Annotated in this window: 46 protein-coding genes and 1 pseudogene (2 of these 47 cut by a window edge); 13 read left to right on the forward strand and 34 right to left on the reverse strand. The window is 70.7% G+C overall.

Annotated features, from left to right (window positions below):
• The 3 genes in view from A3G1_RS0117855 to A3G1_RS0117865 are tightly spaced (at most 38 nt apart) and all read left to right on the forward strand, a layout consistent with a single transcriptional unit that may run on beyond the window.
• Positions 1–3,005, forward strand: partial view of a non-ribosomal peptide synthetase gene (locus A3G1_RS0117855; protein ID WP_018350842.1) — the final stretch only. The gene continues 13,642 nt to the left of window position 1, outside the view; the window shows 3,005 of its 16,647 coding nt (coding positions 13,643–16,647); the start codon falls outside the window, past its left edge; it ends in the stop codon at positions 3,003–3,005.
• Between the two features lie 38 nt (positions 3,006–3,043).
• Positions 3,044–3,982 carry an ornithine carbamoyltransferase gene (locus A3G1_RS0117860; RefSeq protein ID WP_018350843.1) on the forward strand — a complete coding sequence of 313 codons (939 nt, stop codon included), beginning with the start codon at positions 3,044–3,046 and terminating at the stop codon, positions 3,980–3,982.
• Positions 3,979–5,238 carry an MFS transporter gene (locus A3G1_RS0117865; RefSeq protein WP_018350844.1) on the forward strand — a complete coding sequence of 420 codons (1,260 nt, stop codon included), beginning with the start codon at positions 3,979–3,981 and terminating at the stop codon, positions 5,236–5,238. The genes A3G1_RS0117860 and A3G1_RS0117865 overlap by 4 nt, the downstream gene beginning before the upstream one ends.
• A 323-nt stretch (positions 5,239–5,561) precedes the next feature.
• On the opposite strand, the gene A3G1_RS0117870 is transcribed toward A3G1_RS0117865, so the two are convergent.
• Both A3G1_RS0117870 and A3G1_RS35395 read right to left on the reverse strand, forming a co-directional pair.
• Positions 5,562–7,340, reverse strand: a complete 1,779-nt coding sequence (locus A3G1_RS0117870; RefSeq protein WP_018350845.1) for an ABC transporter ATP-binding protein — start codon at positions 7,338–7,340, stop codon at positions 5,562–5,564.
• 43 nt (positions 7,341–7,383) lie between these two features.
• Complete coding sequence (locus tag A3G1_RS35395) at positions 7,384–9,153, reverse strand: ABC transporter transmembrane domain-containing protein (protein ID WP_083936981.1); 1,770 nt, start codon at positions 9,151–9,153, stop codon at positions 7,384–7,386.
• Positions 9,154–9,445: 292 nt separating this feature from the next.
• Here A3G1_RS35395 and A3G1_RS0117880 point away from each other — a divergent pair, with 292 nt between their 5' ends.
• Positions 9,446–10,822 (forward strand): beta-N-acetylhexosaminidase, encoded by a 1,377-nt coding sequence (locus A3G1_RS0117880; RefSeq protein ID WP_018350847.1) that lies wholly within the window; start codon positions 9,446–9,448, stop codon positions 10,820–10,822.
• Here A3G1_RS0117880 and A3G1_RS0117885 read toward each other — a convergent pair.
• Positions 10,752–11,684 (reverse strand): EamA family transporter, encoded by a 933-nt coding sequence (locus A3G1_RS0117885; protein ID WP_051110579.1) that lies wholly within the window; start codon positions 11,682–11,684, stop codon positions 10,752–10,754. The genes A3G1_RS0117880 and A3G1_RS0117885 overlap by 71 nt on opposite strands.
• A gap of 71 nt (positions 11,685–11,755) precedes the next feature.
• On the opposite strand from A3G1_RS0117885, the gene A3G1_RS0117890 reads away from it, so the two are divergent.
• Positions 11,756–12,640, forward strand: coding sequence for a LysR family transcriptional regulator (locus A3G1_RS0117890; protein ID WP_018350849.1), 885 nt, complete (start codon positions 11,756–11,758; stop codon positions 12,638–12,640).
• Positions 12,641–12,709: 69 nt separating this feature from the next.
• On the opposite strand, the gene A3G1_RS0117895 is transcribed toward A3G1_RS0117890, so the two are convergent.
• From A3G1_RS0117895 to A3G1_RS0117915, 5 genes are all read right to left on the reverse strand, one after another.
• Complete coding sequence (locus tag A3G1_RS0117895; RefSeq protein ID WP_157641212.1) at positions 12,710–13,144, reverse strand: hypothetical protein; 435 nt, start codon at positions 13,142–13,144, stop codon at positions 12,710–12,712.
• Positions 13,145–13,307: 163 nt separating this feature from the next.
• Positions 13,308–19,685, reverse strand: coding sequence for an RHS repeat-associated core domain-containing protein (locus A3G1_RS35400; RefSeq protein WP_157641213.1), 6,378 nt, complete (start codon positions 19,683–19,685; stop codon positions 13,308–13,310).
• A gap of 243 nt (positions 19,686–19,928) precedes the next feature.
• On the reverse strand, positions 19,929–20,690 hold the full coding sequence (gene hisF / locus A3G1_RS0117905) for an imidazole glycerol phosphate synthase subunit HisF (RefSeq protein ID WP_026212250.1): 762 nt from the start codon (positions 20,688–20,690) through the stop codon (positions 19,929–19,931).
• Between the two features lie 285 nt (positions 20,691–20,975).
• Positions 20,976–21,359, reverse strand: coding sequence for a RidA family protein (locus A3G1_RS0117910; RefSeq protein WP_026212251.1), 384 nt, complete (start codon positions 21,357–21,359; stop codon positions 20,976–20,978).
• A gap of 58 nt (positions 21,360–21,417) precedes the next feature.
• Positions 21,418–23,043, reverse strand: coding sequence for a proprotein convertase P-domain-containing protein (locus tag A3G1_RS0117915; RefSeq protein WP_018350854.1), 1,626 nt, complete (start codon positions 23,041–23,043; stop codon positions 21,418–21,420).
• Positions 23,044–23,144: 101 nt separating this feature from the next.
• Between A3G1_RS0117915 and A3G1_RS0117920 the strand changes: the two genes are divergently transcribed.
• The 3 genes from A3G1_RS0117920 to A3G1_RS0117930 all read left to right on the forward strand — a co-directional run bounded on the left by A3G1_RS0117920 (position 23,145) and on the right by A3G1_RS0117930 (position 31,231).
• Positions 23,145–25,787: a helix-turn-helix transcriptional regulator gene (locus A3G1_RS0117920; protein ID WP_018350855.1), complete on the forward strand. Its 2,643-nt coding sequence runs from the start codon at positions 23,145–23,147 to the stop codon at positions 25,785–25,787.
• Positions 25,788–25,927: 140 nt separating this feature from the next.
• A complete protein-coding gene (locus A3G1_RS0117925; protein ID WP_018350856.1) occupies positions 25,928–29,722 on the forward strand; it encodes a LamG-like jellyroll fold domain-containing protein in 3,795 nt (1,264 codons plus the stop codon).
• Between the two features lie 114 nt (positions 29,723–29,836).
• Positions 29,837–31,231 carry a S28 family serine protease gene (locus tag A3G1_RS0117930; RefSeq protein WP_018350857.1) on the forward strand — a complete coding sequence of 465 codons (1,395 nt, stop codon included), beginning with the start codon at positions 29,837–29,839 and terminating at the stop codon, positions 31,229–31,231.
• A 40-nt stretch (positions 31,232–31,271) separates the two neighbouring features.
• Here A3G1_RS0117930 and A3G1_RS0117935 read toward each other — a convergent pair whose 3' ends face one another.
• Positions 31,272–32,219, reverse strand: coding sequence for a helix-turn-helix domain-containing protein (locus A3G1_RS0117935; protein WP_018350858.1), 948 nt, complete (start codon positions 32,217–32,219; stop codon positions 31,272–31,274).
• Between the two features lie 106 nt (positions 32,220–32,325).
• Here A3G1_RS0117935 and A3G1_RS0117940 point away from each other — a divergent pair, with 106 nt between their 5' ends.
• Positions 32,326–33,345, forward strand: coding sequence for a saccharopine dehydrogenase NADP-binding domain-containing protein (locus A3G1_RS0117940; protein WP_026212252.1), 1,020 nt, complete (start codon positions 32,326–32,328; stop codon positions 33,343–33,345).
• Between the two features lie 313 nt (positions 33,346–33,658).
• Here the strand turns inward: A3G1_RS0117940 and priA are convergent, their stop codons facing one another.
• The 7 genes from priA to hisD are packed head-to-tail and all read right to left on the reverse strand — an operon-like array spanning position 33,659 to position 38,399.
• Positions 33,659–34,375, reverse strand: a complete 717-nt coding sequence (gene priA / locus A3G1_RS0117945; RefSeq protein WP_018350860.1) for a bifunctional 1-(5-phosphoribosyl)-5-((5-phosphoribosylamino)methylideneamino)imidazole-4-carboxamide isomerase/phosphoribosylanthranilate isomerase PriA — start codon at positions 34,373–34,375, stop codon at positions 33,659–33,661.
• Complete coding sequence (locus A3G1_RS0117950) at positions 34,372–34,695, reverse strand: hypothetical protein (RefSeq protein WP_018350861.1); 324 nt, start codon at positions 34,693–34,695, stop codon at positions 34,372–34,374. The genes priA and A3G1_RS0117950 overlap by 4 nt, the downstream gene beginning before the upstream one ends.
• On the reverse strand, positions 34,688–35,305 hold the full coding sequence (gene hisH, locus A3G1_RS0117955) for an imidazole glycerol phosphate synthase subunit HisH (RefSeq protein ID WP_018350862.1): 618 nt from the start codon (positions 35,303–35,305) through the stop codon (positions 34,688–34,690). Before hisH ends, A3G1_RS0117950 begins: the two co-directional genes overlap by 8 nt.
• The gene (locus tag A3G1_RS41160) at positions 35,302–35,454 is read right to left on the reverse strand and encodes a hypothetical protein (protein ID WP_169437587.1); all 153 of its coding nucleotides are present in this window, start codon (positions 35,452–35,454) and stop codon (positions 35,302–35,304) included. The genes hisH and A3G1_RS41160 overlap by 4 nt, the downstream gene beginning before the upstream one ends.
• Before the next feature lie 4 nt (positions 35,455–35,458).
• A complete protein-coding gene (gene hisB / locus A3G1_RS0117965; protein ID WP_018350864.1) occupies positions 35,459–36,067 on the reverse strand; it encodes an imidazoleglycerol-phosphate dehydratase HisB in 609 nt (202 codons plus the stop codon).
• Complete coding sequence (locus A3G1_RS0117970) at positions 36,064–37,113, reverse strand: histidinol-phosphate transaminase (RefSeq protein ID WP_018350865.1); 1,050 nt, start codon at positions 37,111–37,113, stop codon at positions 36,064–36,066. The genes hisB and A3G1_RS0117970 overlap by 4 nt, the downstream gene beginning before the upstream one ends.
• The gene (gene hisD / locus A3G1_RS0117975; protein WP_026212253.1) at positions 37,110–38,399 is read right to left on the reverse strand and encodes a histidinol dehydrogenase; all 1,290 of its coding nucleotides are present in this window, start codon (positions 38,397–38,399) and stop codon (positions 37,110–37,112) included. Before hisD ends, A3G1_RS0117970 begins: the two co-directional genes overlap by 4 nt.
• Positions 38,400–38,526: 127 nt before the next feature.
• On the opposite strand from hisD, the gene A3G1_RS0117980 reads away from it, so the two are divergent.
• Entirely contained in the window at positions 38,527–38,856 is a 330-nt protein-coding gene (locus A3G1_RS0117980) for a YrdB family protein (protein WP_018350867.1), read from the forward strand.
• Between the two features lie 7 nt (positions 38,857–38,863).
• On the opposite strand, the gene A3G1_RS40640 is transcribed toward A3G1_RS0117980, so the two are convergent.
• Together A3G1_RS40640 and A3G1_RS0117990 are read right to left on the reverse strand one after the other, a co-directional pair.
• Positions 38,864–39,835: a DUF2567 domain-containing protein gene (locus tag A3G1_RS40640; RefSeq protein ID WP_157641214.1), complete on the reverse strand. Its 972-nt coding sequence runs from the start codon at positions 39,833–39,835 to the stop codon at positions 38,864–38,866.
• 68 nt (positions 39,836–39,903) lie between these two features.
• Positions 39,904–40,308, reverse strand: coding sequence for a hypothetical protein (locus A3G1_RS0117990; RefSeq protein ID WP_157641215.1), 405 nt, complete (start codon positions 40,306–40,308; stop codon positions 39,904–39,906).
• Positions 40,309–40,502: 194 nt separating this feature from the next.
• On the opposite strand from A3G1_RS0117990, the gene A3G1_RS0117995 reads away from it, so the two are divergent.
• Entirely contained in the window at positions 40,503–41,006 is a 504-nt protein-coding gene (locus A3G1_RS0117995) for a hypothetical protein (protein ID WP_018350870.1), read from the forward strand.
• Positions 41,003–41,431 carry a hypothetical protein gene (locus tag A3G1_RS0118000; RefSeq protein ID WP_018350871.1) on the forward strand — a complete coding sequence of 143 codons (429 nt, stop codon included), beginning with the start codon at positions 41,003–41,005 and terminating at the stop codon, positions 41,429–41,431. Before A3G1_RS0117995 ends, A3G1_RS0118000 begins: the two co-directional genes overlap by 4 nt.
• A 173-nt stretch (positions 41,432–41,604) precedes the next feature.
• On the opposite strand, the gene dnaE is transcribed toward A3G1_RS0118000, so the two are convergent.
• The 6 genes and pseudogenes from dnaE to A3G1_RS0118030 all read right to left on the reverse strand — a co-directional run bounded on the left by dnaE (position 41,605) and on the right by A3G1_RS0118030 (position 49,307).
• A complete protein-coding gene (gene dnaE, locus A3G1_RS0118005; protein WP_018350872.1) occupies positions 41,605–45,138 on the reverse strand; it encodes a DNA polymerase III subunit alpha in 3,534 nt (1,177 codons plus the stop codon).
• Between the two features lie 82 nt (positions 45,139–45,220).
• Positions 45,221–46,111 (reverse strand): annotated as a pseudogene (locus A3G1_RS35410) (MinD/ParA family ATP-binding protein); the annotation flags it as partial.
• Positions 46,112–46,307: 196 nt separating this feature from the next.
• Positions 46,308–47,300 carry a hypothetical protein gene (locus tag A3G1_RS35415; RefSeq protein ID WP_018350874.1) on the reverse strand — a complete coding sequence of 331 codons (993 nt, stop codon included), beginning with the start codon at positions 47,298–47,300 and terminating at the stop codon, positions 46,308–46,310.
• Between the two features lie 47 nt (positions 47,301–47,347).
• Positions 47,348–48,277 (reverse strand): RluA family pseudouridine synthase, encoded by a 930-nt coding sequence (locus A3G1_RS0118020; RefSeq protein WP_018350875.1) that lies wholly within the window; start codon positions 48,275–48,277, stop codon positions 47,348–47,350.
• Entirely contained in the window at positions 48,274–48,867 is a 594-nt protein-coding gene (gene lspA / locus A3G1_RS35420) for a signal peptidase II (protein WP_051110580.1), read from the reverse strand. Before lspA ends, A3G1_RS0118020 begins: the two co-directional genes overlap by 4 nt.
• Positions 48,864–49,307, reverse strand: coding sequence for a TraR/DksA family transcriptional regulator (locus A3G1_RS0118030; RefSeq protein WP_026212255.1), 444 nt, complete (start codon positions 49,305–49,307; stop codon positions 48,864–48,866). Before A3G1_RS0118030 ends, lspA begins: the two co-directional genes overlap by 4 nt.
• Positions 49,308–49,497: 190 nt before the next feature.
• Between A3G1_RS0118030 and A3G1_RS0118035 the strand changes: the two genes are divergently transcribed.
• Positions 49,498–49,809, forward strand: coding sequence for a hypothetical protein (locus A3G1_RS0118035; protein ID WP_157641216.1), 312 nt, complete (start codon positions 49,498–49,500; stop codon positions 49,807–49,809).
• A 222-nt stretch (positions 49,810–50,031) separates the two neighbouring features.
• Here the strand turns inward: A3G1_RS0118035 and A3G1_RS0118040 are convergent, their stop codons facing one another.
• The 10 genes from A3G1_RS0118040 to murG all read right to left on the reverse strand — a co-directional run.
• Positions 50,032–50,313, reverse strand: a complete 282-nt coding sequence (locus A3G1_RS0118040; RefSeq protein WP_018350879.1) for a DUF167 domain-containing protein — start codon at positions 50,311–50,313, stop codon at positions 50,032–50,034.
• Entirely contained in the window at positions 50,313–51,032 is a 720-nt protein-coding gene (locus A3G1_RS38685; protein ID WP_018350880.1) for a hypothetical protein, read from the reverse strand. The genes A3G1_RS0118040 and A3G1_RS38685 overlap by 1 nt, the downstream gene beginning before the upstream one ends.
• Before the next feature lie 33 nt (positions 51,033–51,065).
• Complete coding sequence (locus A3G1_RS0118050; RefSeq protein ID WP_018350881.1) at positions 51,066–51,866, reverse strand: DivIVA domain-containing protein; 801 nt, start codon at positions 51,864–51,866, stop codon at positions 51,066–51,068.
• 49 nt (positions 51,867–51,915) lie between these two features.
• The gene (locus A3G1_RS0118055; RefSeq protein ID WP_018350882.1) at positions 51,916–52,218 is read right to left on the reverse strand and encodes a YggT family protein; all 303 of its coding nucleotides are present in this window, start codon (positions 52,216–52,218) and stop codon (positions 51,916–51,918) included.
• Between the two features lie 17 nt (positions 52,219–52,235).
• Entirely contained in the window at positions 52,236–52,874 is a 639-nt protein-coding gene (locus A3G1_RS0118060) for a cell division protein SepF (RefSeq protein WP_018350883.1), read from the reverse strand.
• Between the two features lie 75 nt (positions 52,875–52,949).
• Positions 52,950–53,714 (reverse strand): YggS family pyridoxal phosphate-dependent enzyme, encoded by a 765-nt coding sequence (locus tag A3G1_RS0118065; RefSeq protein WP_018350884.1) that lies wholly within the window; start codon positions 53,712–53,714, stop codon positions 52,950–52,952.
• Positions 53,715–53,722: 8 nt separating this feature from the next.
• Positions 53,723–54,838: a cell division protein FtsZ gene (gene ftsZ / locus A3G1_RS0118070; protein ID WP_018350885.1), complete on the reverse strand. Its 1,116-nt coding sequence runs from the start codon at positions 54,836–54,838 to the stop codon at positions 53,723–53,725.
• Between the two features lie 187 nt (positions 54,839–55,025).
• Entirely contained in the window at positions 55,026–55,781 is a 756-nt protein-coding gene (locus A3G1_RS0118075) for a cell division protein FtsQ/DivIB (RefSeq protein ID WP_018350886.1), read from the reverse strand.
• Positions 55,782–55,784: 3 nt separating this feature from the next.
• Positions 55,785–57,227 (reverse strand): UDP-N-acetylmuramate--L-alanine ligase, encoded by a 1,443-nt coding sequence (gene murC, locus A3G1_RS0118080; protein ID WP_018350887.1) that lies wholly within the window; start codon positions 57,225–57,227, stop codon positions 55,785–55,787.
• Positions 57,224–57,671, reverse strand: partial view of an undecaprenyldiphospho-muramoylpentapeptide beta-N-acetylglucosaminyltransferase gene (gene murG / locus A3G1_RS0118085; RefSeq protein WP_040478796.1) — the 3' end only. 650 nt of this gene lie beyond the right edge of the window; the window shows 448 of its 1,098 coding nt (coding positions 651–1,098); its start codon lies off the right edge, out of view; the stop codon is at positions 57,224–57,226. Before murG ends, murC begins: the two co-directional genes overlap by 4 nt.

Consider the following 57,671-nt stretch of genomic DNA (forward strand, 5'->3'; position numbering starts at 1 on the left):
CGTTCGGTGAGGGCACCAACGAGTTCGCCCTCGCCGTCATCGCGATCGGCCCCGTGTTCGAGCTGGCCAGCAACAGCCACGCGATCAGCCAGGCCAACCTCGACCGGCTGGCCGGCATGTACCGCGCGGTCCTCGAAGCGATGGCCACCGGCCCGGACGGCAACGCACAGAGCGTGTGCCTGCCGCCCGGCGAGCGCGACCGGCTGCTCGACTCCACACCGGAGGCGAGCGCCGAGCCGGTGACCCGGCGCGTGCACGAGGCCTTCGAGGAGCAGGCGCAGCGCACGCCCGACGCGACGGCGCTCGTGTTCGAGGGCCGTTCCCTCACGTACGCGGAGCTGAACGCGCGGGCCAACCAGCTCGCCCACAGGCTCCGTGAGCTGGGGGCCGGACCGGAGACCGTGGTCGGCGTACACCTCGAAAGGGGTCTGGATCTTGTTCCTGCCCTGCTCGGTGTGCTCAAGTCCGGAGCGGCGTATCTCCCGCTGGACCCGGCGCAGCCCGCCGACCGGCTGGAGTTCATGCTGGCCGACGCCGGAGCGCCGATCCTCGTCACAGACCTCGGCACGCTGTCCTTCGCCGGAGTCACCGTTCCGCCCACTGTGGACGGCCCGGTGCACAACCCGGCGATCGCCGGCTCGCCGGACAACCTGATCTACGTCATCTACACGTCCGGCTCGACCGGCAAGCCCAAGGGCGTCTGCCTGTCCCACGCGAACGTGCTCCGCCTGCTCACCACGGCACACGAGCACTACGCCTTCGACGAGACCGACGTGTGGCCGCTGTTCCACTCCTACGCGTTCGACGTGTCGGTGTGGGAGCTGTGGGGCGCGCTGCTCTACGGCGGCAAGCTCATCGTGCCGGCCCGCGAGACCGTCCGGTCCCCGGAGGACATGCTCGACCTGCTCGTCGACGAGGAGGTCACGGTGCTCAACCAGACGCCGTCGGCCTTCCGTGGCCTGGTCGCGCTCGCCGGGGCCGGTGACAAGCGGGTCAGGAAGCTCAGCCTGCGGGCTGTCGTCTTCGCCGGCGAGAAGCTGGAGATGCCGGAACTGCGGCCGTGGGTGGAGCGCCTGGGCCTCGGCCGGGTCGCCCTGATCAACATGTACGGCATCACCGAGACCACAGTGCACAGCACCTACCACCGCGTCACCCGCGCCGACCTCGAACCGGGTGCCGGCAACCGGATCGGCCGCCCGCTCGCCGACCTGCGGATCTACCTGCTCGACGCCTACGGCCAGCCGGTACCCCTCGGCGTCCCCGGCGAGATCTACGTCGCCGGCGCAGGCGTGGCCCGTGGCTACCTCAACCGGCCAGAGCTGACAGCCGAGCGCTTCGTACCCGACCCGTTCGGCCCGGCCGGTGGCCGCCTCTACAAGAGCGGTGACCTGGCCCGGCGGCTCCCGGACGGCAGCCTGGAGTTCTGCGGCCGGATCGACCACCAGGTGAAGATCCGCGGGTACCGGATCGAGCTGGGTGAGATCGAGGCGGCCCTCGCCGAGCTGGCCGCCGTCACCGAGGTCCGCGTGATCGTCCGCGAGGACATCCCGGGCGACAAGCGCCTCGTCGCGTACCTGGTCGGCACGCCGGGCACCCCGGCGCAGCTGCGGTCGATGCTGGCCAGGAGCCTGCCGGAGTACATGGTGCCGAGTGCCTTCGTCACGCTCGACCGGCTGCCGCTCACCCCGAACGGCAAGCTCGACCGGGCGGCACTGCCCAAGCCGGGCGACACGGCCGTCGCGGACCGCCGGCCGTACGCCGCCCCGCGCACCCCGGCCGAGGAACTGGTCGCGGGCGTCTGGCAGGAAGTACTCGGCGCGGAGCAGGTCGGCCGCGACGACCGGTTCTTCGAGCTCGGCGGCCACTCGGTCCTCGTGGTGCAGGTCGTCACGCGGCTCCGCCAGGTCGGCCTGCCCATCGCCCTCCGCAGCCTGTACCAGGACCCGACCGTCGCTGACCTCGCCGCCGAGCTGACCGGCACCCCGGCGCACCGGCCCAAGAGCGACAGGATCCCGTCGCCGGAAGCGGTGATGGCCGCCCACGACGTGCCGGGCGTGGCCGTGGCGCTGCTCAAGGGCGGGGAGGTCGTGGCGATGGAAGGCTACGGCGTGCTCACCCCCGGCGGGGCCGAGGTGACACCGGAAACCGTCTTCCAGGCCGGCTCGATCAGCAAGCACGTGACGGCGCTCGCCGTACTGCGGCTCTGCCAGGACGGCGTGCTGTCCCTGGACCGCGATGCCAACGATTACCTGCGGTCGTGGCAGGTACCGGGGGAGGGCGTGCTGATCCGGCACCTGCTCGGCAACATCTCCGGGCTGACCGCGATCCCCAACGCCGACTTCGGCCCGGAGGACCAGGTACCAACGATCGAGGACGTGTTCTTCGGCCGTCACCCGGCCACCAACAAGCCGATCCAGCTCGAACACGCACCCGGCACGTTCTTCCAGCCGTCGAACATCAACTACCTGGTACTCCAGCAGCTCATGGAGGACACGACCGGGCTGCCGTTCGGGCACCTCACGCAGCAGGCAGTCTTCGAACCGCTGGGCATGACAGCCAGCAGCTTCGACCCGTTCTACCCGCGCACCGCCACGAACCCGGTCGCCTCCGGCCACGACAAGGACGGGACGCCGGTACCGGACGGCTGGCGGATCAGGCCAGACACCGGCTCGGCCGGCCTGTGGAGCACGGTGTCCGACCTCGTCCGGATCGCGGTGGACGTGCGTAGCGCGTACCACGGCGGCCCGTCGAAGCTCCTCACGCAGGAACTCGCCCGGCAGATGCTCACGATGGGCCTGCCCGGCAGCTTCTACGGCTTCGGCACCGTGCTCGACGACGGCCCCGGCGACCTGGAGTTCGGCCACGCCGGTGAACGCCCCGGCTACCGGGCGATGACCTTCACCTGGCTGCGGGGCGGCGACGGCCTGGTCGCGCTGACCAACGGCGAGAACGGCAAGGAGGTCGTCCAGTTCCTCGCGGCCGCCCTGGGCCGGACAGCCCGATGAGCCCGATGACCCGCACGACGCTCCCAAGGATGGCACCGATGGCACGGCACCTCGTCTCCGTCACCGACCTCACCGACGACGACCTGCGCGCCCTGACGGTCCGGGGCGCCGAGTTCGCCGCGGGCGCCCGCTCGGCGGCCCTCGCCGGGCGGGTCGCGGGGATCTACTTCTCCAAGACCTCGACCCGGACCCGGACGGCCTTCTCGGCCGGCGCGCTCCGGCTGGGCGCGAGCATCGTGTCCTACGGCCCCGGCGACCTCCAGACCAACACCGGAGAGACCACAGAGGACACTGGCCGGGTACTCTCCGGCATGCTCGACATCCTCGTCGCCCGCACGGCGGGGGACCAGGCCGAGATGCGCGGCTGGGCCGGGCAGGACCGGATGGCGGTCATCAACGCGATGAGCGCCATCGAGCACCCCACCCAGGCGCTCACCGACCTCACCACGCTCTGGCAGCAGTTCGGCCGGATCGATGACCTGTCCATCCTGTACGTCGGCGAGGGCAACAACACGGCAACGGCCCTCGCTCTCGCGCTGGCCCGCTTCCCCGGGGTGCGCCTCGAACTGCGGACCCCGCCCGGGTACGGCCTGCCATCGGACATCCTGGCCACCGCGCTGGCCAGCGCGGCACGGACCGGGGCCCAGGTCACCGAACGGCACGACATGGACGAGCTGCCGGGCGACCTCGACGTCGTCTACACCACCCGCTGGCAGACCACCGGGGCGGCGCACAGCGGGAACGGCTGGCGGGAGGTGTTCGCGCCCTTCCAGGTACGCGAGGAGCTGTGGCAGCGCAGTCCCAAGGCCGTCTTCATGCACGACCTCCCGGCCCACCGGGGCGAGGAGGTCACCGCGGAGGTGCTGGACGGACCAGCCAGCATCGCCTTCCGCCAGGCCGAGAACAAGATGCACAGCGCGATGGCCGTGCTCGAGTGGAGCCGCGCCGATTCCGATGGAGAGGAAAGGCAGTCATGAGCATTATCGAGGAATCGGCAGAGGCGGTCGCCCCGAAGAAGCCGGTACCACTCGGGCGGAACCGCGACTTCATGCTCCTGTGGACCGGGGCGGGGGTGTCGCACTTCGGTTCCCGGATGAGCGCGATCGCCTACACCCTCGTCGTGTACTGGAGCACCGGCTCCAAGACCCTCACCGGCCTGGTCACCTTCGCGGCCCTGCTGCCGTACCTGGTCACCCAGCTCCCGGCCGGCGCCTTCGTGGACCGCTGGGACCGCCGCAAGGTCATGATCTTCTGTGACCTCGGGCGGATCGCCGCGATCGGCGTCGCCGCCGTCACGGTCTTCCTCGGCCACGTCTGGGTACCGCTGCTCATGGTGGTGGCCTTCCTTGAGGCCAGCATGACCGTGTTCTACATGCTCGCCGAGCGGGCCGCCGTGTTCACTGTCGTGGACGGCAGCCAGATCGGCGGCGCGATGGCCCGCAACGAGGCCCGTGGCCAGGCAGCCGGCCTCCTGGGCCAGCCCGCAGGCACCCTGCTGTACTCCGTGACCAAGTGGCTGCCCTTCGGCACCACGGCCATCGCCCACCTGATCTCGCTGGTGACGCTGCTGTTCGTCCGGGCAGACCTCAAGGTCCAGCGGCGCAACGTGAAGCCGGACATCGTCGGCGAGGTCAGGGACGGCTTCAAGTTCGTCTGGAGCAAGCTCTACCTGCGCCGGGCCCTGCTGCTGATCTCGCTGAGCAACATCCTCTTCCAGGTGCTCAGCCTCGGCCTGATCGTGATCGTCAAGGACAACGGCGGCTCGCCGTCCACGATCGGCTTCATCCTGATCATCAACGGCCTCGGTGGCATGGTCGGCGCGCTGACCAGCAACTTCTTCATGAGCCGGTTCAGCATCCGGTACATCTTCATCGGCGTGAACATCCTGTGGGCCGTCCTGATGCCCGCGATCGCCTTCGCCACCCACCCGATCGCGCTGGCCGCCATCTACTCCGTGATCATCTACGGCGCCGGAGTGTCCAACGTGGCCGGCATCGTCTACACCATGAAGATCACGCCGGGTGAGATGCAGGGCCGCGTCGGCTCGATCGCCACCCTGCTCGCCTCCGGCGCCAACTCCCTCGGCGCCCTCGCGGCAGGCCTGATCCTCGCGGCCTTCGTCACCAAGACCGCGATCCTGCTGGTGGGTGCGGCGATGACGTGCATCGCGATCCTCGCCATCCTCGGCTTCTCCGGAAAGAAGGCCAAAGAAGCCGACATCCCCCTCACGTAGTGCCGGCCCGCTGAGCGAAAATCTGAGCTGCGCAACGCAAAAGCCCGTGTACAACCAGTACACGGGCTTCCGCGTTGCTTGTCAGATTTCCGCTCAGCGGGCCACCGCGCCNCGGCAGGCGGCCCGCAGGGCACCAGCCGCCGGCAGGCGGCCGGACCCCGCTCTCACAGAACCATCAACCCCGCAGCCACAGCGCCGCGTTCTGACACCGGACTCGGTCCACACCGGACGACAGCACCCGGCCAGTCCGGCCACGACTCCAGTACACCCAAAGCTCTTGATCTTCACCAAGCCCAGCCCGCTGCCGCTCTCGCCCCGCCTGCCTACCTCGTCTGCTCCAGCCAGGAAGCGAAGAGCTTCGCGTACACGCTGCCCTCTTCCGCGACGAGTGCGCTGTGCGGGCCGCGCTGGACGATCCGCCCCGCGTCGAACACGATCACCTCGTCGGCGGCCTGGGCCGTCGACAGCCGGTGCGCGATCGCGATGGTCGTCCGGCCACGGGTCACGGCGTCGAGTGTCCTCGCGAGCCGGACCTCGGTCGCCGGGTCGACGGCCGAGGTGGCCTCGTCGAGGACCAGCAGGTCGGGGTCGGCCACGTACGCCCGGGCCAGCGCGACGAGCTGCCGCTCGCCGACGCTCAGCGCCTCGCCCCGCTCCCCGACCGGCGTGCTGAGCCCTTCCGGCAGGCCGGCGACCCAGTCACCGAGCCCCAGCTCCTCGAAGGCGGTGAGCAGCTCGGCGTCGGTCAGCTCCGGGCGGGCGAACCGCACGTTCCCCGCCACGGTCGTGTCGAACAGGAACCCGTCCTGCGGCACCATGACCACCCGGCTGCGCAGCGAGGCGAAGCTGATCCCGGTGAGCGGCTCACCGCCCAGCTCGACGGTGCCCTCCGCCGGGTCCATGAGCCTGGTCAGCAGCTTGGCGAAGGTCGTCTTGCCGGACCCCGTCTCGCCAACGACCGCCACCTTCCGCTCCGCGCGGATCTCGACGTCCACATCAGACAGAACCTTCGCGCCGCCCGGGTACGCGAACTGCACGCCCTTGAACGACACGCCCAGCGGCCCGGCAGGCAGCGCCTTGCCGTCGACCGGGTCGGCGACATCCGGCTGGACGTCGAGAACATCCAGCACCCGGCGCCAGCCGGCGATCGCGTTCTGGGCGTCGTTCAGGATCTCGGTGGCCATCTGCACCGGCTGGACGAACAGCGCGACCAGGAACAGGAACGCGGTCAGCTCGCCGACGCTCAGGTCGCCGCCCAGCCCGAGCGCGACGCCGAGCAGCACGACGCCGGCGTTGACCAGCCCGGCGGCGAGCTCGCCCAGCGAGAAGATGCCGACCGAGGTCCGCAGGCCCTGGTACTGGGCCTCCCGGTACTCCTCGACAGCCGTGTCGAGCCGGTCGGCCGTCCGGTCGTGGACGCCGTAGGCGCGGATGACGCTCGCGCCGACCACGCTCTCGGCCACGACGCCGAGCATGATGCCGACCTTGCTGCGGGCGATGCTGTACGCGCCGGCCAGCCGCTTCTGGAAGTGCCGGATCACGAAGGCCAGCGGGCCGAACGCCGCCCAGACCACGAGCGTCAGCTGCCAGGAGTACGCGAACATGATGATCGTCGCGACCAGGAGCTGGCCGAAGCTGATGATCAGGAGCAGCCCGCCGAACTGGAGGAACTGGCTGATCGTGTCGATGTCCCCGGTGACCCGGGAGACGAGCGAGCCGCGCCGCTCCGTCTGCTGGTGCAGGGTGGACAGGTTGTGGATGTGGCGGAACGTCTTGATCCGCAGCCCGGACAGCGCGCGCTCGCTCACGGTGAACAGCCGGCGGTTCATGAAGTAACCGCAGGTGACCGTGACGACCAGCATCGCGGCCGTCAGCGAGACGATCGTGCCGATCGCGCCCATGTCCGGCCCGCCGGCCGTGCGCAGGCCCTTGTCGATGCCCTGCTGGATCGCGACCGGTACGACGATCTTGCCGGCCGTGGCGACGACGGCCAAAGCCAGCGTGCCGGCGATGCCGGTCCTGAGCTCCGGCGACAGGGCCAGGCCCCGCCGCATCGTCGTGTACGTGGACTCTTCCGGCTCCAGTGCGACTGCCGCCGTCATGCTGCTGCCACCGCCGTCACCCTTCCACCCGTCCAGCTGTTCATCACGCGTCTTCCAGTTCCCGGTCGGCGTCGGACTCCTCGTACGCCGTGACCAGCTCGATGTATCCGGGCACGCTCGCCAGCAGTTCCTCGTGGGTGCCGGTGGCCACCACCCGGCCCTGCTCGATGTACACGACCTCGTCGGCGAGCGCGATCGTCGCCCTGCGGTACGCGACGACGAGCACCGAGGCGTCCGCCGCCCGGACGGCGGCGAGGATCTCCGCCTCCACCCGGGGGTCGACCGCGCTGGTCGCGTCGTCGAGGATCAGCAGCCGTGGCCCGCCAGCCAGTGCCCTGGCCAGGGTGAGCCGCTGCCGCTGCCCGCCGGACAGGCTGGTACCCCGCTCGCCGACCCGGGTGTCGAGCCCCTCCGGCAGCTTGGCGACGAACCCGGAGGCCTGTGCCAGCCCCAGCGCCCCGTCCACATCGGAGTCGCCAAGCCCGTCACGGCCGAGGGTGATGTTGCCTCTGATGGTGTCGTCGAAGACGAACGGCAGCTGCGGCACGAGCCCGACCGTCCCGGCGAGCGAGGCGCCGCTCAGCTCCCTGGCGTCGACGCCGTCGATCGTCACGAGCCCGGACGAGGGGTCGACGAGCCGGGCGGCCAGCGAGGCGATCGTGGACTTGCCCGCGCCGGTCGGCCCGACGAGCGCCACGGTCTTGCCCGGCGGGACGGTGAAGCTCACGTCCTCGATGGCCGGCACGCCGTCGTACTCGAAGGTCACGTTCTTGAACCTGACCACCGCCGGCCCGGAGCCCGGCAGCCCGGCCGAGCCGTAGGTCATGTCGCCGCGTGCGGTGATCACGTTCTGGAGCCGGTCCCAGCCGGCCACGCTGCGCGGCAGCTCGCCGAGCACCCAGCCGATCGCCCGGACGGGGAAGGCCAGCACCGTGAAGAGGAAGGCCACGCTGACCACGTCGGACACGGTCACCGCTCCGGCCCCGAGCCGCAGCCCGCCGACCACCAGGATCGCGAGCGTGCCGAGCTGGGGCAGCGCGTCCATCAGCGGGTCGAAGGCGCCCCGGATCCGGCCGACCTGGATCAGCGCGTCGCGCAGCTCCGTCGTCTTCGCCGCGAACCGCTCGGTCTCCGCCGCCTCCCGGCCCATCGTCTTGACGACCAGCGCTCCGTCGAAGCTCTCGTGCGCGATCTCGCTGACCTCGCCGCGCAGGGCCTGGGCCCGCGTGATCTTCGGGGACATCTTCCGCGAGTACACGACGTTGAGCGTGAACACCGCGGGGAAGACCACGAGGCTGACCAGCGCGAGCACCCAGTCGACGGCGAAGAGCGAGACGACGGCGCCGATCAGCATGACCAGGGTGCCGACGGCGAACGGGAAGGGCGCGATGGGCGACCAGGCCGCCTCGACGTCGGAGTTCGCGTTGGACAGCAGGTTGCCGGTGGGGTGCTTGGCGTGCCAGGACAGCGGGAGCTGCAGGTAGCGCCGGGTGACCTTGCGCCGGTAACTCGCCTGGAGGCGGAACTGCATCGAGCCTGCCCCCAGCCGCCGGCCGAAGATGCCGAGCACCTTCAGCATCGAGACGGCGAAGATCGCGGAGGCTCCGGCGGCGAGCGCGCCGTTCGTGGTGTGGCCGGAGTCGAAGGCCGGGATGATCACCCGGTCGATCACCTGGCCGACCACGTACGCACTGCCGATGGTCATCAGGCCGAAGAGACAGCTGCCGAGCACGGCCACCGTGAACCGGCGCGGCTCGTCGCGGATGGCCTGGCCCAGCACGCGCAGGCCCCGGCCGAGCACCCGATCGCTCATGTCAGCATCACATCCGTTTCTGGTCCTTACAATTTCTAGCCCCTGCCCGCCGGTGACGCATGTGGAGTGCGATCCAGATCACTCTCATTACGAAGCGTGCGCGCACTCCTACAGATCGACCGGAATCGCCGCCGGACCTGCGCATGCCCTCGTGTTCAGCAGGCTAGGCCACGGGTCTGACTTTTTGATACAGGTCGATGCATTCAGTCATCCCGCATTATTGTCAGGACCTTACGTAAAGAATCTTCATAGAGTACCGAGACCCGCGCCCACCAGCCCACCGGGAGTCCCCGTGTTGATTCCGCAGCCGGTCAGCCACCAGCCAGCGCCCGGCCACTTCGCCCTCTCGGCCGCGACCAGGGTCTCGGGCCCGCCCGAGATCACCACGCTGCTGCGCGAGCTGCTCGGCCTGCCGCTCCCCCCGGGCGGGGACATCACCTTCACGCTCACCGAGGGTCACGGGCCGGAGGGGTACGAACTCGACGTCACCACGGATGGCGTCGCCGCCACGGCCAGCACCGTGCAGGGCCTGCGCTGGGCCGTGCAGTCGATCGCCCAGCTCGCCCCGCAGGTACCGTGCGGGCGGATCGTGGACGCGCCGAAGCACGCCTGGCGCGGGGCACTGCTCGACGTGGGCCGGTGGCACCACCCGATCGGGTTCCTGCACACGTTCGCAGACATCCTGGCCGCCCACAAGCTGAACGTTTTCCACCTGCACCTCACCGAGGACCAGGGCTGGCGGTTCGAGGTCAAGCGGTACCCGAGGCTGACTTCCGTCGGCGCTCACCGCCGGTCTTCCCCGCTCGGCCACACGAACGACGGGCTGGACGACGGCCGGCCGCACGGCGGGTTCTACACGCAGGAGGAGCTGCGCGGGCTCGTCGCGTACGCGGCCAGCCGTGGCGTGCTCGTCGTGCCAGAGATCGACCTGCCCGGCCACACCCAGGCAGCCATCGCCGCGTACCCGGAGCTGGGCAACCGCCCCGAGGTCCAGCACGAGGTGATGACCAGGTTCGGCGTCAGCGAGCACGTCCTCAACGCCGAGGAGTCCACTGTGGAGTTCATGTGCCACGTGCTGGACGAGCTGGTGGACGTCTTCGGCGGCCCCTACGTGCATCTGGGCGGCGACGAGGTGCCACTGGCCGAGTGGTCCGCGCGCTACGAGAACCCGGAACGGCTGCTCGGCTGGTGGATCAGCCGCCTCGCCGCCCACCTCCGTACCCACGGCCGGCGCCCGATCGTGTGGGACGAACTGGTCGGCGCGGGAGTACCCGAGGACGCGATCATCATGGCCTGGCGCGGCCCCGAGCGGGTCGGCGAGGCCCTCGCGGCCGGCCACGAGGTGATCGCCGTCCCGCAGAGCCACATGTACCTCGACCACGGCGAGTCCACCGCACCCGGCGAGCCGCTGTCGATCACCGGCCCGCTCCCCCTGGACAGGGTCTACTCCTACGATCCCGGCCCCGGCGTGCTCGGCGTGCAGGGCAACCTGTGGTCGGAGTACCTGCCGACGCCGGAGCGGGCGCAGTACAACCTGCTGCCACGGCTCGCCGCCGTCGCCGAGGTCGCGTGGGGGACGGCTGGCGACGCCGGGGAGTTCAGGGCGCGGCTGGCTGGGCTGCTGCCCCGGTACGAGGCTGCTGGCTGGAACTACCGCCCGCTGGACTGACGGCCAGGCCGGGGCTGCTCGCCGCTTTCCTGGCACCCCACAGGACTCCGGCCACGACCAGCGCCCCGCCCAGCAGGTCCGTCGGGTACGGGCGCTCGCCGAGGAACAGCGCCGTCGAGGCGAGCCCGAAGAACGGGACCAGCATCGAGAACGGCGCGACCGTCCCGGCCGTGTACTTCCTGATCAGCGTGCCCCAGATCGCGAACCCGACCACCATCGACAGCCCCGAGGTGTACACGAGCGCCCCGGCGTCGATCCAGCGCAGGTCGGCCAGCTCGACCGGCGGGCCCTCGAAGACGAACGAGAGGACGAACAGCGGCACGGTCGCCACGCCGCTGGCCCAGATCAGGAACCTGAGGGCGTCCGGGGCAGCCGACTTCCGGGTGATCACGTTGGCGGTACCCCAGGCGATCGCCGCGCCGACCATCAGCGCGAAGGCCAGGGGCGGCAGGCTGGTGCCGACCCGGACGGCCACGACAGCCATGCCGGCCACGGCGACCCCGAGGCCGGTGAGCTGGGCGCGGCTCGGGCGTTCCCTGAGCGCGAGGAAGGCGATCACGATCGTGAAGCCCGCCTGGGCCTGGAGCAGCACCGAGGCCAGGCCGGGCGGCATGCCGGCGTTGAGCGCCCAGTACAGCAGGGAGAACTTGACCACCCCGAGCGTCAGGCCGTAGCCGAGCACCCAGCGCCACGCGACCTGCGGCCAGCCGATGAACAGCACGGCGGGGAAGGCGACCAGCCCGAACCGGACCGCGTTGAACAGCAGTGGCGGGAGCACTTCGAGCACCACGTGCAGCGCGATGAAGTTGACCCCCCAGATGGCGGCGACCAGCACGGCCAGTACAAGATCACGGGGTTTCATGGCTCGATACTGCCCTGCGCAAACATGTAGCACCAGTTCATATTTCTTCATCGTTGATTTAGCATCACTGCATGATGGATCTCGGCCGGCTGCGGGCCCTGCACGCTGTTTCCGTGTACGGCACGGTGCTCGCCGCCGCCAGCGCGCTGCACTGCACGCCGTCCGCCGTCTCCCAGCACCTCGGCAAGCTGGAGCGGGAGGTCGGCGCGCCGCTGGTCGAGCGGGACGGCAGGCGGCTGCGGCTGACCGAGCTGGGCCTGGTCCTGGCCGGCCACGCCGCGCGGGTCCTCGCCACGGTGGAGGAGGCCGAGGCCGCGGTCGTCGCGCACAGCCAGACCGTCACCGGCCGGATCCGGGTCGTCTCGATCGCGACCGCGTGCCGTGGCCTGGTCCCGCACGCCCTGGCCAGTCTCGCCGCCCGGCATCCCGAGCTGACCCTGGCCGTCCGGGAGGGCAATCCGGACATCGGCCTGGAGCAGGTCCAGCGCGGGCACGCCGACCTGGCCGTGGTCGACGACTGGCCGGAGGCACACCTCGACCTGCCTGCCGGTACGTCCTATGTGGAGCTGGGGCTCGACGTGGCGGACCTGCTCGCCCCGGCCGGCCGGTTCACCGGGCCGGTGCGGCTGGCCGAGCTGTTCGGCGAACGGTGGATCGCCGCGACACCCGGCGCGATCTGCCACACCTGGCTCACCCGCGTACTGCCCGGTGTGCAGCCCGACTTCCTGGTCGACGAGTTCGCCACGCAGTTCGAGCTGATCAGGGGCGGTTTCGGCATCGCGCTCGTGCCCCGGCTGGCCCGGACCGGCGTGCCGGACGGCATCGAGATCTGGCCGGTGCTGCCGATCCCGACCCGCCGCCTGATCGTCGTCTGGCGGACGGCGGCAGCGGCCCGGCCGGCCGTCGGAGCAGTGGTCAGCGCCCTCCGCGAGGCCTGGACCGCGACGAAGTCCTAGGACCTCTCAGAGGTCCTAACTCAATGACTGGCGGCGCACTGGCGGCTCCAGAAGACGACCGTCATGAAGTTAGGACCTCTTAGCCCGGGCGTCCTTGGCCAGAAGGTAGAAGATGAGGAAGCCGACCGCGGTCATGGCGAGCCCGAACAGCGTCCACAGCCACGTACCACGGACGTGCACCCAGGTGTCCGTGCTGTCGGAGTCCTTGGCGAAGTCCTCGGGGTCCTCCGGGTTGATCCAGAGCCGCACCTCGGCCGGCCACTCCCGGCAGCCGGTCGTCCCGCCACACCTGGTCCAGGTCTCGTAGGCCCGCCCGCCGTACGTGTAACTGAGTTTGATCTTGTCGACGCCCTTGGTGCCGCCGGCCTCCGTCTTCGTGACGGCGGCCGGGACCGATACGCCGCCGGCCTTGAGGTCACTCCAGTGGCCCGCGGTGTTCGCGGCCTGGAGAGGCGCTCCGATCAGCAGCGCCAGCCCCAGCAGCGCCAGGGCGGTTCCGAACACGATGACCAGCCACTTGGGCGGCTGGGACCGCTGTGGCGCTGGCGCGGGCTGCGGCCGTTTCCTGTTCTGGGCCACGGCATCCTCCCCGGGGATGACTGAGGTTGCTACTCGGGTGACCGGGTGGCCCCGGGGAATCGTATCCCCGGGGCCACCCGGCGTTACATCAGTGGAAGAACGGGTTGGGCATGTTCTGTGGTGTCCACTTGTAGGGATCGGTCAGGTTGTTGTCCGTCGGCTTGTTCCACGGCGCGGAGGCCGGAGTGGAGACCGCGGTCCAGGCGACCTGCGTCGAACCGGCAGCGCTGCCCTTGATGACCGCCTGCCAGTCCGTCACGCCGCCCGGCCGGAACTGCTCGCCCCAGCCCATCGTCCGCGTCGGAGCCTTGGTGCCGTTACGAGCAGCCTGACGGGTCAGCTGCCTGCTGATCTGGGTTTCCAGCCTGACGCCCGGCAGGCCCGGTACCTTGGCCGCGACCGCGTCAATGGCCAGACCGCCGCCGAGAGCCGCCCAGCCCTTGGCGCTCTTGTACCTCTCCTCGTCCACGAAGTCGTAGATCCGGCCGGCCGAGGACACGCCCCAGCCGATCGCGCCGACCACGGCGCAGGTACCGGCGGTGGCCAGGATGCAGGCTGCCATGCCCGCCACGGCCAGGCCGCCCGTGACCCAGTCCTTGTTGCCGCGCCACCAGTCGCTGGCCCGGCCGTCGACCAGGCACTTGAGTTCCCAGAAGTCGCACTTGGGCTTCTTCGGCGGCTCCGGGGCCGGCGGCGGTGCCAGGCACCGTTCCGGCTGCGGGGCCCGCTGCTGCGGCGGGGCGTGCTTGGACGCGGCCACCGGGCCGACGAAGTCCGTCCGCACGGTGATCACGGTGATGTCCAGCAGCCAGAGGCCGACCATGTTGCCGTACCGGTCGAAGCCGCCGGAGCAGCCGCCGTTGCCGCACAGCACGTAGTAGTCGACGCGCCAGTACTGGATCCAGCCGTTGCCCTGCTTGGTGAACTTCTGTGTGCCCACGTACACCCAGTTGTCCGACAGGCCGCTCGGGTCGGAAAGGGTGACCGGGTTGTTGTGCGCGTAGGCGTAGCCGTTGAGCGACTGCGGGTCCGTGGACTCGAACAGCGGGTCGGCGGAGATGAACCGGCCCAGGCCCGGGTCGTACTCGCGTGCGCCCAGGTGGGTCAGCCCGGTGTTGTCCTCCGTGCCGCCGACGAAGCCCTTGTCCAGAGTGGACGGCCACGTGCCCGTCCCGCCCCGGACCTCGCCGAACGGCATGGTCCGCCGGATGGCCACCGCCTGGGTCTGCGCGCCGACCGTGATCTGGGCCGTGCCCAGGTGGTCGGCGGAGATCCAGGTCAGCCCGGAGGCGTTCCGCACGGCGATCGTGCTGCCGGTGTGGCTGTAGTACCGGCTGGCGCTCACCGTGCCGTCGGACCTGTTGTACCGCAGTTCCTGCATCGGCAGGTACAGCGTCTTGCCCTTGGGGTCGTTCCGGATCATCCGGGAGCCCTCGGGGTCGTACAGGTAGCTGGTGAGGCCCGTGGTGTCGGAGCTCGACGCCAGGCGGCCCTCCGCGTCCCAGGTCAGCGTCTGCTCACCGCTGGCGCTGGGCCGCTTGCGCGCGCCACCGAGTTCGTCCACGCCGTAGGCGGCCGTGGTGGTGGTGCCGTTGTACGTGGTCGTGGTGCTCTTCAGGCCGTGCTTGCCGGGCTCCAGGGTGTAGCTGGTCGTCCGGTCTCCGCCGGGCAGGCCGTGCTCGACCTTCTGCGCCCGGTTGCCGGCCGCGTCGTAGCCGAAGCTCTGCCAGTACGGCGCGGCGCCGCCCAGCGGCCCGGTACCCGGGTCCGCGGCGCAGTCGCCGCTGGCCGGGGTCCACGCGTGCTTGAGCCGCTGGAGGTTGTCCACCCGGAAGCACTGGGTGTCCGAGGCCGTCAGGTCGGAGATCTTCTCCACGTTGCCGGCCGGGTCGTAGGTGTAGCGGACGTCGGCGACCGTGGTCGGAGCCGCCTGCTTCGAGGTCCAGATCTGGGAGATCCGCCGGGTGTCCGTCTCGTAGGTACGGACCACGTCGACGGTGTTCCCGCCGTTGTTCTGGAGGGTGTAGGCACCGACCTCACCGAAGGACGTGTAGCTGGTCGAGCCGACCAGGCTGGTCCGCAGGCTGGTGCCGTAGTTCGAGCTGAGCGTGACGGGCTGGCCGAGCGCGTTGTAGCCGTAGGTCAGCGTCTCGGTCTTCAGGCCGCCGGCCGCCGGGATCCGCACCGTGTCCTGCGAACCGTCCTGGTTGTACGTGTAGACGTAGGAGTAGGTGCCGTTCAGCCCGGTCTCGGTGTCCGGTACGACGATCTTCGTGCCGGTCGGCTTGTAGTCGATGGTGTAGCCGGTCACCTCGGAGGTGTAGGCCGCCCCGCCCGAGTAGCGGATGGTCTTCACGGGCTTGCCGTTGACCTTGTTGCCGCTGGACAGCACGTCGTAGGTCCACTCGGCGAGCTTGGTCCCGGTGTCCGCCGGGCCCTGGAACAGGCCGGTCTTGCGGTTCAGCTTGTCGTACGTGTGGGTCAGGGTCACACCCCGGGCGTCGGTCGAGGTCAGCAGCTCGCCGCCGTCGCCGTACGCCGAGGTGCTCGTGCCCTTGTCCGGGTCGATGGTCTTGACCTTGCGGCCACGCATGTCGTACTCGTAGGTCCACTTGAGACCCGAGGGACCGGTCAGCTCGGTGAGCTGGTTCTTCCGGTTGTAGGTGTACCTGGTCGCGGTGAAGCCGGTGTCGGAACCAGCCGCCACCCCGGCGTCGTACTGCCGGATCTCCCTGACCCGGCCGCCGGCGTCGGTGACGTTCGAGCTGACCACGCCGCCGCGCGGCGGGATGGTGTCGACGCGGTCACCCGAGTACTGGATGCTGGTCCGCCACTTCTCCGTCCCACCGGGGCTGCCGCCGGACGGCGCGCTGGTCATGAGGACGGTGGCGGTCTTGCGGCCGGCACCGTCGTACAGGGTGGTGTTCTGAGCCGGGATCACCTCGCTCGGGATGAACAGGTTGTCGCCCGGCGCGACAGTGCTCAGGTAGGCGCTGTTCTCCCGGAGCACCCGGCCGACGCTGTCGTAGTAGGTGTCGGTCACGACGGCGTTGGGACCGCCGGCCGCGTCGGGGATCTGGGTCTGGCGTGCGCGCAGGAGGCTGTCGTAGAAGGTGCGGGTGGCGATGTAGCCGCCTGCCTGGTTCAGCTTCTCCGTCTTCACGACGCTGGGTGCGTTGTTGCGGAACAGATAGGTGTACCGCATGGAGGGGTCCTGCGTGCCCCGGTCGCGGCCCGGCTGCCACACGGCGGTCAGGTTACCGAGACCGTCGTACGCCATCTCGGTCCTGCGGCCATTGGAGTCCACAGTGGACGTGGCGTGCCCCCAGGCTGGCTCGATCGTGGTGACGGTGTTCCACCCCATCGGATCCGTGACCGTGGTACCGGTGACCGGACCACCCTTGGCCGGGGTGTACGCCGTCTTGATCGTGTTGCCCTTGACGTTGGCGGAGACCACCGGACGGCCGTGGTCGTCGTAGGTCGCCGTGGAGGTCTGGAGGTAGGAAGGCGCGCCGTTGTACTCCTTCAGCGCGTCCGTCCGGGTGACGTCACCCTTCGTCGGGGCCGCGCCGTGCCCCTGGCCGTCGTAGTAGGTCAGGTCGTCGCTGAGCACGTCGTCGGCGGTGATGCCGGTTCCGGCCAGCGCCTTGGCGCAGTCCGTGGCGTACGCGCGCACCCGCGAGACCGTCGCCACGATCCACCGGCTGCTGCTCGTACTGCGGGCGTAGTCGCTGATGCTGCACTTCTCGTCACCGGCACCGGGCTCGCCCAGGTCCTCGGACCGCAGCTCCATGCCGTAGGTGTCGTCGTACACCGTCCGGGTGATCGTGGTGCGGGCAGGCCTGCCCTTGTCCAGGGCCGCCCGGTAGTGGATGGCTCCGGTGTGCAGGAACCTGGCGTGCACCGTGGTGCCGTTGATCGTCCGGGTGGCGGTCGGCGGCGACTGCCAGGGCTCGTGCACCTCGGCCGACACCTCGGCCCCGCCCGGCCCGTTGTACGTGATCACCTCACGGACCTGGCCGCTGAAGGCAGCCTCGTCGTTGACCGCCGGGGCGGTACCAGCCGCGGGCAGCTGCACGCTGCGGGTACCCGAGGGCAGCTTGTCCCCGTGCATGCCCCGGAAGTAGCGGGTCTCCACCGAGGTCCGCTGGCCGGCGTCGCCCTTGGTCGTCCGGACAGCGCCGTAGCCCCGCCACACCGACCAGTTCTTGCTGTCGGCCTTGATCAGGCCGTCGTCGTCGGTGTAGTGCCAGGCCGGAGCGCCCAGGTAGTCGTAGTGCGTCTGGATCAGCGGCGAGCCGCCGGTCAGGTCGGCCTCGATCACGTCGGTCACGACGTATTTGTGGAAGAAGTCGATGACCGGGCTGGTGTAGCCCTGCGGGATCCACTTGACCGGGTAGCAGCGCTTGATGTTGTCCTGGAGATTGAACTTGTCCGGGACGTTGGAGCCCGCCACGCACTCCGGAGCGGAGTACGTCACGTCGATCTTGCCGCCGGACTCGGTGTTGATCGTCTTGATCCGCCACCAGTTCATCGCCGGGGAGTGGTCGATCGTGTCCACCCGGTTGGCCAGCTGGATGCCGGTGAAGCTGATGTCCGGCAGGGTGGCCGTGCCACCCACGTGACCGGTGTGCCCGATCTTCTGCAGCCACAGCCCGGCACGCGTGCCGTCACCCGGGTCGGGGAACGAGTGCGTCAGGGTCCAGCTGTCGACGTTGCGGTACGCCGAGCCGCCCCATACCTGCGTGGTCACGGTGGCCAGCCGCCGGGTGGTCCAGAAGCTCGGGTACGGCAGCTGGCAGCTGCTGGCCTGGCAGTCCTGGTCCCACGGGGTGTCCGGCCAGTGCGCGGCGTCCCTGGTACCGCAGGAGGACAGGCACCGGTCGCCGTAGCCGAACTCGACCCGCGCCGGCGCGCTGCCGGACACGTCGGTCCGGGTGCCGTACTCGATCCGGCTGAGGTAGCTCGCCCGGTCGTAGCTGGTCGCGTTGCTGGGCGTGCCGTTGCGGCCGTACTTGTTGGTCTCCTTGGCGTACGTGTACGACATCGTGTTGCCGTGCGTGTCGACCACGTAGTCGAGGTTCCACCGCCAGGCCTGCGCGCACCACGACTCGTTGTACGTGGTCAGCCTGCACGGCTCGCCGGAGTGGTTGCCGAACACCGGGACGGTCAGGGTGGACTGCGCCGCCCGGCCGAACCAGTACTGGACGCCGGTCGGCGTGGTCACCACCCAGTGCTCGCCGTCGTTGTCGCCGTTGCCGTTGCCGGTCTTGCGCTCGACGTAGCTGCCGTCGTCCGCGCGCAGCCGCCACCGCCCGGCGACGTTCGGATCCTTGATCAGCTCACCGCCACGGCCGGGCATCGACAGGGTGGCGTTGTCCGTCACCCAGCACAGGTCGCTGGTCTTGGACGTGTTGTTCGGGTTGCCGGCCATGTCGTCGGAGCACGGGACGTACCGCCGCTCGATGTACCCGGCACTCCAGTCGAAGCCCTCACCGATCTCGGACGGCTGGTTGTTGGAGGCCGCCATCCGGCCGTCGACGCTCGCCGAGGAGTAGCCGAAGGCGATCGACGGCGCGGGGCCGCCGGCCGCCGGGGGCACGCGCAGCGGGTACGACCAGCTGAAGTCGCCGGCCGCACCACCGGCCGACCAGCTCGACGAGGAGGCGAGCGGGGTGGCGGCGTAGCTTCCGGATGTGCCGGAGGCGCCAGCGGACAGCGCGAACAGCCCGCCGGACGGCGCCGCGGCGAACGACCTGGCGGCGCTGTCGGCACCGGGCAGGCTGAGGGTCGCCGTCACCGAGCCGGCCTGGACGTTGTTGACGCCTTCGACCGGCTTGCCCTGGCAGCCAGCTGCGGCCGGGGTGGTCAGGGCGCACTCGGGCAGGGCGTAGAGCCGGAGCCGGCCTGCCCAGTCGCCGCCGTAGCCGCCGCGGAAGGCTGAGTAGTCGACGGTCACCTTGGCCTGGGTGCCTGCCCCGTCGGTGGTGGCCCGGAAGACCATGCCGTTCGCGCCGGCCGCCGTGGTGGCCGCCCGGTCGAGTACCTGCAGGCGCAGCTTGCCGGCTGTGCCCAGCGCGGAAGGTGCCGCGGCTGCGCCCTTCGGCGCCTGGCCGGCTGGTTCGACCCAGATCGGCAGGTCACCGGCCCTGGCCGCGCCGGAACGCAGCCCGGCGGTCCGGTCACCCGCGCCGTCCAGGCTGATCTCGGCCGTACCGGCGGCCGGCCAGACGGGCGGCCTGGCCGGCGACGGGGCCTGTGCGGTGGTTTGCGGGGACTGGCCCGGCTTCACCGTACGGCCGGCGACCGGCTTCTCTTTCTGAGCGCTGCCCGGCTGGTACCTGGCCTTCGGAGCGGCCAGCGCCGGGGAGGCTGGCAGGAGGGACGCGGCCATGGCGGCGGCGAGCCCGGCTTGGAGCAACCGGGTACCGGCCCTGGCCAGCGCATAACGGGATGATAAGCCCACTGTGGACTCTCCTCATCAGCGATGGAGGGGTGCGAGAGTCGCAGAAAGCACCCTGAATCGCCCGTCGCCGGGCAGAAGGGTGCTACCAGGAAAAAGGGATGGTCAGCGGCGAGGCGCCCAGCACAGTGGACGGATACCGACTTGGTTACGCGCAGGCAGAACGGCTCGCATAACAACCCCCGTGGTTGGTTACCGCGACGCCGTGAGTAGACAGTCCCCGGCGGGCGACTGTCAACCTGACATTTACCGGACCGGATACCCGGCCGTGGCGAGAGTGGACTTGACCTCGCCGATCGTCAGCTGGCCGAAGTGGAAGACGCTGGCGGCCAGCACGGCGTCGGCTCCGGCCTCGACGGCTGGCGGGAAGTCGGCGAGCGCCCCGGCCCCGCCGCTCGCGATGACCGGGATGCCGACGGCCGCGCGGACGGCCGTGATCAGCTCCAGGTCGAAGCCGGCCTTCGTACCGTCGGCGTCCATCGAGTTCAGCAGCAGCTCACCGGCGCCCAGCTCTGCCACGCGGACGGCCCATCCGATCGCGTCGATGCCGGTACCCCGGCGGCCGCCGTGCGTGGTGACCTCGAAGCCGGAGGGTGTCCCGGGGGCCCGGCGGACGTCCAGCGACAGGGTCAGCACCTGACGGCCGAAGCGCTCGGCGATCTCGGAGATCAGCTCGGGGCGGGCGATGGCGGCCGTGTTGACCCCGACCTTGTCGGCTCCGGAGCGCAGCAGCACGTCCACGTCCTCGACGCTGCGGACTCCCCCGCCGACCGTGAGCGGGATGAAAACGGTCTCCGCCGTCCGGCGCACCGTGTCGAGCAGGGTCCCGCGCCCGGCGGCCGAGGCGGAGACGTCCAGGAAGACCAGCTCGTCGGCCCCTGCAGCGTCGTACGCAGCCGCGAGCTCCACCGGGTCGCCAGCGTCGCGCAGGCCCTCGAACTTCACGCCCTTGACCACCCGGCCCGCGTCGACGTCGAGGCAGGGGATCACCCGGATGGCCACAGTCATGGTCCCAGGTTAGCCGCGGGGGCCGGGCGCCCCCCGCGCCCAGCCCCCGGCCTCCCACTCCCTGGACCACGGCCCTCCACCGCCGTCCAGGTGCCCGGGTCCCCCCTGGAGACGGGGACCCGGACCCCCGGCCCGCACCGTCCAGGGCAGCGAAGCGAGAAGACGGTGCGGTCCGGGGCTGGCGGCCCGAGCAGCCGCCACGCACCGGCCCGGGCCCCGGACGGGCCGCAGACACACCCGGCCGGAGCCCGGGCCGGCAGTCTCACCGGAGCTGGCAGGCCAGCGTCACGGGTGGTACGCCTCCACCTCGACCTCGACCAGGTGGTCCGGGTGGAGCAGCCGGGCGGCGACGACCAGGGTGGCGGCCGGCTTCACCACGCCGAACAGCTCGCCGTGCGCCCGGCCCACCGCGTCGGCGTGCGCCGGGTCGGTGATGTACATCCGGGTCCTGACCACCTCGCCGACCGAGGCTCCCGCGTCCACGATCGCGTCGAGCGCGATCCGGAACGCCTCCTTCGTCTGCCCGGCCGGGTCGCCGGCACACCGGACATCTCCGTCCACTGTGGCCGTGCACCCGGCCGAGACGATCCACGGGCCGGCCTTCACCGCCCGCGAGTAGCCGTACAAGCTTTCCCAAGGGCCATTCGAGCTGAATCGCTGAACAGTCATGCCCGGCTCAACGCTTGTGCATCCAAGTTCGTAACGGCCTTCGGGCGCCACAAGCCGTTCAGACGGTGACAGTCCAGCCGTTTAGGCTACCGAAATTCCATGCTTTGCCATCGGTTACCCGCAATGTCCAGGTGCCGCTGGCCGCCGAGGAGACATGCGGGATCTGGTATGTCCCGCCGGAGTAGCTGGTACAACCGGAGCCACTTGACTTCACCGGGTACTGCTGGCCACCAGGAGCGAGCAGGACGATGCTGAGTTCCTCGCCGCACCAGTGGGAGGCGCTGACCTTCACCGTCACCGTGCTCGCGGCGGAGCCGGTGGCCGTGGAGGTGATGGGGCTGTTGACGGAGCCCGGGTCGGGTACGAAATAGAACTGGTTGTTCGTGAAGGTGCGCCCCGACGGCGGCTGTGTCGTCGGCGGAGTGGTGGTCGGCGGGACTGTGGTCGGGGGTGCCGTGGTCGTGGGCGGTGCGGTGGTCACCGGGGGTGTGGTGCCGGTGGTGTAGAGCGTGAGGTTCCATTTCGACAGAGCTTCGGCGACGGGCTGGAAGACTGTGTTGGGGTTGCTCTGCCCGCACGGGTTGCCGCCGCCGGAGTGCAGGCCGACGGCCTTGGTGCCCAGCACGTACGCCCCGCCGGAGTCCCCGCCGCCGGAGCAGGCGTCCGTGTAGGACAGTCCGTCGATCACGAGCCCGTTGCCGTAGTTGACGGACTGGTTCACGGCGGTGACCTTGCCGCACCGCCACTGGGTGTTGTTTCCCGAGTGGCACACGGCATCGCCGACCAGCGCCTCGGCCGTACCGGTCACCGCGACTGACCCATTCCCCCAGGTGTTGACCGCGCTGCTCAGGCTCCAGTTGTTCGCGTGGTTGACGGCCACGGCACCGAAGTCGCCCTCGCGCGCGTTGACGCTCCGCGAACCGCCCACATTGGACGTGCCTAGCTGCTCGCCCTTGGTACCGGAGGAGTTCTTGCCGAATGCGGCCTGGTTGGCGTCGTTGGTGCAGTGCCCGGCGGTGACGAAGTGCTTGCCGCCCTGGGCGTCGGTCGCGGCGAACCCGATCGAGCAGTAGGTCTCCGTGCCGGGCCACCACGGGTCGCCGCCCTGGACAACTCCGCTCTGCTGCCGGACCTGCGCCGGCTCGGTGACCACGCGCACGGCCGGGCTGAGCTGCTGTGCCCGGGTCACGAAAGGCGTGGCCCGCGTCGCGTCGTGTACCCGGATCACGACGCTCCCGGTCTGGGCATCCACGCCCCAGCCGTTCACGCCGCCCAAGCCGTTCCCGCCGTCGCGGCCGGGCAGCTCGCCGATCAGCCTGGCGATGCCGGACAGGTCCGCGAGGCTGTACTGGAGCTTCTTCGGGACGCCGCCAGCCGCCCGGACAGCGGCGGCCTCGCTCTCCGAGGAGACGGCGACGGTGAGCTTGCCGCTGTCCGCGTCGAACCAGGCGCCCGCGCGCAGTCCCGGTGCGAGCCGGGCTGCCGCCGCGTGGGCCTGGTCCTGCCTGACCAGCCGGTCCTTCGCCTGCTTCTCGGTCAGCCCGAGGTCGCGGCGCAGGCCGGCGACCACGCCGGACTCCGATGTGGACAGTGGCGTGGACGGTTCGGCCGCGAGGGACACGGCACCAGCCGCCGCGGCCGTGACGGCCCCGGCGAGGATCGCTATCAGTGGTGTCTTCTTCATGTCCGGGAACGCTAGGCAGCCCCGGAACCTGGCGATATAGAGGTTTCCCTTGCATTGCCCCCTTCACCCTCCGTTAAGGAAAAATCTATTACCGTCGCTACATGGCCCCGCTTCCCTTTCCGGTACCGGCGGCGCCGGCCCTGGTCGGCCGGGATGAGCTGCTGGTGGAGGTGCGCCGGCGACTGAGCACAGTGGGCCGCGCGATGCTCACGGGCTGTGACGGTTCCGGCAAGTCCGCGATCCTCGGCGTGATCGCGGCCGAGCACGGGGCCGGCACGGTCCGCGCGTCCGGCACCCCGGACGGATCGGCCGGCAGCCTGGCGGGCGCCGTGCTGGCCGAGGTACTCGCCGGGCTCGAACTCGGCAGCCTGCCCGGCCCGCAGCGGCTCGCGGCACGGCAGGCACTGCGGCTGGAGCCGGGTGAGCCCGATTCGCTCGCGCTGCGGCTGGGCGTGCTGGCCGCGCTGCGGGCCGCCGCCCCGGTACTGGTCGTGGTCGACGACGCGCACCTGATCGACGCGGAGAGCGCCGGCGTGCTGGCCTACGCGCTCCGCCGGGCCGGCCCCGGGGTCAGGCTGCTGGCGGCCGGCCGCAGGCTCGGCTGGGATCTGGGGCCGCCGCTGGAGGTACCGCCGCTCGGGCCGGGTGAGGTCGCCGCGTTCCTGGAGGCGCACGGGCTGTCGTGCCGGCTGGCCGGTCCGGTGCACGCGGCCAGCGGCGGCAACCCGGCCCTGATGCTCGACATCGCGTTCGGCGGGGACGGGAGCGGGCTGGCACGCAAGCGGCTGGCCTCGGTACCGGAGGGGGTCCGGCGGGGCCTGCTGCCGGCCGCGCTCGCGCACGCTCCGACTGTGGGGCTGCTCCGGCGGGCCGGATGCGGGGCTGCGGAGCTGGCTGCCGCCGAGGCCGCCGGGCTGGTGACCATCGCGGGCGACCGGGTGGAGTTCACGGCGGGGGCGCTGGCGGAGGGGCTGGTCGCCGGGGCGGGGTGGGCGGATCGGGCCGCCGCCCACCGGGTACTGGCTGATCTGGCTGACGATCCGGTGGACCAGGTGCGGCACCGGGCGCTGGCCACAGACCTGCCCTGTGCCCGGCTCGCGGCGCAGCTCGCCGGAGCCGGGCAGGCCGCCAGATCACGTGGTCACCGGACGCTGGCCGCCGAGCTGCACCTCCTCGCCGCCGAGCGCACTCCCCCGGCCGACCAGCCGTCGGCGGAGACCCGGCTGCTGGCCGCCGCCGAGGACGCCGGGGCCTCCGGGCATCTCGACCTGGCCCGGCAGGCCGCTCAGGCGCTGCTCGCGCGGGCGACCGGGCCTGCCAGCCGCGTGCACGCGCGCCTCGCCGTCATCGACGCGGCCGGGCAGGCCTTCGACGATCTCGACGAGACCTTCGCACACGCGCTCGCCGAGGCCGCCGGTGATCCCGCACTGCTCGCGGCCGTCCACTTGCGACTCGCGTGGAAGGCCAACCTGACGGAAGGCTCGCCGCAGCGCGCGCTGGCGGCCTCCGCTCGCGCCGCGGCGCTCGCGGCCCAGGGTGGCGACGTGGTCCTGGAGGCGATGGCCCTCACGATGCGAGCGCGGGCAGAACGCATCCTGGGTGTACCCGACGCGGAACGCACCCTGGCCGCGGCCCTGGCCCTCGGCGCGCCGGAGGAGCCTATGGGCCTGCGCAACACGCCCAGCTACCTGGCGGCCCGGCACGCCGTGTACGACGACCAGCTCACCACGGCCCGCACGATGCTGCTCGGCCTGCTCCCGGCCGCCGAGCGGAGCGGAGCCGAGGACCTGATCGAGGTACTGCGCAGCCTCGCCGAGATCGAGGCCAGGTCCGGCCGGTGTGCCACCGCGCTCGAACACGCGCACCGGGCGGCCCGGGTCACCGGCGACGCTGGCCTGTCCCCCGGCCCGGCCTGGTACACGGTCGCGCTGGCCGAGGCGTGCGGCGGGAGTTTCGGCCGGGCCGCCTGGTACGCCGACCTCGGAGCCCGATCGTCCGAAGAGGAGCACGACGTCGTGTTCCTGGCCAGGAACCTGCACGTCCACGGGCTGGTCAAGCTCGCGCTCGGCGACGCGGCCGGTGCGGTCGCCGCCCTCAGCCGGGTGGGGAGCCTGGAGGCTGACGGGTACGTGCTCGACCCCGCGGTGCTGCGCTGGCACGCCGACCTGGCCGCCGCGCACGTGGCGGCGGGCGAGCACGACGAGGGGCACGCCGTGATCACCAGAACCCGGCAGGCCGCCAGCACCCTCGACCGGCCCGGTGTCCTCGCCGCTCTCGACCGCGCCGAGGGCCTGTACCGCTCGGCGCTCGGCGACCCGGCGGGCGCCATCGACCTGCTCGACCGGTCGGCCGCCGGATTCGCCCTGCTCGGCCTGCCCGTCGAGCACGGCAGGACCCTGCTCGCCCTCGGCCAGGTGGAACGCCGCCGGCGCCGCCGGTCAGCGGCCCGGGACGCGATGTCGGCGGCGTTCGCGGCCTTCGAGCAGGCCGCGGCCCGGCCGTGGGCCGAGCTGGCCCTGACCGCCCTGGACCAGCTCGACGCGCCGGCCGAGCCCGGTCCGCCGCTGACCACGACCGAGCTGCGGATCGCCGAGCTGGTCGGCCGGGGCGCGAGCAACCGCGAGATCGCCGCCCGGCTCTTCCTCAGCGTCAAGACGGTCGAAGCCACCCTGACCAGGGTGTACCGGAAGCTCGGCGTCCGATCGCGCACCCAGCTGTGTACCCGGCTGCGGGAAACGGAGTAGGCGGCCCAGCCGATTGACAGGAGCGAGAACGGTGCGGATGCTGAACCTCGCTTTTTAGCGTCAAGTGAACGGGGACTCGCATGACGACTGCGTCTTTAGTGCGCGCTCGTACAGGCAGAACAACCAGATTAACCACTCTTATGGCCGTTTTCGGGCTGCTCGGCGGCGGGGTCGCCCCGCTGATCCTCGCCCCGGCCGCACAGTCAGCACCCTCGGCACCACGGCCGGCCTGCGAGCCGATGGTCCAGGATCCCGGCGCGGCCGCCGCCCTGGCCAAGGCCTGCGGCAAGCGGGTAGAGGCCGGAGCGCTGCGTACCGAGACCGGTCAGACCTTCGTGAACCCGGACGGCACGAACACCTGGGAGACCGCGCCGCTGCCCCGCCGGGTGAAGCGAGCGGACGGCTCGTGGGCCGACATCGATCTCACCCTCCGCAGGAACGCCGACGGCTCGGTGAGCCCGGCCGCAGCACCCGTCGCGCTGACCATCTCCGGCGGCGGCAACGCCCCGCTGGTCAGCGCGAACACCGAGGGCAAGGAACTCGCTCTCACCTGGCAGGACGGCGCGCTGCCCGCTCCGGTACTGGACGGCACCACCGCCACCTACCCGGAGGTGCTGCCCGGCGTCGACCTGAAGGTCCGCGCGATCCTCGGCGGCTACTCGCAGGTACTCGTGGTCAAGACCCCTCAGGCCGCGAAGAACCCGAAGCTCAGGAAGATCACGTTCGGCACCAGGACCGCGGGGTTCCGGCTGGCCGAGAAGCCCGGCGAGCTGATGTCCAGTGTGGACGAGCAGGGTAAGGAGCCGTTCAGCTTCGGCTCGGCGCTGATGTGGGAGGCCGGTTCCAGGCCGGCCCGGACGGCCAAGCGGTCCGGCGCCCTGGCGGCCCCGGCTGAGGCGGCCCCGGCACGCCAGGCGGAGATGCAGGTGGAGGCCGGCGACGGCACCCTGTCGGTCACGCCGGACCTGTCCATTCTGCACGATCCGGACGCGGCGTTCCCCATCATGATCGACCCGACGATGAGCGGCGGGAAGTGGAACAAGTTCTGCCTGGTCGGCGGCCTGAACTCCTCGTGGAAGGAAACCGAGTACTGGAACGGCGACGGCGAGTACCTCGCCAAGGTCGGCTACTCCGGTGACGCGCTCTACCGCTCGATGTTCCAGTGGGACAACATCGGCCTCGACAAGGGCGGCGAGGGCATCAAGGGCGCCACGATCATCGACGCGAAGTTCATGGCGGACGTGAACAACGCCTGGACCGGCGGGTACCGCGGTGTGCACCTGTGGCATGTCGGCGGGATCAGCCCGGCGACGAACTGGAACAACTCCTCCTGGATCAGCTACCTCGGCTCCCAGGGCGGCAACACCGGTTCGCACATGGAGTGGCCGATCACGGGATTCATGCAGGGCATCGCGAACTGCTGCAACGCGATCGCCCTGGGCCTGAAGGCTCCGAGCGAGTCCGACGTGAACGACTGGAAGCGCTTCAAGCCCGACTCGGTCGCTCTGTCCATCACGTACAACCGCAAGCCCAACGCCCCCTGGGGCCTGACTGTCGACAGCAAGGGGTGCGCCGCCGGCGACGCCAGCCGGCCGTGGGTGTCCACCGCCACGCCGACCTTCGGAGTCTGGGCCTCCGACCACGACGCGGGAGACCTGCGGGCCCTCGTCAGCTGGGGCAAGTGGAACGGCAGCGGATGGCCCTACCAGAACGGCGCCTGGACCGGCACGTTCTCCAACGGCGGGCAGGGTTTCGCCGGCGGCTTCGGCTTCGTGGACGGCGGTATCTACAGCTACTGGGCCGAGGCCCGCGACCCGCTCGACGCGGCCAGCACCTCCACCGGCGGCTGCGAGTTCGGCGTGGACCTGGCTGACCCGGTCGCGCCGGCCGTGACCGGTGACGTGTACAAGCCGGCCGGCTGCCCGCCGGAAGGCTGCGGCGGCGTCGGGCAGGCCGACACCTTCGTCTTCCGGTCCTCGCCCGACGTCGTGAACTACAAGTGGAGCTTCGACGACGTCCCCGGCGAGATCGAAGCCAGGCCGAACGCCATGGGCGAGCAGGTCAAGGTGACCTGGCAGCCGAAGAGCAGCGGGCCGAAGACGCTGCGGGTCAAGGCGATCGACCGCGCCGGGCGGACGGCGACCACCGTCTACCAGTTCACCGTCTCCGAGCTGACCACCCCGGTCGCCAGCTGGAAGCTCAACGAGACCGGCGGCACGACGCTGCTGAACGACGGCACGGGTACCCGGGCTCTGGAGAACGGCAACTGGGTCAACCACCCCGAGGTGTACAACGCGACCCTCAGCGGCGGGGGGCTCGGCGCTCCGGGACGGATCCGGGGCGACAACGCTGACACGGCGCTGGAGTTCGCCGGCAACTCGGGCAGCTACGCGCAGGCTCCGGCCGTGGTGGACACCAGCAAGAGCTTCACGGTGTCTGCGTGGGTGAAGCTGACCGACAACGGTTCGTACCACACAGTCGCCTCGCAGTGCGGCACCAACCGGTGCTCGTTCTATCTCCAGTACGACAAGCCCGCCGACCGGTGGGCGATGCAGCTCACCAACAACGACGACGCCGCGGGCACCCGGGCCTCCTACACAGCGATGTCGGCCTACCCGCCGAAGCTCGGCGTGTGGACCCACCTGACCGGCGTGTACGACGCGGCGGCCGGCAAGGTCCGGCTCTACGTCAACGGCGTGCCCGAAGGCATGAAGCCGGTGCCGGGCACGTGGAACTCGGCCAGCGGACCGTTCTACATCGGACGGAACGGCGGCTGGTTCAAGGGCGGCGTGTCCGAGGTCCAGGTGTGGAACCGGGCGATCAGCGACGCCGAGGTCAGCGGGCTCGCCCCGGCCGTACAGGTCGGTAAATGGAAGTTCGGCGAGGACAACCCGCCGTCGTCCGACACCTCCGGCTACGTGAACGACCTGGACTGGCGGGGCAACGCCACGGTGCCCACCGCGCAGTGCACCCACGATGGACGGTGCCTGACCCTGTCCGGCAGCGCGCCGGGCGGCGCGGCGGCGACGGAGAAGTCCGTGCTGCACACCGACCAGTCGTTCACGGTGTCCGCGTGGGTCAACCTGGCCAGCAAGGGCACGGACCGGGTCGTCCTCACCCAGGACAACCCGACGGAGTTCAAGCCGTTCTACCTGATGTACAACGCGGAGCACGACCGGTGGGTCATGGACGTCCTCCAGGTCAAGACCGGCACTGGCATCTGGTGGAGCGCCCGCTCGACGGCCTCACCGGCGACGGGCACGTGGACGCACCTCGTCGGCTCGTACAGCGCGCACACCGGAGAAGTGAAGCTGTACGTCAACGACGTGCTCCAGCAGACCGTCGCCGGGGCCACCGCCTGGGCCGGCACCGGCAGCCTGCTGATCGGCAGCCGTGGCGACGCCGGCTTCTTCGCCGGGCAGATCGACGACGTTCAGGTGTACCAGGGCGTGCACGACCTGGCCGTCCCGCTGAGCGTGGCGGCGAAGACCCCGGCGACCCTGCTGAGCAGCGCGTGCCGTCCGGTGTACATCACCTCTGAGGCGACCGGCATGTACGCGGCTGCCGAGTTCGGCCGCAGCGGCACGGAGAACGGCATCCTCCGGGCGCAGGGCGTGTGGGCGCTGCCGTGGGAGACGTTCACCTACTGTCACGGTGCCCAGTACGACACGTTCCAGTCGGTGGGCAACGGCACGTACGTCACGGCGGAGATGGGGTACGCCGACCCGCTGCTGTACGTGCTGCGCGCCAGGGCGACCTCCGTCGGCGAGTGGGAACAGTTCGTCGTGAACTGCCCGGCCACCAGCACCTCCTGCACGATCAAGAGCAGGTTCAACAACAAGTACGTGTCAGCGGAGGTCACCTACGGCGGCAACCTGACCGGCACCATGCGCGCCAGGAACGACGGCGTCGGCCCGTGGGAGCTGTTCCACTGATCCTCGCGTAGCGGAACGACGCGTCACCAGGGTGCCCGGCAGCCAGCCGGGCACCCTGTCCCGTTGCCCGGGAAGTCTTCCATCCACACCGGACATATCTCTAGAGTCCGATGCATGAATGCCTTCCGGCGCCTCGCGCTGCCCCTCGCACTCCTGGCAGGCCTGCTGGCCGTGCCAGCGTCCCCGTCGGCGGCAGCCGGCGAGGACATCGCCGACCGCCTGCGGGCCATCCCCGGCATGACCATCACCGAGGAGCGGCCGGCCACCGCGCCGTACCGGTTCTTCGTGCTCGCCTACACCCAGCCCGCCGACCACCGCAAGCCGTCGGCCGGCACGTTCCAGCAGCGGCTGACGTTGCTGCACAAGGACGCGGCCCGGCCGATGGTGCTGCACACGACCGGGTACAACGTGCCGGTGCGCGTGTTCCGCTCCGAGCCGGCCCGGCTGGTCGACGGCAACCAGATCTCCGTCGAGCAGCGGTTCTTCACGCCGTCCCGCCCGGCGTCCGAGAACTGGTCGAAGCTGAACGTCTGGCAGGCCGCGACCGACCACCACCGGCTCGTCACGGCCCTCAAGCCGCTCTACGCCGCGAAGTGGATCTCCACGGGCGCGTCGAAGGGCGGCATGACCTCCGTGTACCACCGGCGCTTCTACCCGTCCGATGTGGACGGCACGGTCGCGTACGTGGCACCCAATGACGTGATCGCCCGCGAGGACTCCGCCTACGACGAGTTCTTCACGCAGGTCGGCGACGCCGCCTGCCGCAAGGCTCTGGACGACGTGCAGGTGGAGGCGCTGAAGCGGCGCGCCGAGTTCGTCCCGAGGTACGAGGCGTGGGCCGCAGCCGGCGGGTACACCTTCTCGATCGTGAAGAGCGCCGACCGGGCCTTCGAGTTCATGGTGAACGGGACGACGTGGGCCTTCTGGCAGTACGGTTCCGCGAGCGACTGCGCCGGCGTGCCGCCGGTGACCGCGACGAGTGACGTGATCTGGGACTGGATGGACAACGTCTACGGCGCTTCGTCCAACACCGACCAGGGCGTCACCGGCTTCGTGCCCTACTACTACCAGGCCGGCACGCAGCTCGGCTATCCGCTCGTGGACCTGCCGCACCTTGCGAAGCTCCAGAAGTACCGTGGCCAGGACGTCGCCCGGTCCTACGTGCCCGCTTCGATCCCGATGTGGTTCAACCCGGTCACGATGATCGACGTCGACCTGTGGGTGAAGCTCTCCGGCCGCAACCTGCTGTTCGTGTACGGGCAGAACGACCCGTGGGGCGCAGAGCCGTTCCAGACCGGCATCGGCACCCGCGACTCCTACAGCTACACCGCGCCCGGCGCGAACCACGGCGCCAACATCGGTGCCCTGGTGACCAGCGAGAAGGACTCGGCGACGAGCGCGCTGCTGCGCTGGGCCGGCGTCACGCCCAGCCTCGCCGGCCCGTCCTACGTCCCGGACCTGGACGACTACAACCCGGCCCTCGACCGGAAGCTCAACCCGGTCCGCTAGACACTGACGCCCGCCGGGAGCGGTGTCTCCCGGCGGGCCCTCAGTCCAGCCGCGCGGTGCGGAACGAGCGCCGGTACGTGTCCGGCGGGACGCCGACCACCCGCTTGAACTGGCGGCGGAGCGTCGTCCCGGTACCCATGCCGGTGGCCAGCGCGACGGACTCGACGCTGTCGTCCGTGTTCTCCAGCAGCGCCTGAGCGCGGCGGACCCGCTGGGTCAGCAGCCACTGCAACGGCGTCTGCCCGAGCACCGACCGGAACTGCCGCCCGAGGTGACGCGGGCTGGTGTGCACCTGCCGGGCCAGGTCGGTGACGGTCAGCGGCTCGTCCAGGCGTTGCTGTGCCCAGGCGAGCAGCCCGGCCAGCGCGTGATCACCCTTGGCCGGCACGGGCGTCGACACGAACTGGGCCTGCCCGCCCGGCCGGTGCGGCTGCATGACGAGCCGCCGGGCCACCGAGTTGGCGATCGCCGCGCCGTGGTCGAGATGGACCATGTGCAGGCACAGGTCGACGGCTGCGGCCTTGCCGGCCGCGGTGAGGACGTCGCCGTTGTCCGTGTACAGGACGTCCGGATCGACTATGGCCAGCGGGTACCGGGCCGCGAGGTCGTCAGCGTGCGCCCAGTGTGTCGTGGTCAGGCGGCCGTCGAGCAGGCCGGCAGCGCCGAGAACGAAGGCACCCGTGCAGAGTGAGGCGATCCGGGCACCAGCCGCGTGGGCGGCGCGCACGGCTTCGACCAGTTCCGGCGGGTGCGGCTCGTCGACATCGGCGCAGGCCGGCACGATCACCGTGCCGGCTGTGACCGCCCGGTCCAGGCCGTGCTCCGGCTCGACGGTGAACGGGCCGACCCGGATCGGTCCCGGGCCGCAGAGGATCACGTCGTACCAGCCGCCGGCGGCCTCCAGCGGCGGATTCCCGAAGATCTCGCAGGCCACGCCGAACTCGAAGTGCAGCTGGTTCCCGGCTGCGAGGATCGCGACGGTGTGCATGTCCGAAAGTGTACGGGCATTGTCGTTCCGGACCAGGCCATCGGGGTACCCGCCCAGCGCAGACTGGTCACATCAGCACGATCGGATACCGAGAGCGGAGACAACGATGAGCGCGACACGTCCGGTGGTTGTGTACGGGGCGACGGGCCACACCGGCCGTTTCGTCGTCGCTGAGCTGCTGCGACGCGGCTTCGGCGTGATCCCGTCCGGCCGCAGCGCCACCAGCCTGGCCGCCCAGTGGCCGGACCTCACGACGCGGGCGGCCACTGTGGACGATCCGGCGGCACTCGACGCGGCGCTCGCCGGCGCCGCAGCCGTCATCAACACGGCCGGCCCGTTCGCCGAGACCGGCGGCCCGGTCCTCGAAGCCGCCCTGCGCGCCGGCATCCCGTATGTCGACGTGGCGGCCGAGATCGAGGCGAACACGGGAATGTTCGCCGAGTACGCCGGCGCGGCCCGCGAGGCCGGCGTCCCGGTCGTGCCGGCGATGGCCTTCTACGGCGGGCTCGGCGACCTGCTCGTCACGGCGGCGCTGGGCGGCAGGGAAGCCGCCGACGAGGTCCACGTCGCCTACGCGCTGAGCAGCTGGCACCCCACCGCAGGAACGCGCGCTTCCGGCCGGGTCTCCGGTGAACGGCGCGGCGGCCGCCGGCTCCGGTTCCGTGACGGCGTGCTCCAGTTCCACGACAACGCACTAGTCGAGACCGGCTGGGACTTCCCGGAGCCGGTGGGCCACCGTCAGGTACTCGCCGAGTTCACGATGGCCGACGTGGTGACCGTGCCCAGCCACGTCGCCGTACCCGACGTCCGCACCTACATGACCGTCAACGCCGCCCGCGAGGTGCTCAGCAGCAGCACCCCCGCACCCGAGGCCGTGGACGAGATGGGCCGCTCGGACCAGACCTTCGTCATCGACGTGCTGATCCGGGCCGGCGGCGAGGAACTGCGGGCCAGCGCGACCGGCCAGGACATCTACGCCGTCACGGCACCACTGGCCGTGGAAGCCGTCCACCGCATCCTCGCCGGCCAGACCCGCACCACCGGCCTGGCCTCAGCCGGAGCGATGTTCGACGCCCCGGCCTTCCTCACCGCACTGGGCGACCACCTGAAGATCCAGCTGCCCTGACCCCGTACCTGTTCCAAGTCAGTGACCACAGAGGGTTCTTCCACCTCAACCACAACCGGGCTGACCGTGAAGCGCCGGCAGACGTCGCAACGATAACGGCGCCCGGGCACGGGTTGGGTGGGCTGGCCGCGGTTCGCTTTGCGCGGAGGCCCCCTGGGGCCGGAGCGCAAAGGGAACCTGCTGAAGCGGCCAGCCTGCCCAACCCCGGCTAGCAACCTTCCAGGGTGACCACTACCGGTCTAACCGCAAGAAGACTTCAAACCCCAGCCACTACAGGTCTAGCCCAACACGTCAAACCCCAGCCACTACAGGTCTACCCCAGCACCTCAAGCGCCTCGCGCACAGTGAACGCCCCCGCGTACAAAGCCTTGCCCACGATCGCGCCCTCCAGGCCCGGGACGGTGGTCAGGGCGCGCAGGTCGTCCAGGGTGGACACTCCGCCGCTGGCCACGACGGGCTTGCTGGTCGCGGCGCAGAACTCCTTGTACAGGGCCAGGTTCGGGCCGGACAGCATGCCGTCCTTGGTGACGTCGGTGAGGACGTAGCGGGCGCAGCCGGCCCGCTCCAGGCGTTCGAGGACCTCGTACAGGTCGCCGCCGTCCTTGGTCCAGCCCCGGGCGGCGAGGGTGCGGCCCCGGACGTCGAGGCCGATGGCGACCCGGTCGCCGTACTCGCCGGCGATCCGGTCGCACCACTCCGGGTCCTCCAGGGCCGCCGTGCCGATGTTGACGCGGGCACAGCCGGTCGACAGGGCGCGTTCGAGGGACTCGGTGTCGCGGATGCCGCCGGACAGCTCGACCTTCACGTCGAGCCGGCGCACCACGTCCGCGAGCTGCTCCGCGTTCGAGCCCCGGCCGAACGCCGCGTCGAGGTCGACCAGGTGGATCCACTCGGCGCCCTGTTCCTGCCAGTCGAGCGCCGCGGCCAGCGGGTCGCCGTAGGAGGTCTCGGTACCAGCCGCGCCCTGGGTCAGGCGGACGGCCTGCCCGCCGGCCACGTCCACGGCTGGGAGCAGTTCGAGGGTCGTCATCGGGTTCTCCGATCCGAGGTGAGGACCAGCAGCGCCGGGCTCACGATCAACAGCAGGACGGTCAGCGCGAGCCTGACCGGCAGTGACGGCACGAAGTACCAGATCACGAAGAGGACGCCGCCGAAGGCGACGGTCAGCGCGGCCTTCTCCGCACGGGAGCGCTGGCGGCCCCTGACCCGGCCGGTCCGTCCTGAGACGAGCGTGGGCGTGACGAGGGCCTTGAGCTTGCGGCGGCGCGCCTCGCGCTTCTCGGCCTGGAGCCGGCGAGCCTGGCCCTCGGCGAGCCGGGCCTCGCGGCGGCGGGCGCGTTCCTTAGCCACCGAGCGTTCCCACCCAGTTGGCGAGGAGGCGGGCTCCCGCGTCGCCGGACTTCTCCGGGTGGAACTGGGTCACGGACAGCGCCCCCGTTTCCACCGCCGCGACGAAGACCTCGCCGTGCTCGGCCGTGGTCACGCCGGGGCCGTCGAAGGGCCGGGCAGCGTAGGAGTGGACGAAGTAGAACCGCTCGTCCTCGACGCCGTCGAAGAGCACAGAGCCGCCGCCGGGCACCCGGACCGGGCTCCAGCCCATGTGCGGGACGATCGGGGCCTTGAGCTGCGTGACACCACCCGGCAGCAGGCCGAGCCCGCGCGTGACCACGCCGTGCTCGTCGCCGTACTCGAACATGATCTGCGCGCCCACACAGATCCCGAGCACGGGCTGGCCGGCCGCCAGCCGCTCACGGATGATCCGGTCGCCGCCCAGGTCGAGGAGCGCGCCCGCGCAGGCCGCATAGGCACCGACGCCGGGTACGACCAGGCCGCCGGCCTCGGCTGCGGCTGTCAGGTCACTCGTGACGGTGACGTCGCCGCCGGCCCGGACGAGGGCCCGCTCGGCCGACCGGAGGTTCCCCGAGCCGTAGTCGAGAACAACCACACCGGGCTGGCTCACTTCGGGAGCATCCACAGGATCCCGCCACCGATCGACAGTGCCGCGAGGGCGCTGACGACGCCGATGACGACCTTCGACGCGCCCTGCTTGTGCAGCGACCAGGCCCCGGCCAGCAGGAAACCACCAAGACCCATCAACGCGATACTCATGGGGTTACAGAACACCCTTCGTGCTCGGCACCTCGGTGCCCTCGATCCGGACCGCGTCCCGCAGCGCCCTGGCGACCGCCTTGAACTGCGCCTCCACCACGTGGTGCGCGTCGGGCTGGGCTCCGGGGCGGGCTGCGCGGAGCACGGACACGTGCAGGGTGATCCTCGCATGGTGGGCGAAGGACTCCCAGATGTGCCTGGTCATGCTGGTCGGATACAGCGGGCCGATGGTGGGGGCCAGGCCGAGGGGCTCGTCGTGGACGCAGTACGGGCGGCCGGAGAGGTCGACGACGGCCTGGACGAGGACCTCGTCGAGGGGTACGAGAGCGTCCGCGAACCGGCGCACGCCGGCCTTCTCGCCGAGTGCCTGGCCGAAGGCCTCGCCGAGCGCGATGGCCGTGTCCTCCAGGGTGTGGTGCGCGTCGATGTACAGGTCGCCCTCGACCGCGACGTGCAGGCCGAAGCCGCCGTGCTTGCCGAGCTGGTGGAGCATGTGGTCGTAGAAGCCGACGCCGGTCGCCACCTGTACCGGGCCGCCGGCCAGGTCCAGCTCCACGAGCACCTTCGTCTCGCCGGTGACCCGCTCGATCCGGCCGGTCCGTGTGCTGCTCATGCCACCAGCTCCTTCATCGCGGCCAGGAAGGCGTCCGTCTCCTGCTCGGTGCCCGCCGTGACGCGCAGCCAGCCCGGCAGGCCGACGTCGCGGACCAGGACTCCCCTGGCCAGCAGGTCCCGCCACAGTGCGGGAGCGTCCGGCGCGCCGAACAGTACAAAATTGGCGTCTGAGTCGGCGACGGGGACCTGGAGCGACCGCAGCTCCCTGACGATCCGGTCGCGCTGGTCCTTGATCTTCTCCACTGTGGACAGCAGCACGCCGCGATGCGCGAGCGCCGCACGCGCCGCCGCCTGGGTGAGGGCCGAGAGGTGGTAGGGCAGCCGGACCAGCTGCACCGCCTCCACGACCTCGCGGCTGGCGGCGAGATAGCCGAGCCTGCCGCCGGCGAAACCGAAGGCCTTGCTCATCGTCCGGGTGACGACGAGGCGCGGGTAGCGCGGCAGCAGCTCGACCGCCGAAGGCGTGCCCGGCCTGCGGAACTCAGCGTAGGCCTCGTCGACGACCACGATCCCGGGAGCCACGTCGGCCACGGCCGCGATGACCTCCAGGTCGAGGGCCGTGCCGGTCGGGTTGTTGGGCGAGCAGAGGAAGACGACGTCCGGCTGGTGCGCCAGCACCTGCCCCACAGGGTCAGCCAGCTCGAAACTGGCCGTGCGCCGTCCTTCGATCCACTGTGTACCGGTGCCGAGCGCCAGCAGCGGATGCATGCTGTACGTCGGGACGAAGCCCAGCGCCGACCGCCCGGGCCCCGCGAAGATCTGCAGCAGCTCCTGCTGCACCTCGTTGGAACCGTTGGCCGCCCACACCTGCTCGGCCGTCAGCCCCAGGTACTCCGCGAGATCGGTGCGCAGCGCGACAGCGTCCCGGTCCGGGTACCGGTTGAGCCCGGCGAGCTCCTTGCCCAGCGCCGCGGCGATCGCCTCGGTGACCTCCGGCGGGACCGGGTAGGAGTTCTCGTTGGTGTTGAGCCGGACGGGCACGTCGAGCTGCGGCGCGCCGTACGGGTGCTGGCCGGCGTACTCCGGCCGGATCGGGAGGCTCATCGCAGCCTCGCCTTCACGGCCGCGCCGTGCGCCGGCAGGTCCTCGGCCTCGGCCAGGGTGATCACGTGCCCGGCGACCTCGCGCAGCGCGGCCTCCGAGTAGTCGATCACGTGCACGGCGCGCAGGAACGTGTGCGTGCTCAGGCCGGACGAGTGCCGCGCGCAGCCAGCCGTGGGCAGCACGTGGTTGGACCCGGCGCAGTAGTCACCGAGGGAAACCGGCGAGTACGCGCCGACGAAGATCGCGCCAGCGTTGCGTACCCGGTCGGCGACGGACGCCGCGTCCCGGGTCTGGATCTCCAGGTGCTCGGCCGCGTACGCGTCGGCGACTTCCAGGCCATGCTCGACATCCCTGACCAGGACGACGCCGGACTGCGGGCCGGTCAGCGCCTCCGTGACCCGCGGCTGGTGCTTGGTCACCTTGACCTGGGCCTCCAGCTCGGCGTCCACGGCGACGGCCAGGGCCTCGCTCGGCGTGATCAGCACGCTCGCCGCCAGCGGGTCGTGCTCGGCCTGGCTGATCAGGTCGGCGGCGACGTGCACCGGGTCGGCGGAGTCGTCGGCCAGGATAGCGATCTCGGTCGGGCCGGCCTCGGCGTCGATGCCGACCGTGCCGCGCAGCAGCCGCTTGGCCGCCGTCACCCAGATGTTCCCCGGGCCGGTGATCATGTCGACCGGGGCGTTCTCCTCGGTGCCGTAGCCGAGGGCCGCGATCGCCTGCGCGCCACCCATCGCGTACACCTCGCTGATGCCGAGAAGGGCGCACGCGGCCAGGACACGGGCGTCGGGCAGGCCGTTGTTGTCCACCTGCGGCGGGCTCGCGACCACGATCTCCGGCACGCCGGCGACCTGGGCCGGGACGACGTTCATGACGACGCTCGACGGGTACATGGCGAGGCCGCCCGGCACGTACAGGCCGACGCGGCCGACCGGCAGCCACTTCTCCGTGACGGTCGCGCCCGGGGCCAGCGTGGTCGTGTGCGACGGGCGGAGCTGGGCCTCGTGCACCCGGCGCACCCGCTCGATCGCGGTCAGCAGCGCCGCGCGGACCTCGGGGCTGAGCGCGTCGGCCGCCCCGGAGATCTCGGCCGCCGGGACTCTCAGGTGCTCCGTGCTGACCTTGTCGAACCGATGGGACGCTTCCTTCACGGCGGCGGCACCATGCTCGCGCACCGCCTGGACAACCGGCCGGATCTGCTCGATCGCGGCGGTCACATCGAACTGGGCACGCGGCAGCAGGCCACGCGGATCCCGGGACTCACCTCGGAGGTCGATGCGGTTCAGCACCACTCCAGCCTAGTCGCCGCTCCCACGCTCCGGACGGAGCTGTCCCGGCATCCGGTACGCGGGTGACCTGGGTCTCCCCGGCCGGCCGTACTCTTCAAGATCGAAAACGAGGCGAGGAGAGCCCGCGGTGAAGAACGCCAACCTCTTACTGATTTTCCTGCTGGAACTGGCCACCCTGGCGGCCACCGGTTACTGGGGCTTCACTCTGGACCGGGGCTGGCCGGTGCGGATCCTCGCCGGGCTCGGCGTGCCAGCCCTCCTGATCGCGCTGTGGGCGCTGTTCGGGGCGCCCACAGCGGAGTACAAGACGCACGGGGCGGTGCGCGTGCTGTTCGAGGCGGCCTGGTTCGGCTCCGGGGCCCTCGCGCTGTACGCCGCCCAGCGGGTCACGCTCGCGGTCACCTTCACCGTGGCGCTGGTGGCGAGCAAGGCACTCGCGATCATCTGGCGGCAGTAGGGTCCCGCTAGCCTTCCTCGCCCCTGCGGAGGCCCGGGTAGCGGGACCAGCCGGCGATCAGCGTGTACGTGAAGACTGCCGCCAGCGCCTGAGCCGTCAGTACCCCGCGCGGCAGCACCGGCACGCCCAGGATCTCCACGAAGGACTGTGCGGCCAGGTTCGGCGGCCGGTAGAACTGCCAGCCGGCCAGCGCGGTGCTCTTCAGGTCCGCGTACTCGGCCAGGCCCAGCTCCCGGCCAAGCTTCCACGCCACCACGGCACTCAGCAGCGAGCCGGCACCGAGCGCGACCAGCACCACCGGGCCACGCCAGCGGCGCAGCACCAGCCAGCACAGGAGGCCGAGCGCGATGCCCGTCCCCAGCCCGACCAGCGTGAACACCGCATCCGAGCCCATGTACTCCTCGGGCTCACCCGAGGTCAGGATCGGGCCGTCTGCGGTCATGAGCACCGGGACGCGGGGCGACACGGCCGACCAGAGCATCCCGATCGGCACGCCCAGCGCGATGACACCGAACAGCACACTCAGCCCGGCCACCGCCTCACGCCACAGCCGGGGCCACAGCGGAGGGCTCGGTGCCCGCCGGGCTGGCTCGTACTCCGGCCAGATCGGCTCCGGATTGTCCAGCCACTCGGCCACCGGGGCACCGGGCGCGGCACCCGGAGTCCCGGGCTGGACCGGCGGCCACTCGGGCGGCCCGGCCTGGCCGGCCGCAGGGGCGTACTGGTCACCTGGAGCGGGATGAGCCGGGCCGGGGGCTGCGGCATGGGCAGGACCGCTGCCCGGCAGCTGGGCGGGGCCGGTGGCCGTCACCGGCGCCTGCCCGATGCCGGGGGCCGGGGGCTGGTGTGGCCCGGTGCCGGGTCCGCTGCCCGGCGGCCATTCCGCCTGACCGGCCGCTGACCAGGGCGAATCGGGCACAGGGGCCTGCTGGGGGTGGCCAGGCCACGGCTGGGCCGGCTGCTGCTGCGGGGTGGTCACTCGATCATCCTGCCAGGGCGGGGCAAGGAACGCCCGTCCATGCGCCAACCGTGAGATACGCGGCAGGGTCACCCGGGGCGCGGCGGGGTGTACGTGATCCAGGCCGCGAGCATGTAGCAGCCAGCCAGAAGCACCACGGCTCCGGCGAGCGCCGCCCACAGCGGGAGGTCATCGAGGCCACCCAGTCCGCAGGTACCAGCCGCGAGCGTGAGGACCGCGCCGAACAGTGCTGTTGACCAGGCGGGGCGGAACCCGGCCAGCCGGAGGAGCCCCCAGGCCACGAGCCAGCCGGCCACGAGGGCGGTGACGGCGGCATAGATGGTGCAGGCCAGCGCGTCCCAGTCCTCCAGGCCCGCCGGGCTGAGCACGACGAAGAGCCGGACAACCGGGTACCAGGCGAGGGCGGAAAGCATCCCGGCGAGGCCGGCCAGGGCCATCCAGCGGGCCAGGGCCATCCAGCGGAAGCGGCTCATGCGCGCCAGGATGCCAGGAGCCGGTGTGCTTGCGCCCAACAATTGGTTCCGCGCGGACCACTGGCGTGCCCGCTACCTGCCAGGCAGGGGCGGCTGATGCCCAGCGAACGCCTTTCTCGTTACCTTTTTGGCTACGATTCTGGCTAAGACCGCCTGGCCGCTGCCGTGCCGGGACTCCGTGAGAGGGGGCGGCATTGACCACACCGGTGTACGACTACGACTCCAGGTCAGGGGTCGAGCACGCGCTCGCCGACGCGCTGGGCGGCGGCGCGGCACTGCTCGCCGGACCCGGCCGTTCCCGGGTGCTCGTCGTGGCGCTGCCGGACGGCGTGGACGCCGAACAGGCCGCGGAGCGGGTCAGGCGGCTACCGGAGGCACAGCCCCCGTACGGCTGGCACGGGCAGCACGAGGACGGCCTCGCTCCTGCTGCGGCCATCGCCCGGCACCGGGCCCGGCTGGAGGCCGAGCACCCCGATCCGGCCGACCTTGACCGGTACACGCGGAGCTTGATGCTCGGCGGGTACCGCGCCGAGCACGGCCGCCTGCCGACACTTGGGTCCTATCTGGACGAACTGCGGGACCTGGCACCCCTCACCGGCGACGGCGAGGCCGAGATGCTCGCACTGGCCCATCAACAGCTCGATCTGGACGCCCAGGCTCTAGCCGCCTACCCGTTGCCAGCGGCCTCGCCGACGTGACCGGCCAGCCCCGGCAGCTCGTCCTCGACGAGCCGGTCGTCGGCGCGCTCCTGCGCAACAAGCTCATCATGATCCGCACGATGGCCGCGCAGCGTGGCTGGCGCCTTCTCGTGCCGCAGCAGGCGCTGGACGCCTGGGGCGCGCACTTCCTCCACCTCGCGTTCAAGGCCCCCGCCGCCGACATCGGAGTCTTCGAGCTTGTCACTGCTGAGCCCCGGCTGGCCACGGCGGCGGAGCTGGCTGCCGCGTGGATCGCGGACACCACCGGCCTGCACGACCCAGTGCTCGGAGTGATCGTCGCCGTCGCCCAGACCCGGAACGCCGACGCGGTAGTGTCCAGCGAGCGGCGGGCCACAGCGCTCCGCCGCGCGTACCCGGCGCTGGGCGTGCTTCCGCTCGAGATCCCCAGCCTGCCGCGTTCCTGAGCGCGTCCCGCGGAACGTGCCGAGGTCGCGGCGAGTTCCGGCGGTGACCCAGCGGAATTCGGCAGCCGCGCTCAGGGGGCATTCTGCCGCGACGGCGGGTGCTGGCGGACTCCAGTACACAGTGGAGTTTGGGGGCCGGGCAGGGCGCTGGCGTGCGGCACTGCCCGGTGTGGTCAGTCGACGCCGCCGGCGCCGAGCAGGGTCTTGATCTCGGAGCGGAAGGCCACGTCGTTGCGGACCTTGAAGTCGAGGCCCAGGGCGAGCAGGGTCTCCGAGCGGCGCTCGCGGAGCCGGACGTGGACCGGGCACTCGCCACGGTGGCCGAGCAGGATCCGCTTGAGCTCCAGCACGGTCGGTTCCGTGATCTTGTCCCAGGTGGTGTTCAGGACGACCGGAGGGTTGGCCGCCAGGTCCGCCTCCGTGACCTCCAGGACCATCATGTCCGAGCCGACGACGCTGATCGCCTGGTCACGCTTGTTCACGTGGCCCTTGACGGTCACCACGATGTCTTCGGCGAGGTGGTGGGCGAGCAGCTCGTAGGTCTTCGGGAAGAACAGCACCTCCACCGAGGCGTCGAGGTCCTCCAGCATCACGATCGCCCAGGAAGCGCCCTGCTTGGTGATCCGGCGCTGCACCCCGGAGATCATGCCGGAGATCGTGACCGGCATCCGGTCGTTGACGTCCTCGTCGATCACCTCGGAGATCGTCTGCTCCGAGTTGGCCCGCAGGATCCGCTCCGCGCCGGCCAGCGGGTGGTCGGAGACGTAGAGGCCGAGCATGTCGCGCTCGAAGGCCAGGAGTTCCTTCTTGGGCCACTCGGTCGGGGTGAAGTTCAGGTCCAGGCCGACCAGGCCGTCGTCGTTGCTCTCCTCCAGCCCGCCGAACAGGTCGAACTGGCCGACGGCCTCCTGCCGCTTCACGCCGACCACCGCGTCGATCGCCGTCTCGTGGTGCTCCACGAGGGCCTTGCGGGTGTGGCCGAGCTCGTCGAAGGCACCAGCCTTGATCAGCGACTCGACGGTCCGCTTGTTGCAGACGACCAGCTCGGACTTCGAGAGGAAGTCCGGGAAGGAGGTGTAGTTACCCTTCGTCCGGCGGGTCTCCACGATGGACGCCACGACGTTCGCGCCCACGTTACGGATCGCGCCCAGGCCGAAGCGGATGTCCGAGCCGACCGGGGTGAAGGCGTGCGCCGACTCGTTCACGTCCGGCGGGAGGACCTTGATGCCCATCTTCCGGCACTCCGACAGGTACAGGGCCATCTTGTCCTTGTCGTCGCCGACGCTGGTGAGGAGGGCTGCCATGTACTCGGCCGGGTAGTTGGCCTTCAGGTACGCCGTCCAGTACGAGATCATCCCGTAGGCGGCCGTGTGGGCCTTGTTGAAGGCGTAGTCGGCGAACGGGACCAGGATGTCCCACAGCGCCTGGATGGCCTCGTCGATGTAGCCGTTCTTGCGCATGCCGGCCTGGAAGGGAATGAACTCCTTGTCCAGGACCTCTTTCTTCTTCTTGCCCATCGCGCGGCGCAGGTTGTCGGCCTGGCCGAGGGAGTACCCGGCCAGCTTCACGGCCGCGCGCTGCACCTGCTCCTGGTAGACGATCAGGCCGTAGGTGAGGCCGAGGATGTCTTCCAGGTCCTTCTCGAGCGTCGGGTGGATCGGGGTGATCTCCTGCTGGCCGTTCTTGCGCAGCGCGTAGTTGATGTGCGAGTTGGCGCCCATCGGACCCGGCCGGTAGAGCGCGAGCACTGCGGAGATGTCCTCGAAGCCGTCCGGCTTCATCAGCCGGAGGAGCTGGCGCATCGCGCCGCCGTCGAGCTGGAACACGCCCAGGGTGTCGCCACGGCCCAGCAGCTCGTACGTCGGCTTGTCGTCGAGCGGCAGGCCCAGCAGGTCCAGCTTGACCCCGGTCGTGACCTCCACGTTCTTCACGGCGTCCGCCATGATCGTGAGGTTGCGCAGGCCGAGGAAGTCCATCTTCAGCAGGCCGAGTGACTCACACGTCGGATAGTCGAACTGGGTGATGATCACGCCGTCGGAGTCGCGGCGCATCAGCGGGACGTGGTCGATCAGCGGCTCGGCGGACATGATGACGCCGGCCGCGTGCACACCCGTCTGGCGTACCAGGCCCTCCAGGCCCCTGGCCACCTCCATGACCTTCGCGACGTCCGGCTCGTTCTCCACGAGCTCGCGGACCGCGCCGGCCTCGGCGTACCGGGGGTGCTTCGGGTCGAAGATGCCCGACAGCGGGATGTCCTTGCCCATCACGGCCGGGGGCATCGCCTTGGTGATCTTGTCGCCGAGCGCGTACGGGAAGCCGAGCACCCGGCCGCCGTCCTTGATCGCGGCCTTCGCCTTGATCGTGCCGAACGTGCAGATCATCGCGACCCGGTCGGCGCCGTACTTCTCCGTGACGTACCGGATCGTCTCGTTGCGCCCGTGCTCGTCGAAGTCGACGTCGAAGTCGGGCATGGACACCCGCTCCGGGTTCAGGAAGCGCTCGAAGATCAGGCCGTGGGCGAGCGGGTCGAGGTCGGTGATGCCCAGGGCGTACGCGACGATCGAGCCAGCGCCGGAACCACGGCCGGGGCCGACAGAGTGGCCGTTGCGCTTGGCCCACATGATGAAGTCGGCGACCACGAGGAAGTACGAGGGGAAGCCCATCTGGAGGATGACGCCGATCTCGTACTCCGCCTGGGCCTTGTGCGCCTCCGAGTAGCCCGAGGGCCACCGGCGCTGCATGCCGGCCCAGACCTCCTTGCGGAACCAGGTCTCCTCCGACTCCCCCTCCGGGACCGGGAAGACGGGCATCAGGTTCTTGTACTTGAACATGCCCTCGGTCTCGACCTTCTCGGCCACCAGGAGCGTGTTCCTGCACCCTTCCTGCCAGGCGTCCGAGCTGTCGATCGCGCGCATCTCTTCGGCGGACTTGATGTAGTAGCCGTCGCCGTCGAACTTGAACCGGTTGGGGTCACTCAGCAGCGAGCCCGACTGGACACACAGGAGCGCGTTGTGCGCCTCCGCCTCCTCCGGCCGGGTGTAGTGCGAGTCGTTCGTCACGACCGGCTTGATCTGGAGCTTGCGGGAGATGTCCAGCAGGCCGTCGCGGACCCGGCGCTCGATGGACAGCCCGTGGTCCATGATCTCCAGGAAGAAGTTCTCCTTGCCGAAGATGTCCTGGTACTTCGCGGCGGCCTTCAGGGCCTCCTCGTCGTGCCCGAGCCGCAGCCGGGTCTGGATCTCACCGGAGGGGCAGCCGGTCGTGGCCATGATGCCGTCGGCGAACTCGGCGATCAGCTCCGCGTCCATCCGGGGCTTGTAGTAGTACCCCTCCATCGACCCGCGCGAGTTGAGCCGGAAGAGGTTGTGCAGGCCGGTCGCGTTCCGCGCCCACATCGTCATGTGGGTGTAACCGCCGTTACCCGAGACGTCGTCGCTCTTCTGGTCCGGCGTGCCCCACGTGATCCGCTTCTTGTCGAACCGGGTGGCCGGCGCCAGGTACGCCTCGACGCCGATGACCGGGGTCACGCCGGCCGCCTGGGCCTGCTTGTAGAAGTCGTACGCCCCGTGCATGTTGCCGTGGTCGGTGATCGCCACAGCCGGCATGCCCTGCCGCCCCACCTCGGCGAACAGCTGCTTCATCCGGGCCGCGCCGTCGAGCATCGAGTACTCCGTGTGCACGTGAAGATGCACGAACGAATCACTCATGCGACAGCCTCCTCGGCCCAGTGGGGATCTACCGCAAGAGCCTAGCCTCCGGCCCAGGCGCGAGGCGAAACGACACCTGCCGTCAGAACCCGTCGCTGACGGCCGCTGCGGCCTGCAGCCAGGCCATCCTGGTCTCCGGCCTCAGGCTGGAGTAGTCGATCGACGAGCCGGTCTCCAGCGCCGGGTCGTAGGGCACGACCGCGACGGCCCTCGTCCGGGTACCGAAGTGCTTGACCAGGTCGTTCAGCATCGGCGACGGGGTCGGCGTCGGGCAGGAGAGCAAGGTCACCGCGTTGGCGACCACGTCGCCCATGCCCATCTCCTCCAGCAGGTCGAGCATCCAGTCGGCCGTGAAGGCCGCGTCCTCCCGGGGCACGGACGTGACGACGAGCTGGTCGGCGGCCTTGATCACGGTCTGCCAGTTGGCGGACTCCACATTGTTGCCCGTGTCGACGCAGATCACGTCGTGCGTACGCCGCAGCAGCTCCAGCACCCGCCACACCATCGCCGGGTCGAGCAGCCGGGCCACCCGGTGGTCCTCGTCACCGGCCAGCACGTCGTAGGAACCGTCGGAGGCGTGCCGCAGGAACTCGTCCAGCCGGTCGATCAGCTCCTGGCCGCTGGAGTTCTCCACCTCGACCAGGTTCTGGATGAGGTGGCGGATCGTGCGGGCGTGCCGGGCACTGCCGGCCCGCAGGCCCAGCGTGCCGCGCAGCTCGTTGTCGTCCCAGGCCAGCACGCCCCGGCCACGGGCACTGCCGATCGTCGCGGCGCACAGCACCGTCGCCGTGGTCTTGTGCACGCCGCCCTTGGGATTGGCGAACGCGACGACCTTCGACCGGCCGAAGTCACGGCGCAACCGGGCCACGAACTCGTCCACGGGAGACACAGCCTGTGCCGCCCGCCAGCCACCAGGGCTGGGGTCGTAACCATTGGGCTGCTCTGGCGTCGCGGGCCGGGAGCCGCGCGCCCGGTCCAGCAGTGTCCGCCACCGTGGGGCTGACTCCCCCGACCGGCTCCAATCCGTCACCGTATCGTCCTCCCGCAGCCGCCACACCCAGTCCGGGCTCAGCGTATTCGGTTACCTAACGCTCCGGCGAGAGGGAAGGGCTCGCAAGTACCTGCCGAATCGATCACTCTCACACCGCAGGGGCCACTGAGCGCCGGGCTCAGCTCGGGCTCGGCCTCGGGGCCGGGGGTGGTGAGGCCGGTGCCGGGCTCGGCGGCCACGGCGGCATCGGCCCGGTCGGCGGGGCCGTCGGCTGGGGGCTGGGAGACGGCTCAGGACTCGGGGACGGGCTCGGGCTGGGGCTCGGCTTCGCACTCGGTGACGGCGCCGGGGACGGTACCGGTGCGGGGCTCGCTGGAGCGGCCGGATCCGCCGGGTCCGCCGCCACGGTCTGCTGTTCCGGCATCGGCGGCAGGAACACGGCCTGTTCGAGGCGGCCCAGCCCCGGCGTCGGGTCGACGGCCCGGATACCGGGACGCTTCGACAGCTCGGCGAGGGCCGGCGGGGCCGCACGGACGACGGCGGCGTAGACGCAGGAACAGTGCTCCCGGTACGCGGTCGCCTCCGCGCTGGCCTGCGCCGCCCGGCCCCGGTACTCCTGCCGCAGCTCCCGCTCGCGTGGCGTGTCGCCGGTCAGCTGCTTGGCCAGCTTCTCGGCGACCTCGGCGTCGGACTCCTTGCGCCCGGCCGCCGAGTCCATGGCGGCCACCACGTCCCGGGGCAGCTGGCGGACCTCCACGGTGATGATCTCCGTGGCGAGGCCGGGCAGCGGCACCCTGAGGTACACCCGGTTCGGCGCGGCCTGCTCGAAGAGCACGCCCAGCCGTTCCGGTGCCACGTACGCCGCCAGCGACACCAGCGCGAACGTCGGCTTGTCCGGCAGGGTGGCCAGGCGGTCACGCGCGGCGGCCACGTAGGCCGGAATGGATTCGCCCTCGGCGACGCCGACGCGCAGCGGGGTACCCGCGGCCACCCCCCGCCCCGGCAGCGGCGCCCTGGCCGCCATGACGGCCGTCAGCAGCACGGCGACCGTCGCGGTCATGCCGAGCACCGCGAGCACGGCCCGGCGGCCCTGACCGCCGATCAGCGGGCCGAGCGCCCGGCCGAGCCGGGGCACGAGTACCTGGTCGATGCGGCGGAGCAGATCACGCACGTTCGAACCCCCGGAGACAGCAGCGCCGCCGCAGCGCGGCAGGACCTCTAGAGGCCGTCACCGCGCAGGATGCTCAGTGCCCGCCCCAGATCCTCAGGGTAGTCGCTCACGAACTCAACGTAATCCCCGGTGCTCGGGTGATCGAACCCGAGCGTCCGGGCGTGCAGCCACTGCCGGTCCAGCTTGAGCCGGGCCGACAGCGTCGGGTCCGCGCCGTAGGTCAGGTCGCCGACACACGGGTGCCGCAGCGCCGAGAAGTGCACGCGGATCTGGTGCGTCCGGCCCGTCTCCAGCTTGACGTCGAGCAGGCTCGCGGCAGGGAACGCCTCGATCGTGTCGTAGTGCGTGACGCTCGGCTTGCCGCCGGACATCACGGCCCACTTGTAGTCGGCGCTCGGGTGCCGGTCGATCGGGGCGTCGATCGTGCCCCGCGACGGGTCGGGATGACCCTGCACCACCGCGTGGTACCGCTTCTCGACCGTGCGCTCCTTGAACGCTCGCTTGAGGACGGTGTACGCGTGCTCGCTCTTCGCCACGACCATCAGGCCCGTCGTGCCGACGTCGAGCCGGTGCACGACGCCCTGCCGCTCGGCAGCCCCGCTCGTCGAGATCCGGTACCCCATGCCGGCCAGCCCGCCGATCACCGTCGGGCCCGTCCAGCCGGGGCTCGGGTGGGCCGCCACGCCGACCGGCTTGTCCACGACCACGATGTCCTCGTCGTCGTAGACCACGGCCAGGCCGTCGATCCGCTCGGCCACGATCGTCACCGGCGCCGGGGGCGGCGGCAGCGTGACCTCCAGCCAGGAACCAGCCCTGACCTTCTCCGACTTACCGGCCACCGCGCCGTCGAGGAGGATGTTGCCCTCTTCCGCCAGGTCGGCGGCCACGGTACGGGACAGGCCCGTCAGCCGGGACACGGCCTGGTCGAGGCGCAGGCCGTCCAGCCCGTCGGGTACGGGAAGGGTCCTGCTGGTCATGCTTGTTCCGCCTTATCTCGCGTACCGGGGCCGGCGGTCTTGCGTTCCTTCACGGCGCGCGTGCCGTCGATCCGCCGCCCGGTCAGCTCCAGCAGCACGGCCAGCGCGACACCCGTCACCAGTGCCATGTCCGCGACGTTGAAGATCGGCCACACCTGCCCGTACGGGTCGAACAGGCTGAAGAAGTCGATCACCGCGCCGCGCAGGAACCCCGGATCACGGAAGAACCGGTCCACCAGGTTGCCGGTCGCCCCGCCCAGGATCAGGCCGAGGGACACGCCCCAGGGCAGCGAGCGCAGCTTACTGGCGAACCGGATGATCACGCCGACCACCGTCACCGAGATCAGCGTCAGCACCAGGGTGTACCCGCTGCCGAGGCTGAACGCCGCTCCGGTGTTCCGCGCGAAGCTCAGGTACAGCGCGCCGCCGAGCAGCCTGACCGGTTCGCGGTCGGCCAGCTCGGCGAGGGCCCACATCTTGCTGCCCAGGTCGATCGCCAGCACCACGAGGGCGATGGCGACCAGCCAGGCGAGCGGACGGCGCCTGCTCTGTACCTCAAGTACCGGACTGTGTGTGTCTGGGGTGTTCAGCGCCGCTCCTCTAGCTGCTTACACGTCACACACAAGGTAGCTGACGGGAAAGCGGCCAGGCGTTCGACCGGAATGGGGTTACCGCACTTCTCACACATGCCGTACCCGCCGTCGTCGACCCGCTCGAGCGCCCGCTCCAGCTGGATCACACGTTCGTGCAGGTTGTTGGCGAGAGAGATCTCCTGCTCCCGCTCGAAGGTCTTCGTGCCGGTGTCCGCCTGGTCGTCACCTGCGGAGTCGGTCAGGCGCTCGCGCTGCATCTCGCCCATCTCGGCGAGCATCTGGTCGTACTCGGCCTGCAACTCCTGCAACCGCTCGGTGAGCACCGCCCGGATCTTGTCGGTCTCCGCCGCGCTCCTGGCATGTGCGCGCGGAGCCTTGACCGTGCTCTTCCCGGCCACGCTCTTGGTGGCCGTGCTCGTCTCGGCTGGCTTGGCCATCGTCGCTCCCTCGGCCGCGGTCTTGGCGGCGGTCTGCTGTGCCTGAACGGGGGGCACCCCGGCCCGTGCCGGGGTGGTCTTCGCAGTACCTTTACCCATCTCGCCCGCCTCCGCCGGCTGCGGAGACTTGGCATCTTCGACGATTGCAACGCCGGGCGCAGTCTTCCTACCGGCGTTCGACGTTCGAGTGTTGTTCGGAGCGCTCCCGGTCGCGGACGGCGCGCCGTCAGCGGCATTTCCGCCGCTGGTCACGGCCGTTTTCGCCGCCTTCTTCGCCGGGCGTCCCGTTGCTTTCACCGGGGCATCGGCCGTCGCGGCCGGCTCGGGCTCCTTCACAGCTTTCGCCGTCTTCGCGGCCTTCACGGCTTTCACGGTCTTCTTGGGTGCGGCGGCCTGCTCCACCGCAGGGGCCTGCCCGGCCGCAGCGCTCTTCTTCCCCGTACCGGCCTTCGCCGCGGTGCTCTTCCTCGCCGGGGCGGCCGCGTCCTGGGTGGCGGGCTGATCAGCCTCCGCCGCCGCTGGGGTCTTCCGCGTCGCCCCCGTACGCCCGGCCATCACACCCCCTAATGCGAAAAATGGGCACGCGGCAACCGGCGCCGCGCACTCCAGAGGGTGGCAAGAATACGTAACGAAACGCCGAGCCACAAACACGCCACACCTGTCCGCGCGTTTTTAGAATATTACGCCCAGCTCCCCCAAACCGGGCGGCAAACAGCCGGGTTTGTCAGCCGAGCAGGGCCGCGAGCCGGGCGGCGAAGTCCTGCGGCTCGGGATCGATCTGGAGTAGCTTGTCGCGGCTCGTGTGTCCAGTCCGCAATGTGACAGCTGACTTCCGCAGGCCGAAGGCCTCGGCGACGGCACGGAGCACGGCCTCGGTGGCCCGGCCGTCGACCGCAGGGGCCGACACGGCCACCACGAGCGCCGGGCCGTGCGAGCCCTCGTACCGCCCACCGGCCTTCGTCCGCGAGGCGCCCGGCTTGACCCGGACGGCGAGGGTCACGGCCACTAGGGGCCCGACAGAGTGCTGGCAGGCTCGCACAGGGCGCACGGCGTGAACCCGAGCGCCTGGGCCTCCCCCACCGGCAGCGGCTCCGGCTCCCGGCCGTCGAGGTGGGCACAGTCCGCGAGGTGGTACCGGGGGCGGCCGTCGATCACCAGCACCTCGATCGTCATCCGGGACAGCCTGCCGAGCAGGGCCGGCGGCACGTCCTGGGCATCAGGCTCGTCGGACGGGTCGGCGTGGTGCGGCTCCCTGGCCGCAGGCACGACCGGCTGCGAGCTGAACGAGGTACCGCCGAGATGGCCGGCGGGGATGGCGGCCGGGATCTCCTCGGCCGGCGCTGTGCGGGACTCCGGCACAGCGTGCGCTGGGGTGCGCGTGAAGACGGGGCTGCCGAGCGGCGGAGTCGGATCGTCGTCGTCCGGCTCCTCGTCGTCCCCCTCGGGCTCGGCGCCGAGCAGGGGCGGGCTGACCGTACGGGCGGCGGCCAGGCGGTGTGCCTGGCTCACCTTGGCCTCGTACGCGTGTTCCGGCGAGTGTTCCGGAAGAGCGCGCCGCCGGGGGACCTGGCCGGCCGCGGCCTGCCGTGATCCGAGATAGATCAGGGCAGCCGCCGCCGCGCACACGGCGATCGCGCTGAACAGCAGCAGGTTGGACGCGAGAACGAGCCCGAACCCGACGAGCACGGCCGCGCCGATGGTGAGCAGTACACCTGCGATGATCACCGCTCACCCTCCCGCTGGCCGGGCCTGCCTCGGCTAGCGGCCGGAGCCGTCGAGCCCGTTACGCCCAGCGGTGTACCCGCCGGTCAGGCCCGCCGCGGCGAGCCCGCCACCGGTGGTGCCGTTGGCCCGGCCACCCTCGGCGCGAGCAAGCTCGTCCTCGAGGCCCTGGCCCTTGCCGGACAGGTCGCGCAGCTGGCTCTCCAGGTACGCCTTGAGGCGCGTACGGTACTCGCGCTCGAAGGCCTTCAGCTCCTCCAGGTGCTTCTGGAGGGCGTTGCGCTTGGTCTCCAGGCCGCCCATGGCCTCCTGGTGACGCTGGCGGGCGTCGCGCTCGAGCGCCTCGGCCTTGCCACGGGCGTCGCGGGTGACCTCGTCGGCCTTCGCACGGGCCTCGGCGAGGACCTTGTCCGCCTCACGGCGCGCGTCGGCGACGTGGTCGTCGGCGGTGCGCTGGGCCATCATCAGCACCCGGAGGGCCTGCTGCTCACCAGCGTCGCCACCACCGGCGCCGGCGGCGCCCATCTGCTCCAGCTCCTGCTGCATCGACCGGGCGGCCTGCTCGGCACTGGCCCGCTCGCGCTGGGCGTGCTCGAGCTGAGCCTTCATGTCGTTGAGCTCGGCGACGAGACGCGGGTCCGGCGCGCCACCACCGGCGGCCGGAGCCGGCCGACCGGAGGACTGGGCACGGAGGTCGGTGTTCTCCTCGATGAGGCGGGCGAGCTCGCGCTCCACCTCGTCGAGGAAGGCGTCAACCTCGTCCTCGTCGTACCCCCGCTTGCCGATCGGGGGTTTCTTGAACGCGACGTTGTGCACATCGGCCGGGGTCAGCGGCATCGGAACTCCTCGGGTCAGTTGAGGCCGCGCGGTCACACGGTCTGAGAGGCTACGCCCCCCGGACCAGAGGCCCTACTACAAGATGCAAGAGCACTAACACGATAACGAGCAGAGCTAGGAAGGCCAGGTCCACGCTCACCGTACCAATCCTCAGCGGTGGGATCACTCGCCTCAACGCCCGAAGGGGCGGTTCAGTGACGCTCCACACGCATTCCATCGCGGCGGCCGCCCCGCGTCCGGGGTGCCAGCGCCGCGCGAAGGCACGCACCCAATCTAGGACAAGCCTGGCCATGAGGAAGAGGAAAAAGCCGTAGATGAGCAGGTAGACGACCTGCATCAGGGTCGAGAACACGAGTGGCGCGCCCCGCTTCAGCTCTGGTGGAAGAACCCGCCCTCAGCGATCTTCGCCTTGTCCTCAGCCGTGACTGTGACGTTGGCCGGTGAGAGCAGGAACACCCGGTTGGTGACGCGCTCGATCGTACCCCGGAGGCCGAAGGCCAGCCCTGCCGCGAAGTCGACAAGCCGCTTGGCGTCCGCTTCGTCCATCTCCGTGAGGTTCATGATCACGGGAGTACCGTCCCGGAACCGCTCCCCGATCGTGCGTGCCTCGTTGTACGTCGTGGGGTGCAGCGTCATGATCCGGTAGCCGGACTCGTCGTCCTCTGCGACCACGGCGCGCTCCCTGAGCTGTACCTGCGGAGCGAGGGCGAGGTTGTCCTGGGTGAGAGTCGTGACGGTGCCCCGGCCGCCCTGGCCGCCGAGGGAGCGCAGGCTCGCCCGCTCAGCACGGGTCTCGGCCGCGGCGGCTGCCGCGCGCAACCGTGGCGCGTCGATCTCCGGCTCCTCGGCGGGCTCGGCGTCCTCGTACTCGTAGTCGTGACGCTCGTGGTCGCGGTCGCGGGAGTTCGGCCTGCGCTCGCTGTACCGGCTGTCGTCGTCGGTCTCGTAGCGCTCGTCGTCGTCCTCGATGAGGCCGAGCCAGACGCCGGCCTTCCGCAGCGCACCCATAGCGTCTCCCCCTTCGCTTACGGCCCCCGCTGGTCCCGAGAGCACCAAATCACACCGATGTGATTCGATGCTCACTCAGGCTAACCCAGCGGATGGCCGGCTTCCGAGCAATAAGCTGCCAACACGCACGTGTGTCGCGCCGTACGCGATGGCCTCGGCAAGATCGCCGCTCATCCCCGCCGAGAGCAGGGTCGCTGTCGGATATCTGACACGAAACGCCGAGGCGGCCTCAGCCAGGACGGCGAAGGCCCGCTCGGGCTCCCAGTCCAGCGGGGCCACGGCCATCAGGCCCCGGAGGTTCAGCTCCGGCCGGGCGGCGACGGCGGCGCCCAGGGCTTCGAGGTCCGGGATCGCGACCCCGCCCCTGGCCGGGTCGCCGTCGATGCTCACCTGGAGCAGCACGTCGAGTGGCCGGTCAGGGCGCTTCTGCTGCACAGCGCCGGCCAGGGCTGTCACCAGCGGCTCACGGTCCACCGAGTGGACGCAGCTGGCGTACTCCACAACGGACTTCGCCTTGTTCCGCTGGAGCTGCCCGATGAAGTGCCAGCGCGGGCCGGCCCCGCCGAGCACATCGGACACGTGCGCGGCCTTGGGAGCGGCCTCGGCGTCCTTGTTCTCGCCGACGTCGGCCACGCCCAGGGCCGCGAGGTGCAGGACGTCGCTGGCCGGGTACGTCTTGGTGACCGCGACCAGTGTGACCTCGTCCGGCTCGCGGGACGCTGCCTTGCAGGCGTCGGCGACCAGCTCACGAACCCGGCCAAGCGCGTCGCTCAGTGCAGCGCGCCTGGCCGGGTCGTGAACGGATGCCTCGTTGCCGGTACCAGAAAGATCTTTGTGCATTGAAGGGGTTATGCGCCGTTCTTGAGGAAGTCGGGGACGTCCACGTCATCGAACAGCACCCGGCGCGGGGCCGGCGTCGGGGTCACCGGGGTGACCGGGCGCGGCGCCGACTGCTGCGGCGGGGCCGCCTGCTCCACCGGGACCTTGCGGACAGCCTCGGCCGGCTTGTAGGCGGGGCTGCCGCCGTCGAAGCCCGCGGCGATCACGGTGATCCGGACCTCGTCGCCCAGCGCGTCGTCGATGACCGCGCCGAAGATGATGTTCGCGTCGGGGTGCGCCGCGTCGGTGACGAGCTGCGCCGCGTCGTTTATCTCGAACAGGCCCAGGTCGGAACCGCCCGCGATGGACAGCAGCACGCCACGCGCGCCGTCCATGCTCTGCTCCAGCAGCGGGCTGGAGATCGCGTGCTGGGCCGCCTCGATCGCCCGGGAGTCGCCACGAGCCGAGCCGATGCCCATCAGGGCACTGCCCGCGCCGCTCATGACGCTCTTCACGTCGGCGAAGTCGAGGTTGATCAGGCCCGGCGTGGTGATCAGGTCCGTGATGCCCTGGACACCGGACAGCAGGACCTGGTCGGCCTGCCGGAAGGCGTCCATCATGGACATCGAGCGGTCGCCCAGGGCGAGCAGCCGGTCGTTCGGAATGACGATCAGGGTGTCGCACTCGTTGCGCAGATCGTCTATTCCCGACTCGGCCTGCACCTGGCGGCGCTTGCCCTCGAACGAGAACGGCCTGGTCACGACGCCGATGGTCAGCGCGCCGAGCTTGCGGGCGATGCTCGCGACGACCGGCGCGCCGCCGGTGCCCGTGCCGCCGCCCTCGCCGCAGGTCACGAAGACCATGTCGGCGCCCTTGAGGACTTCTTCGATCTCGTCGCGGTGATCCTCCGCGGCCTTCTTGCCGACATCAGGATTCGCGCCAGCCCCAAGGCCCCGGGTCAGCTCGCGGCCGACGTCGAGCTTGACGTCGGCGTCGCTCATCAGCAGTGCCTGAGCGTCGGTGTTGATCGCGATGAACTCGACGCCCTTGAGGCCGACTTCGATCATCCGGTTGACGGCGTTGACGCCGCCCCCGCCGATCCCGACAACCTTGATGACCGCGAGGTAGTTGTGCGGAGTCGTCATCGGCCTGCCTCCCCCTTCGTGTTGATCTGCTGGATGAGCAGCGCGGAGGGCAGAACTCTAACCCTCTACTAGAGACTTACGGTTATGTCAACTTCACGTTCTGGCCCGGAACGTATTCCCCATCGTGCCGCAAACCAAAGACATTCTGCGGCGTGTCGCGGATCTTGTTCTTGACAATTACGGGCGATCATCGGGTCACGGGAAAATCAGGCGCACTGACATCGATGGTCTTACCCGGTTTGCCGAGAAGTACCGTAGCGGCCGTCGCCTTCTTCTCATTGGACTCCGCATCGCCCCAGATCACTTTACGGCCACCTTTGAGTCCAAGCTGGATTCTTGTCACTGATTCGGCTTCGAGGACGTCGAGCTGGGCTTTCAGCTCCGGGGTCAGCGCGGCGAGTACCCGCAGAGCCGCCTTTGTGGACGGGTCGGCCCGGGCGGGGTTCGCCAGCTTCAGCAACGGCAGGCCCTCGGGACGGGCCGGGGTGATCTGGAACAGAACGCCTTCGTGATCGAGCACCGCGAAAGCGCTCGGCTGCTGCACCACCGCCGTGCCCTGGCGCTCTGTGACTGTCACCACCACGGTGCTCGGCCACGATCGCGACACGTCCACCCTGGCCACCGGGGCCAGTGTGCCCACCCGCTTCCCGATGCCGTCGGTGTCGATCCGCGCCAAGGGTGTACCCAGCGGCACCCGCGCCGCGCCCCGGACCTGCTCCTTGCTCAGGATCCTGGCCCCCACCACCTCGACCTCGGAGACGGACAGCAGCGGGCTGCCGTACACCCCCCAGGCCAGCAGAGCGAGGACGGCCAGCACCCCGGCGGCGACCAGCCACGGCTTGGCGGTGTTGATCCGCCGCTGCCGCGCCCGGGCCGCGAACCGGCGCACAGAGGACGGCAGCGCCTCCCGCCTGGCCCTGACCAGCTGCCAGCGCCGGGCCACGCCCTAGTCGCTCTTCTCTTCGGCCGCGGCCGACTCGGCCAGGGCAGTCAGGAGTTCGTCGCCCATCAGGGCGATCGGCGGGGCGCCCATCGTGACCACGACGTCGCCCTCACGGGCCCGGAGCGCTACCTCGGCTGGCACGTCCTGCCAGGACGGGACGAAGACCTTGTCGGCGGCGGGGAGCCCGACCGCGTGGGTGAGGGACGCGCCGCCCTCGCCCGGCTCGCGTACCTCGCCCGGGCCGAACACCTCCATCACGATCGCCTGGTCGGCGAGCGCGAGGGCTGCGGCGATCTCGGTCTCGAAGTCACGCGTCCGGTACACCCGGTAGGGCTGGAAGACGACGATCAGGCGGCCGTCGCCGGCGACCCCGCGCAGCGTGCGGATCGCGGCGTCCATCGAGGTCGGGTGGTAGGCGTACTCGTCGTACACCCGGACGCCGGCCGCGATGCCCTTCAGCTCGAAGCGGCGGCGGACACCGGGGAAGCCGGCCAGGGCCTCCACGACGCACTCCTCCGGCAGGCCGAGCCGGAGCGCGGTGAGGACACCGGCCGCCGAGTTGAGAGCCATGTGGTGGCCGGGAGTCGGCACGCTGATCTCGCCGAGCGGGCGGCCGTCCAGCCACGCGAAGTAGCGGACACCGGAACTGCCCGACGCGATCTCGGCGATCCGCAGGTGGGCGTCCTCGGCGAGGCCGTACGTGTAGACCGTCCGGCCCTCGGCGACGAGCCGGCCAGCCAGCTCCCGGCAGCGCGAGTCGTCGGCGCACGTCACCACGAAACCGTCCGGCGTCGTGCACCGGGCGAAGTCCATGAAGCCCTCGGTCAGGCCGTCGAGGTCGCCGTACGTGTTGAGATGGTCGGCGTCCACATTGGTGATGATCGAGACGAACGGGCGGTAGCGGAGGAAGGAGCGGTCGCTCTCGTCGGCCTCCGCGACGAAGTACTGCCCCGAGCCGTGGTGGCCGTTCGAACCGGTCTCCGAGGACTCGCCGCCGATGAAGAACGACGGGTCCTGGCCGCAGTGCTGGAGGACCAGCGTCGACATGGAGGTCGTGGTGGTCTTGCCGTGCGTGCCGGCCACGGCGATCGTCCGCCGGCCCGTCATCGCGGCAGCCAGGGCCTCGGAACGGTGCAGCAGGCGCAGGCCACGGCGGCGCGCCTCGACCATCTCCAGGTGATCGTCCGGGATGGCCGTCGAGTAGACGACCGTGTCGACGTCGTCGAGGTTCTCCGGGACGTGGCTCATGTGGATCGTGCCGCCGAGGGCGCGGAGCCCGGCCAGCGACGGCCACTCGCGCAGCTCGCTGCCGGAGGTCGGGACGCCCCGGGTGAGCAGCAGGCGGGCCAGGCCGCTCATGCCGACGCCGCCGACCCCGATCAGGTGCACCCGGCCGAGATCCTCGGCGGTCACGCCGTCGTCGATCAGCGAATGCATCTCCTTCATCGCGCCGCCACCTCCAGCACGTAGTTGCGCAGCTGCTCGTCGCCGTCGCGCCTGCCGTACCCGGAAGCCGCCTGCCCCATCGCCACCAGCCGGTGCGGGTCGGACAGCAGCGGGATGATGTTCCGGGCCACCCAGTCGGGCGTGCACTCGGCGTTGTCGACGATCAGGCCACCGCCGGCCTCCACGACCGGGAGGGCGTTCCGGCGCTGCTCGCCGTTGCCGTAGGGCAGGGGTACGTAGATGGCTGGCAGGCCGACAGTGGTCACCTCGGCGACCGTCAGTGCCCCGCCACGGCAGAGCACCATGTCCGCGGCCGCGTAACCCAGTTCCATCTCTTTGAGGAAGTCCACAGTGACGTACGGTGCCGCCAGGCCGGTGGGGATCTCCAGCGGCTCCTCCTGGCGGGCGCCAATGATGTGGAGGATCTGGAAGCCGGCGTTGGTG

The organism is Longispora albida DSM 44784, from assembly GCF_000379825.1.
Classification (GTDB): domain Bacteria; phylum Actinomycetota; class Actinomycetes; order Mycobacteriales; family Micromonosporaceae; genus Longispora; species Longispora albida.

What these genes read in the sequence shown, in the direction of transcription:
- A3G1_RS0117860 (WP_018350843.1), top strand. Translation starts at nt 3,044, where the DNA reads ATGGCACGGCACCTCGTCTCCGTCACCGACCTCACCGACGACGACCTG.
- A3G1_RS0117865 (WP_018350844.1), top strand. Translation starts at nt 3,979, where the DNA reads ATGAGCATTATCGAGGAATCGGCAGAGGCGGTCGCCCCGAAGAAGCCG.
- A3G1_RS0117870 (WP_018350845.1), bottom strand. Translation starts at nt 7,340, where the DNA reads ATGACGGCGGCAGTCGCACTGGAGCCGGAAGAGTCCACGTACACGACG.
- A3G1_RS35395 (WP_083936981.1), bottom strand. Translation starts at nt 9,153, where the DNA reads ATGAGCGATCGGGTGCTCGGCCGGGGCCTGCGCGTGCTGGGCCAGGCC.
- A3G1_RS0117885 (WP_051110579.1), bottom strand. Translation starts at nt 11,684, where the DNA reads ATGAAACCCCGTGATCTTGTACTGGCCGTGCTGGTCGCCGCCATCTGG.
- A3G1_RS0117890 (WP_018350849.1), top strand. Translation starts at nt 11,756, where the DNA reads ATGATGGATCTCGGCCGGCTGCGGGCCCTGCACGCTGTTTCCGTGTAC.
- hisF (WP_026212250.1), bottom strand. Translation starts at nt 20,690, where the DNA reads ATGACTGTGGCCATCCGGGTGATCCCCTGCCTCGACGTCGACGCGGGC.
- A3G1_RS0117910 (WP_026212251.1), bottom strand. Translation starts at nt 21,359, where the DNA reads ATGACTGTTCAGCGATTCAGCTCGAATGGCCCTTGGGAAAGCTTGTAC.
- A3G1_RS0117915 (WP_018350854.1), bottom strand. Translation starts at nt 23,043, where the DNA reads ATGAAGAAGACACCACTGATAGCGATCCTCGCCGGGGCCGTCACGGCC.
- A3G1_RS0117920 (WP_018350855.1), top strand. Translation starts at nt 23,145, where the DNA reads ATGGCCCCGCTTCCCTTTCCGGTACCGGCGGCGCCGGCCCTGGTCGGC.
- A3G1_RS0117925 (WP_018350856.1), top strand. Translation starts at nt 25,928, where the DNA reads ATGGCCGTTTTCGGGCTGCTCGGCGGCGGGGTCGCCCCGCTGATCCTC.
- A3G1_RS0117930 (WP_018350857.1), top strand. Translation starts at nt 29,837, where the DNA reads ATGAATGCCTTCCGGCGCCTCGCGCTGCCCCTCGCACTCCTGGCAGGC.
- A3G1_RS0117935 (WP_018350858.1), bottom strand. Translation starts at nt 32,219, where the DNA reads ATGCACACCGTCGCGATCCTCGCAGCCGGGAACCAGCTGCACTTCGAG.
- A3G1_RS0117940 (WP_026212252.1), top strand. Translation starts at nt 32,326, where the DNA reads ATGAGCGCGACACGTCCGGTGGTTGTGTACGGGGCGACGGGCCACACC.
- priA (WP_018350860.1), bottom strand. Translation starts at nt 34,375, where the DNA reads ATGACGACCCTCGAACTGCTCCCAGCCGTGGACGTGGCCGGCGGGCAG.
- A3G1_RS41160 (WP_169437587.1), bottom strand. Translation starts at nt 35,454, where the DNA reads ATGAGTATCGCGTTGATGGGTCTTGGTGGTTTCCTGCTGGCCGGGGCC.
- hisB (WP_018350864.1), bottom strand. Translation starts at nt 36,067, where the DNA reads ATGAGCAGCACACGGACCGGCCGGATCGAGCGGGTCACCGGCGAGACG.
- A3G1_RS0117970 (WP_018350865.1), bottom strand. Translation starts at nt 37,113, where the DNA reads ATGAGCCTCCCGATCCGGCCGGAGTACGCCGGCCAGCACCCGTACGGC.
- A3G1_RS0117990 (WP_157641215.1), bottom strand. Translation starts at nt 40,308, where the DNA reads ATGAGCCGCTTCCGCTGGATGGCCCTGGCCCGCTGGATGGCCCTGGCC.
- dnaE (WP_018350872.1), bottom strand. Translation starts at nt 45,138, where the DNA reads ATGAGTGATTCGTTCGTGCATCTTCACGTGCACACGGAGTACTCGATG.
- A3G1_RS0118020 (WP_018350875.1), bottom strand. Translation starts at nt 48,277, where the DNA reads ATGACCAGCAGGACCCTTCCCGTACCCGACGGGCTGGACGGCCTGCGC.
- A3G1_RS0118030 (WP_026212255.1), bottom strand. Translation starts at nt 49,307, where the DNA reads ATGGCCAAGCCAGCCGAGACGAGCACGGCCACCAAGAGCGTGGCCGGG.
- A3G1_RS0118050 (WP_018350881.1), bottom strand. Translation starts at nt 51,866, where the DNA reads ATGCCGCTGACCCCGGCCGATGTGCACAACGTCGCGTTCAAGAAACCC.
- A3G1_RS0118060 (WP_018350883.1), bottom strand. Translation starts at nt 52,874, where the DNA reads ATGGGTGCGCTGCGGAAGGCCGGCGTCTGGCTCGGCCTCATCGAGGAC.
- A3G1_RS0118065 (WP_018350884.1), bottom strand. Translation starts at nt 53,714, where the DNA reads ATGCACAAAGATCTTTCTGGTACCGGCAACGAGGCATCCGTTCACGAC.
- ftsZ (WP_018350885.1), bottom strand. Translation starts at nt 54,838, where the DNA reads ATGACGACTCCGCACAACTACCTCGCGGTCATCAAGGTTGTCGGGATC.
- murC (WP_018350887.1), bottom strand. Translation starts at nt 57,227, where the DNA reads ATGAAGGAGATGCATTCGCTGATCGACGACGGCGTGACCGCCGAGGAT.